The organism is Entomohabitans teleogrylli (assembly GCF_001484765.1).
Lineage (GTDB): Bacteria > Pseudomonadota > Gammaproteobacteria > Enterobacterales > Enterobacteriaceae > Entomohabitans > Entomohabitans teleogrylli.
Genome location: NZ_LLXO01000017.1, coordinates 1 through 55,261 on the forward strand (window position 1 = coordinate 1; position 55,261 = coordinate 55,261).

Here is a 55,261-nt window from a genome sequence, read left to right on the forward strand (position 1 = left end):
AGAATGGATGTGGAAAAATCCCGGCGCAGATTTCATCCCGCTCTACCGCCACGCGCAGCCAGCGCCAGAACGCGACCGAGTACGCTGCGAGCATGCCGAGTGGTCACATGCCACATTCGGTAATGTTGGTCCAATTGGCCCGCTCAAGCACCTCAGCAAAGAAGCGCTGGAAGCTGCCGCCGAACCCGATGACCTCAGCGAGTGGGCTGATATGCAATTCCTGCTGTGGGATGCGCAGCGCCGTGTCGGTATCACTGACGAACAAATTACTAAGGCGATGATCGAGAAACTGGTGGTGAACAAACAGCGCTCATGGCCTGAGCCGAAAGACGGAGAGCCGCGGTTGCATATCAAAGCGCAGCCAGTGCCGGATGAGCGAAAATCCTTTGAGTCTTTTATGGCCAAACGATACGGCGATTTGGTAGACCAGCGTCGCGCCAAAAATGGAGACCAGGGCTATATGGCGTGGGATATGGTCGTGGCGTGGATAGTATGGCAAGCCCGCGCCAAGTTGGCTGGCAACTCTCCGGTAATTCCGGATGGTTTAATCGCCGCAGTTAATCGTCTGCTTGATAGTGACGGAAGTCGTGGTTGTTATAGCGCAATCCGTTGCCACGAGGCGCGCGAGGAAGTAGAGCGGTTGCTTGCAGCAGCACCGGACGCATCAGCGTAAACAAAAAGCCCCGCATCACGCGGGGTTCTAATCACAACAAACTGAAAATTATACATTTAGTCATTTTGATCGATTAAAGCGATCAATTTCATGTGAATCGATCTATAAATCCTATTTGATGGGAAATAATTTACATACAACACTCAATTCTACCTACTTAGAGCACTGAAAACCCGTCAAAAAAAACTCTACCCATTGATATAAAAGGAAAATATCTTTATCTCTGTTTTTTTTTATTGCAATCCTGAAAAATCCTAACAATAATTACTGTGTATTTATACAGTGAATCAAGCGAGGTGATACTATGAAAATCGAAGTGACAATCGACAAAAACAAAAAATTACCCACCGGCGCTGTTCAGGCGCTGGAAGTTGAATTGCTGCGTCGCTTAAATCAGAACTATGAAGACTGCCAGCTGACGATTCGCCGTGCTGGCTCTGACGGACTCAGCGTCCACGGCGGCATCGCTGATGACAAGGAGGTTATCCAGGAGATACTCCGCGAGACCTGGGAAAGCGCGGACGACTGGTTTTATTGAGTAAATTTCTTTTGGTGGCGGCCTTTCTCTCAGAGCATCGCGTTCGCGTAACCCTTGATGCTGCTACCCGTTTTAGTGAGTGCGTCAGTTTGTCGCTCAGGGGGTAATGTGACTGATGGTATTGAACCAATGCGGAAGGGGGATTTTTGGGCCACCATAACAGATGAATCTGGCAAGGTAGTGTGCTCATTTCTGTTAGGTCAAGATGACAGGCGTCTGCTGTCCAATATTGATGGAGAAATCACCGCAAGAAAAATAGATAAAGATGAGCACCTCTGGTCAAGAGCATCTCTGGTTGAAGTTATCCAAGAAATGGGCTCTAAAAATTGACTCTTCACAGTTAACTACATCATACTTGCTGTACTGGCCTGAACAACCAGTCACCTGACAGTAATGCGCCTTCGGAGAAGACGATGGCGCAACTTCATCCAGTAAAACAGTCTCAAGCAATCCCGATCCCTGCCACGCAGGAGACCGGCGATTTTCTGCATTCTGCGTTTAACCTCTGCGGAGGTGAAGCGTGAAGCAACAATTCTGCCTAATCAACGACAACGTTAAGCGTAACGTCGTCAACTTCATTGAATCCCTTCCTGTCGATCGCCGCTTCCCGGTCATTGTTGAGGCGCGCGAAGAAAGCCGTACTGATAAGCAAAATCGCCTGATGTGGCCGCTATTGAAGGACCTGAGCGATCAGGTTATTTGGTACGGAGAAAAGCTGGAGCCGGAGGAATGGAAAGACCTCATCACGGTGCTGGTCAGCCAGATGCAAAACCCGGAACGTGAGCAGAAATCCGCCCCGGGCATCAACGGCGGCCGCGTCTACTTCGGCGTTCGCACCTCTCAATCCAGCAAGCGCTACATGGTCGAGGTGATCGAGGCGATTTACTGGTTCGGCACAGAGCGCAATGTGAAGTTCAGCGAAAAGTCCAACAGCCGCATTGCGTGGGCCCAGGACTGGAGGGCATCACATGCACAGTCCTCTCGCTAATGTCATGGAGCGCGCAATATTCCGCATCCCATCCCGTCGCAAGCGCAAGGCGGATGTTAAACCTTCCGACATTCCAACGCTGAAAGGCTACACCGCCAGTCTGGTGGATCAGAAATGGCTGCGTCTCGCGGCGAGGAGGCTACATGCTTAATCGCTCTCAGCGTAGGTGCAAAATCTGCCGGGCGAAGTTCACCGCAGCATTTCAGAATCAGCGCTGGTGCTGTCCTGAGCATGGCGCTGAATTTGCCATGCAGGAACTGGAGAAGAAGCGCGAAAAGCAGGCCCAGGCAAAAGCGAAGAAAGAGCGCGCAGCCTGGCGCAAGCGCAAAGCCGCGGTGAAACCTCTCCGCCATTGGGAAGATATGACCCAGCGTGTCGTTAACGACTATATACGCGAACGAGACCACGATCAGCCATGCATCAGCTGCGGCACTTTCGACACGGTTCAGTGGGAAGCTGGCCATTACCGCTCCCGCGGTAAAGCATCACACCTTCGCTACAACGAGGACAACATTCACAAGCAGTGTCATCACTGCAACGTGCAGATGTCAGGTAACCAGCAGCAGTACCGCATCGCTCTGGTAGAGAAAGTCGGCGTTGAGCGCGTTGAGGCGCTCGAAAACAACAACACCCCTCACCGATACACAATCGAAGAACTAGAAGGCATCAGGCGCCACTACAGCGCGCTTCGCCGTGCGCTCATAAAACAACGGGAGGCCGCATGAGCACAGAAACCGAAATTGAACTGGGAAAGGTTGTAGCTTTCCCAGCGAAGAATAACGACCTGCAGGATGGGCTCGTTATTCAGCGCGAAGGTAAGAAGGTGATGTGTCTGCACTCCACCGTTTGGGTTAATGAAAAGGACCGGACCTTACGCTGCAGGAAGTGCGAAACATTGATCGAACCTTTTGACTTCTTGATGACGCTCTGTGACCAGGAGTCTCGCTACATGGAGAGCGTGAAATATCTCCGACGGGAAGAAAAGCAGCGCCGCCAGAACATTGAGAAACTCATTCAGATTGAGAAGAACGCAAAGTCCCGAATTCGCCGTGCCGGGGATAAGTCTCCACTTCCTCTCTGGCAGAACGAGAGGGTTGACGAATGAGCAGTGACGTTATCGAGCGAATCCGAGACCGCTGGCAAAAAATCCGACTGTTCCGGCGCCGCGGCACCGTACTGGTTGACTACCGGATACTGAGAAATTTTGTGCGCATATATCAGACCTTGGGATAAAAGCATGAAACTTGAAGCGTCATTAAAACATTTCAGTACTCAGGGGCTGCAGATTATCAGCAACGTGGGAGATAGTACTTATGCGTGATATTCAAATGGTACTTGAGCGTTGGGGGGGATGGGCTGCGAGCGACAGATCTGGGGTCGATTACTCTCCTATTGCCGCTGGATTCAAAGGACTTCTTCCACAAACAAGCAAAAACCGACTTTCCTGCACCGATAATGACGCGTTGGTTATTGAGGGTTGCTTAGCTCAGCTTAAGAAAAGAAAACCGTATGAGCATTCTCTGTTAGTTGTGCATTATTTGTTTGGTATATCTAAGCGTAAGATAGCTAAAGTACGCAAAAAAGACGAGAAACTAATTCGAATTGAAATTCAGATGGCAGAAGGGTTTATCGATGGCTGTCTTAGTATGCTCAATATAGGCTTGGAAATGGATGCAGAAGTGAAATCGTGAAGCAAAAGCCCGATTAATCGGGCTTATTATCAACATCTTTGACATATAAAATCACAGCTGACTTGATGTCACCGTCGACGTGTTTTGCGTTAATGCTTAAATGAACAGGCTTTCTTTCCCATTCAGCACGCTGAAGGGCTTCTTTGTTTCCAGACTCGTCAAGGAAAATGTCTTGGACTACGCAAGTCAGACGTTGATCAGAATCGATTCTGCGAACTTTAACTTTGAAACATTCCGGATCTGTATTATTCACTTCTTCAATGCGGTAGACACCGTCAATTCGCATTTCGACAGAGCGGCGGCGTGCATTTGTAACCAATTCTTTTGCAGTCTCGGAATCGATAGTTACACCATCAATTTCTGCAGTGTCAGAACGTACGAAAGACTTGACCATGGTTGTTTTTGCGTCATAAGACATACGATCCATGTTGTCGAGAAGAGGTTTTTTGGCAACCATTTCAGAGATGATCTGAAGGCGCTTCGTTTCTTCTTGGGTCATCACCTGCATCGCACGCAGATGCTCCTTATCGCCTTCTTTAGTGATCTCAGCGAGGCGAGTATCTTTACGGTTATCTAAAAAGCGTTTAAAGACGGTTACCCCGCCCCATATGACGGCAGCACCGAGAACTGTAAATACGATCTCTGTGGCGTTCATTTTTCCTACCAATTCGTGCGTAAGCTTGCTCAGGAATCCATCAATGTTGATCTCAACAAGAGATGAACCTTGCTCTACTGTAACTTCAATTTCTAGAGCATCAAGTTCTTCTTTTGTCAGCCTGCGAACATCTGGAGTGCCGTACTTCGCAAGCGCGTAAGATTTGTTGATTTGCGATTGCATCTCAACAAAACCCTTCATTACAGAGGGGGTAAGGGATTTGTTAAATTTATCACCCGTTAGCCTGATGGTTAGGCTTGGCCATCCATTGAAACTAATTTTTTCAGGTAAGCCTTCTCCACTCAGGTAGCGCTCGAGTAACTCAAAAGCTTGTTGCTCAGACTCTACATCATACTGGATGTCATCCAAAGATAGTCCCTCATTCTAAGCCCCGCGATAACTAAGTAGTTAGGCAAGAACTGCTTTCTTATTTTGCTGTGTGTAGGAAAAATAAATCAAAACTCGTTAAAAATCACTAATGCGGTCCGCATTTTCTAGTTTACTGTGTTAAGAGTAGTCACTTCGACACGCAGCTTAATCATCGAAACCCTGCCTCGGCGGGGTTTTTGCTTTTCAACTGAGTCAAACCCCACAAACCTGGCCCTGGCTATAAGCCGGGGTTTTTTACGCCCAAAATCAGGGGGCGCGATGAACAACCTCTTATCAGGACTGGAAGCGCAAGCCGTGAAATGGATGTACGAATACACCCCTGCGATGGCCGCCTCTGTCCTCGCTTTCATGATCGCCCTCTGCTTTGGCATCCGCGATGGTGAGACTTTACAAAAAACGCTGACTGGCGCGTTCATCTGTGGACTCTTTGCCGTTGCCGTGAGTTCGTCTCTTGAATACCTCGGAATGCCGGGAAACAGTGTGACTTTTGTAGGGTCAGCAATCGGGTTCATTGGTGCAGACAGAATCCGTGGCTGGATGAATAATATCTTCGACAGAAAGACAAAGGACCAATAATGGACCTGAAACAATTTGAACGGGCAGCTGGGATCAGTGCCGGGCTGGCTGCGCGCTGGTTTCCGCATATTAACGCGGCAATGGCCGAATTCGGCATTACGTCACCAACAGACCAGTCGATGTTTATTGCCCAGGTGGGTCACGAATCTGCAGGTTTCTCCCGACTGATTGAGTCTCTGAATTACACTCCGGAGGCGCTGGTGGCTACGTTCGGCAGGGTGCGAATTACTCAGTACCAGGCGGATATGCTGGGTCGCGTCCCCGGACGACCTGCTAATCAGGAGGCTATCGCTAATCTGGTGTATGGCGGTGAATGGGGGAAAAAAAATCTGGGTAATTACAATGCCGGTGACGGCTGGCGATATCGTGGGCGCGGGCTCATTCAGATTACTGGCCTGACAAACTATCGCAGTTGTAGCGCTGCGCTGGGTAAGGATTTTTTGCTAGTCCCTGATCTTCTTGCTCAGGATGAAGACGCGGCTCGCTCTGCCTGCTGGTTTTACGTTTCCCGTGGGTGCCTGCTCTACGGTAATGATCTGAACAAAGTTACGCGGATAATAAACGGTGCGGCGAACGGACTGGAGGACCGCAGGCAGCGTCTGGCGGTGGCCAGAAAAGCGCTGTTATGAAGTGGCGCTATTCGGCTGCTCTCTCTGTACTGCTGGTATGTTTTATCGGGTCGATCGCATGGTCTGCCAGCTATTATTACGACAAATATCAGACCGAACGCCAGCGAGCTGATGCTGCTGTGCAGGCACAACAACAATCAGAGGCGATGACTGCAATCACTATAGCTACGGCGCTATTTATCAACGAGATATCACGGATGGCCCATGAACAAAAAACCGAAATTGCCCGGGATGGCAAGGAAGCAGTGGTTTATATCCGCGAGGCCTTACAGAGCAATGATTGCGCTGGCCAGTCTGTTCCTGTGGCCGCTGCTGACAGGCTGCGGGACTATGCGGACCGTCTACGTTCAGGCACCACATATCCCGATCCCTGAGTCACTCACCGAAGAAACACCGCAACCCGAAATCCCGAAACCGCTGACATGGGGCGGTAGCCTGGTGCTGAACGTCGAGACGCTGGCCGCGCTGGCGCAGTGTAACGCGGATAAACGGGCAATCAGGGGCATAGAAGAGAAAAAGGCTCAATAGTGCTATATTGATGTTCTCACTAATGAAATGAGGGGTGTCAGTATGAGTGACCAAGCCTTAACTATCAGTGAACTTAACGATATTGCAAAAGAGTATTTTCACAATGATTTTTGCCGTATTGAAGTATGTGAAATTGGAGTTCGTTTCGTGTGCCATGATAGAGATAAGAATGAAGAGTACTCTTCTTTTTTTCAGACACCATTGCGCGTTTTATCCTCAAACATAGTTAGGGCGTTTCTTGAGGCGGAAACTCGTCCAGAGAATGGGAGTGGGATAGAAAGGAAGACCATCTAAGCATCGCGGGAAGCGAGATTGTCTCGAAGACCCGTAAAGCGATTCAGGAAGCGACCGAAGCGCTGGCGCTGTTTGATACCGCGACTGAGCAGTCCAGTTAAGTCAATACAACAGGCATTCACTGAGTGCCTGTGATAATGCTAAATTATGCCCTGAATGAAAACGGGGTGATAAATGAAAATAGATCAGGAGTATCTAAAGGGGCTGCTTATAGCGTTTGAAGATTCGAACGAGCCTCATACGAGTATTGCCAGGCTTTTGACGCTGGGATTCGATCATCGAACTAACGAATTTCGTTTTCATATTCGCTTATTGCAAGATCGTGGTTTGATTGGTCGCGTCGATGGTGAATTCGGGATTGGGTATTTCAGCCCTAGAAGTGATGATCAAGATGACGAGGGTTTTTTTGACGAAGTACCGCTGCGCCTAACTGCCTCTGGACACGATTTCCTGGAAGCCATCAGAAACAAAGAAGTGTGGGCAACACTTAAAAGCGGATTTAAGGATGCCAGCATAGGAACGCTTGTGACAGTATCGAAAGAATTATTTAGCCGTGCACTAACTAAGCAACTCGATAAGTATTTTGATTAGCAATTCAATCATTTCCCAAAGCCACCTGCGAGTGGCTTTTTTAATGCCCTTAACTACAGGTATAGAACTATGGCATCGAAAAAACTAACAGCTGAGCAGCAGCTGCTTTTCGATGCGCTGACACCGCTACAAAAAAGATTCGCTCTGGCCATCATTAAAGGCAAGAACCAGACCGACGCATACAAAGCAGCGAAGGGGAAAGCGAAGGGCGATAACCTCCGCAAAGCCGCTCACACCATTGCGACAAATTGCGACGTTCTGGCGTTTATCAAATCAGTACAGGGCGAGATCGTTGACGAGGCCATCATGACCCGCGAGGAAGCCCTGAAGCGGTTATCTAAGATGGGGCGTACTTCCATCACCGACATAGCCGAATTCAGCAACAGCATTGTTGGCGAAGATGAAGACGGGCAACCGGTCTTTCAGGCTGTGTGGAGCTTCAGGAATTCTTCATTGCAGGATCCTGACGCGATGAGCGCTATCGCCGAACTGACTACCGGCAAAGACGGCATCAAACTGAAGATGCACGATCCGAAAGCGGCGATTAAGCAGCTGGCGGAGATGCAGGGCTGGGAAGCGCCGAAAAAATCAGAAGTCAGCGGCCCTGGTGGTGGTCCACTGAAAACCGAAGTGGTAGCCATGACACCAGAAGAAGCCGCCGAAGCGTACAAGAAGATGATGGGCTAAAACTGCGAAAACAGGCGTTTCGTATCGAAAAAACGTTATGCATTTTTCACCCCATTTTATGCACGCTTTATTCACTCGATTTTTGCTGATTTTGACGACTTAACCCGGATAAACAGGCGGTTAGCTCTGTATCGGCTGCGAGTGCTGTCTGGCTGGTGCGGGTAACGACCATTATGTTAAATAGGGTCGATTTTCAGGAAATTATCACTGGTAACCTTCCTCCAAAAAAAAGTAAACAAAAGTGTTGACGTGGTAAGCATAAATGTTTACTATAATCACATGTTCAACAGAATGGAGGAGGGATGAAGCAAAGCGAGTTCAGGCGGTGGCTTGAATCTCAGGGAGTCGAAGTTTCAAACGGTACTAACCACCTGAAACTGAGATACAAAGGCAAACGTACCATAATGCCAAGACATCCCGGAAGTGAGATAAAAGAACCACTAAGAAAGGCAATCATTAAGCAGTTAGGCCTTTAAAAATCCAGCCCCTCCGGGGGCTGGTACTCGCGGAGGTTCATCAATATTTATGCGATATCCCGTAAAACTTGAGCCGGACAGCGGCGGATACGTGGTTTCGTTTCCGGATATCCCGGAGGCGTTGACACAGGGCGATACCAGAGAGGAAGCGCTGGAAATGGCGCGTGATGCTCTGGTTACTGCGTTTGAGTTCTATTTCGAAGACGGCGAGCGGGTACCGGCGCCCGGCGATATTACCGGGGATTTCGTGGAAGTCCCGGCCAGCATCGCCGCGAAGGTGCTTATGCTCAACGCCTTCATTGATTCCGGGCTGACCCAGGTCGAACTGGCCGCCCGCATGGGGGTGAAGAAACAGGAGGTTACCCGCCTCTTTGATCTGCACCATTCAACGAAGATTGACACCATACAGCGAGCGCTGGCGGCGCTGGGCAAAACATTGTTGCTTGCAGCTGCCTGACTTGCTAAACACTCTCTAAGGCTCCTCCGGGAGCCTTTTTTATTGCCTTAAATTATGCCAATACCTTTTCCTTTTGACTTCAAGAGACCGGATTACAACCTGGTATTTGAATGGAGGATGGAGCGCCTGCAGCGCATCAGGCAAAATCCTGACGTTCTCCCTGCACTCAGGCAGTTTTACCGCAATGACCCGGCACAATTCATTATCGACTGGGGAATGACCGTTGATCCGCGAAACATCGATTACGGTCTGCCGGTCACCATTCCGTTTTTGTTGTTCCCGAAACAGGAAGAGTGGATCAACTGGATAATGGAGCGGCGGCGCAATCTCGAAAACGGGATAACGGATAAGGCCCGAGAAATGGGGCTGAGCTGGTGCTCTATGGGGCTGGCCGCCACGCTATGCCTGTTCAACCGAGAAATGGTGATTGGCGTCGGTTCGCGTAAAGAAGAGTACGTGGACAGCACCGGCGATCCGAAAGCACTGCTCTGGAAGGTGCGAAAATTTCTCTCGCTGGTGCCGGTTGAGTTTCGCGGGGTATGGGAGGAGAAAAAACACTCCCAGTATATGCGCGTTGAGTTCCCGGACAGCGGCTCAATCATCAAAGGGGAGGCGGGCGACAATATCGGACGCGGCGACCGTACCACGCTGTATCTTGTGGACGAGAGCGCGTTTCTGATGCGCCCGCTGCTCATCGATGCCGCATTATCCCAGACTACCCGCTGCCGTATCGACCTGTCGTCGGTCAACGGCATGAATAACCCATTTGCGCAGAAGCGGCACAGCGGCAAACTCCCGGTATTTACCTTCCCCTGGACCAGCGACCCGCGCAAAGACGAAGCCTGGTATAAGCGGGAGTGCGAGAAAATCGACAACCCGATCATTGTGGCGCAGGAATTAGACCTGGACTACAACGCATCGGTTGAGGGCAAGCTGATTCCGGCGGAGTGGATACACTCGGCGACAGATGCCCATATCAAGCTAGGTATCACGCCGACTGGCTCCCGTGTCTCCGCACTCGATGTGGCCGACGAAGGCATCGACCTGAACGCCTGGGCGAGTCGTACCGGGATCCTGTTGGATAATCTGGCGGCGTGGTCCGGCAAAGGCTCGGACATTTTCGCCACTTCCGTGAAAGCCATAAACCTGTCTGACGCTCAGAGCAGCGATTACCTGCTGTTTGATGAGGACGGACTGGGCGCGGGCGTGCGCGGGGATTCACGCATCATCAACGAAGAGCGGGTGAAAAACGGTTTATCGGCTATAACCGCGATACCGTTTCGCGGCTCTGGCGCGGTTGTGGACCCTGACAGGCTGGTGGATCCCTCGGGCGAGCGCAAGACAGACCGCAAAAATAAAGACTATTTCGCGAACCTGAAGGCGCAGAGTTGGTGGGCGTTGCGTAAGCGGTTCCGGGATACTCACCGGGCGGTAACCGGCGAAATAACAAAATATGACCCGGACACGCTGATCAGCATTTCCTCAGATATACCGGAGAAAGAAAAGCTCATCGTGGAACTGGGACAACCGACCTACTCGATCAACCCAGCCGGAAAAATCATCATCGATAAGATGCCGGATGGTCAGCGCTCCCCGAACCATGCGGACGCCGTAATGATTTGTTATGCGCCGGTGAAAGGTCTCCGCCGTAGTTTCTTTGGCTGATCGCCAGTCTCTCTCAATCACTGCACAACGCCGGGATATTTCCCGGTTTTGTCGTTCTCAACGGAAAATGTCATGGGATGGTTTTTTAAGCGCAAAAAAGCGGAGGATAAAGCGAATACCGCCCAGCCGCGGGAAAGCTTTTTCAGTACCCACCGGGAAAGCGGCGATCCGTCAGCAGTCTCGACCGCACTTTCCAGGGTTATGCAGGATATCAGGGCATCCCTGCCGCGTGCGGTCGCCAGTGACGGGACCAATGACAGCTATGATGATGACGGCAACCTGGTATCACCTCACGTCTCCGCTGGTGGCACTGTCAGCGATAGCCTGTTTCTCTGGTACGCCAACAATAATTTCATCGGCCACACGATGTGCGCCATCATCGCCCAGCACTGGCTGGTATTTAAAGCCTGTGATATGCCCGGCCGCGATGCCATCCGTAACGGGTACACCGTACAGTCTGAGGACAGCGAAGAACTGCCGCCCGAAGCGGTCAAGATGCTGACCCGTTACGACAAGAAATTTAACATCAATGAAAAGTTGCGAAACTTCATCACATTTGGTCGCGTATTCGGGATTCGCGTGGCGCTGTTTAAGGTCCAAAGCACAGACCCGAAATACTACGAAAACCCGTTTAACCCGGACGGTGTGACACCCGGCAGCTATAAGGGAATAACGCAAATCGATCCGATGTGGTGCGTGCCGGAGCTGGACGCCGACAGCGTGAGCAACCCTGCGAGCCTCCACTTTTATGAGCCAATTTACTGGCTGATTAACGGCAAGCGCTATCACCGCTCACATCTGATTATCTATATTCCGCACCCTGTCGCCTCGATTCTGAAACCGTCTTATCAGTACGGCGGTGTGTCGGTACCCCAGAAAATAATGGAGCGGGTATACGCGGCAGAACGGACCGCAAACGAGGCCCCGGCGCTGGCGCTGAGCAAGCGGACCACGGTGTATAAAACCGATATGGCCAAATTTATGGCCAACGAGGATAAAGCCACCCAGAACCTGGCGAAGTGGATCCAGTACCGCGATAACTACGGCGTGAAGCTGGCCGATAAAGAAGAAGACGACATTAGCCAGTTTGACACGGCGCTGGCGGACTTTGACGCTCTGATTATGACGCAATACCAGATTGTGGCTGGCGTTGCTGAGGTGCCGGTGACGCGCCTAATGGGGACGCAGCCGAAGGGGTTTAACTCCAATGGCGACTATGAGGAAAACACGTATCACGAAACGCTGGAATCTATCCAGACCCACGACATGACGCCGCTGCTTGAACGCCATCACCTGCTGGTTATGCGGTCTTACGTCGCGCCGAAGCTGGGTATTGAACCGGTTGAGACGTCAGTGAACTGGAACACGCTGGAAAGCCTGACATTGAAAGAAAACGCGGAGGTGAACGAAATCAACAGCCGCACCGATCTGAACCTCGCCAACGTGGGCAGCATTGACCAGTACGATTCACGCGATCGCCTTATCAGGGACAAGGACAGCGGCTACAGCAATCTTGCACCAGCTGAGCCGCCGGACGACAGCGGCTTAAACGGGGAGGGTAACGCCAATGGCGAAACGGGTTCGAAAAATGCCCCGCCGACAGCGCCCGATATCACGCGCTAACCTGCTACGCGGCGCGGCGGTATTTGTTCCGATCAGCGCCGGGCAGGAGTACCAGCACCGCATCACCCGAGAGTTTGACCTGATGCGCGCTGACGTCCTGCAGCAAATTACCACCCTCTTTAAAAACACCGATTCCCCTGTCATGGATGCCACCCTGGACGCCAGCATAGTGAACGCTGCCGCCGGGCTGTTGCGTCGTCTGCGCCGGACGTGGCAGGGGCTTTTTGATGAAATGACCGACGGCGCCACGAAGTGGATGATTGAGCGGGTGACCGGCAGCGCCGGGACCGCGGTTAAACGGTCGCTGGAGGAGATTGGCGAAGGCGTCTCTCTGAATCTCAACATGCAGTCGGCGGCGGTTCGGGAGGTTATCCGGGCGGGCAGCTATGAGGCCGCACACCTGATTAAGCGGGTTCCGGCTAAATATCTGGACGATATCGGCGGCGAGGTGATGCGCTCCATTTCCGCCGGGCGTGGTCTGGCGGACCTGCAACCAGCGCTGGATTCGTATGGCGTGAAGGTGCGGAACTGGGCGCGGAATGTCGCGCTGGACCAGACCCGCAAGGTCTACGGCAATATTGCCCGGGAAGGCTTCAAAAGCGCAGGGATCCGGCGGTGGGAATGGGTTCACAGCGGAGGCAGTAACGACCCTCGCGAGTATCACCTGATGGACGCGCCGGCAGGTCTGAACGGCGGCATTTTCAGCTTTGACGATCCCCCGATTATTGACAAACGAACCGGCGAGCGGGGTTTCCCCGGCCAGTTGCCTTACTGCCGCTGCACGCTGCGGCCGGTTGTGGATTTTTTTGAGGATTAGCAATGCCAGACACAAAACGCGTTTACGACGTCAACGGGTGGGCTGAGATACGCGATAACCCGATATTGCGCGCCGGTATTTTTGAGTACCTGGGGCGCAATCTTCCTGGCGCACCGGACCCCAACAAAGTTTACAGAGTCTGGCGGCCGGAAGAGGAGCTGGAAGATCCGGAGTGTGCGGCATCGTTCAGGCTGTTGCCCTGGATTGATGAGCATCCCCCCGGCCTTCTGGGCGAAGAGGAAGACGGGTACACGCCCCCCGAGGATGCAGGGGTTCACGGCACGATCGGCGAGCGGGTTTATTACCGCGACGGTGTGCTGCTGGGAAATATCAAACTATTTTCTGCTGCGCTGGCAGGGCTGGTGGCGGCAGGCAAAAAAGAACTATCGCCGGGGTATCGCGCCCGATACGAATACAAACCCGGTATAGCGCCCAGTGGGGTGGCTAAAGGCAAGCCCTACGATGTGATCCAACGCCGTCCGCGAGGTAATCACCTGGCGTCGGTTTTAGAAGGTCGGCAGGGTCCGTCAGTGGCGGTACTCGACGGCATAACGTTAGATGCAAAGGATTTATATATGGCAGATGAAAACACCGAAAACACACCAGTTGTGGCGACTGATGGCGAGACTGCCAGCACCGTATCGCTGGAAGAGGGCATGAAGATTTTTTTAACCATGCTCCCTGTGTTGCAAAAACTGATTGCGGCTACCAGTGAAACACCGGCAGAACCGGCACCGGCGGAAACGCCAGCGACCGCCGATAACGACCAGACGCTGGACAATGACGATGAAGAGGACGACGGCACGCAGGACAGCGAAGACGGGGACGGAGACGATAAAACCGCCGTTGCGGTCACGCTGGACGCCATGGACAAGCGGATCCGCAGCGTGGAAACCAACAGCGTTAAATGGATGATGCGCGAACTGAACAACCGTAACGTTCTGGTTAATCGCCTGTCGCCGCACGTTGGCACGTTCGACGCCAAAGACATGACTACCGCCGAGGTGGCGAGCTACGGGCTGAAAAAACTGGGCATCAGCGCGCCCAAAGGGCAGGAAATGACGTATCTCAGCGGGTACCTGTCCGGTGTGGAAAAAGCACCGGCGCGGGCGGTCGTGCAGTCTGGCGCAACGCTGGACAGCGCTGATGCGGGCGGGGCTATTGGTCGTTACCTCTCAGGGGAGAAGAAATAATGAAGTTTCAGCAGAAAGTAAATTTTGATTACGGCTTTGGTATTCCGGGTGAGGTGGCCTTTGACGGCCCGACCCGGGCAAAGCCGGGCGTACTGAAAAGCGACGACGAGAAAAACAACGTTTTCGGGCACGTTTTTACGCTGAATGCCGACGGCAAAACCATTGGTGCGGGGGGGGAGGGGAAGTTCTGGGGCATCCTCGGGGACCCGAAAACTCATACCTATACCGGGCGCGTTGGCGACGATGCCTCCAGCCTGTACGTTGCAAACGGCGTTGTCGGTACGTTTTATGATATGGCCCTTATCAACGTGTTGACCAGTAAGGCGGCGGAGATCGGCGATAACCTCTGGTACGACACCGACACCGGCGAAATCATCACGCAGGACGAGACCGTAACTACTCTGGCGGGTCACCTGCAGGTACCCAACGCCAAAGTTACGCGCCTGCCGCAGGACAGCGCCACCGGCGGCCTGATTGTTGCGCAGCTTACCAACTAAGGAAATCAGAGAATGAGTGAAGAATCAAAAGTGCTTAGCTCGCTGGCACCGCGTAACGTCCGACCGCTGCAACTGACGCGGGACGATATTGCGGCCAGCGCACATCGCGAACTGAGTTTGCTGGGGATTAACATTCCTCAGAATATCATCGGTGACATGGTGGAGGGCATGGGTCTTGACAGTAATGACGTCGGCCTGATGCCGTCGCCGCTGCCTGGTATGCTTCCTGCAGGGTCGGCAACGCCGATCCAGTTCCTCCAGGCATGGCTCCCCGGGTTTGTGCGCGTCATGACGGCGGCGCGCAAGATTGACGAACTGATCGGCATTGATACCGTCGGAGCGTGGGAAGATGAAGAAGTTATTCAGGGCGTTGTTGAGTTTGTTGGTCAGGCGGTACCCTATGGAGACCATACAAATGTTCCGCTCGCGTCCTGGAATGTGGGCTATGCGCGCCGCACTGTCGTGCGCTTTGAGTCGGGGATCAACGTTGGCCGCCTTGAAGAAGCGCGGTCCGCTCGCGGCAACATTGCATCGGCAGCGGAAAAACGCGCTGGCTCGGGCCTGTTCCTCGAAATCCAGCGTAACCGGATCGGCTTTTACGGCTTCAACAACGGGGAAAACAACACCTACGGATTCCTGAATGAGCCGAGCCTGTTACCGGCGGTGACCGCAGCGACCGGGGCTGGTGGTTCTACAAAGTGGAACGCTAAAACATTCCTGGAAATCACCGCAGACATTCGACAAGTGGCGAACCTGCTGCAGGTCCAGAGTATGGACAACTTCGACCCGGGGACCGCTTCCTGGACGCTATCCCTCCCGACCGGTACCAACCAGTATCTGACTGTCGTTTCCAACTTTGGCGAGTCTGTTCGCCAGTGGGCGCGTGAGAACTACCCGGGCCTGCGTTTTGTGACGGCACCGGAGCAACAGGCTGCCATCGGGGGTGCCGATGTGATGTATGGCTACCCGGAAATATTCGACGATGGCTCCAGCGATGGCGGCAAAATCTGGCAACAGCTGGTGCCGAGTAAATTCTATGCGCTGGGCGTTGAAAAGCGTTCTAAATCCTACGTCGAAGACTATTCCAACGGTACCGCTGGCACGCTGCTTAAGCGCCCTGTGATGGTTGTGCGCATGGTTGGTATTTAAGTCGGACAAAGCAGGACGCAGGAGGCGAAAGCCTCTTTTTTTTATGCCCACAGGGAGCCGTCAGGCTCCTTTTTTACTGCAGGTGATAATTATGTTTTACGTATTTTCCACAATGTCCACAGACGTTGCCTACGCTGTGTACGGCGAACTGGTCAACGATATGCCGACGATTGAGCGACAGATTGTGATTAATGGCGGCGCGAATGTGGCCACAAAAAACCTGATCACGCCCCGCGGCGTCATGACTTCCGTCAGTGATGAAGATATGGAGCTGCTGAGTGCTGATCCGGTATTCCAGATGCACCAGAAAAACGGGTTCATTGCCGTGGAGAAGAAAGCGGCAGACCCGGAGAAAGTGGCGGCGGGAATGGAAGCGCGCGATCAGTCTGCGCAGCTGGAGGCCGGTGATTTTGAGGAAGGCAAGGAGCCAAAAACGAAGGTTAAGAAAAAGTAAGAGGGTCAGCCCATGAACTACATCATTGATGTAAGCCGGTTCCGTAAGCTGTTCCCGGCGATGGCCAGTGAAACCACGTATCCGGCTGAAGTCATCGAGGCGCAGTGGTTCCAGGCACAATGCTTTATCTCGGAAGGGAAAACGCTTCGCGGCGCCTGCTTCGAAAATGTGCTGTACCTCATGACAGCGCACCTGGTGTGGTCGAACTGGTTAATCAGCCAGGGGCAGACAACGGCCAACGTAGTAACGGGGGCGACCATCAGCAAAGTCAGCGTATCGATGCAGCCACCCCCGGCGAAATCGGCCTGGCAGTTCTGGCTATCGACAACGCCCTATGGTCTCCAGCTCTGGGCGCTACTGAACATCAAAGCCGCTGGTGGTGCGTATATTGGCGGACTGCCTGAGCGTACAGGATTCAAAAAAGTGGGCGGGGTGTTTTACTGATGGCGGCGGGGCGCTGGAAATCGACCGGCGGCGAGCGGGTGAAGCTGTTGCGCCAGCAAATCGCGCTGGCCCGCAGACTGGAAACACGCGTCGGTTGGATGGAGAGCGCCCGCTATGTTGATGGTAAACCGGTCGCCGGGATCGCCGTGGTGCAGGAGTACGGCAGCGAGAAAAGGAAAATCCCCTCACGTTCGTTTATGCGCTCCACGCAGGCGGAGCAAAAGGCGAAATGGGACCGTTACATGTACCAGGGGTTTTCTGCTGTGATGGCCGGTAAGCGAGGAACGCGGGAACTTTTCGAGGCGATCGGGCAGATAGCCGCCGGGGATGTGCGTAAAAAAATCACCCTGATTTACTCTCCGCCGCTGGCGACCAGCACGCTCAAAGCCCGCGCACGTCGCGCCGGGCCGGGGGCGAAAATCATTTCCATCAAACCGCTAAATGACAGCGGCTACATGCTCGCCACGCTGACCAGCCTGGTGGTGGAGGAAAGCTAATGATACCGGGTATCAATCTGTTAAATGTTGCGCTGGGCGTGATCGGCTCCCAGCCGGTGGAGTATTACCGCGACACTGGGGTAAGCGTCACGCTGGAAAATGGCGTGGTTCGCCGGAAATATGCCGCAGGCGTAACTATACCGAAATGCAGTGTTCAGGCCGTATCCCGCGACAGCGCAGATCGGCGCGGTCTCGATGTGAATGCAGACTATGTGGAATGGTTCGTCCCGCGCGATATTGTCGGCCTGGGCCGGGATAAGTCCGGCGATGAAATCGAGTGGGACGGTCGCCGCTGGAAAATCATTGGACATTACGAGAACTGGGCCGGGCAGGATGGGTGGTGCTGCGGGCTGTTCCAGGAGATTAAACCAAATGCCAGTCGATCGTAATCGTTACGTTAGATTTATCCTCGCCCCAGATTTGTCGAATACCCGCCAGAGTGTCATCCCCCAGCCTGATAAGAAAGGTTTTTATCTGCTCACGGAGAAGGGCCAGGCACTGCTGACAGAAAACAGCGTCGGGCTGGAGCCGGAGGGCGACGATGACGGATAACCAGTTATTTTCGCTGCTACGTACCAGCCTGCTGGCTGAGTTCACGCTGATGCGCGGCCTGGTGCCGGAGGTGCGTAAGGCCTATCAGCCCGAACCGGAGGGCATCCCGCTGGCCCCGGCGCTGTACCTGCACAAAATCGCCGATGTGCGCGCCGGTTTCCCCGGCTTCCGTGAGGAAATGGACACCGTTAATCAGGTTATGCGGCAAATCACCACGCAGGTGATGATCGCCACATTCCAGGTATCCGCGACGGTGCTCACTGATGACGATGATCCGCAGGCGCTGACCGCGCCGGACCTGCTCAAACGGGCAGCAATGATTATGCAGTCGCGGGAGTTCCAGGCAACGGTGATGGCAGAGGGCGCTAACTTTCTGCGTGTCGGTCAGATCCAGAGCGTGGATGTTTCCGGCGACTACGCCGGGCGAGAAATTCAGCCCTTTTTTGAATTCTCCGTTAACCACAAAGATGAATCAGTAAGAGAAATTCCCTTCGTTACCCGCACCGGTTACAGAATCGTGCGCATTTAAGGAAAAACTATGTCAATCGCAATTGATCACTACGTGAAAATCACGTCCGGTGTGGGCGGTGTCGCGCAGGTGCGCCAGCGTGACCTCATCCTGCGCCTGTTTACGCCTAACGTCCTGGTGTCGCCTGACGGCGTGCTGGAGTTCACCAGCGCCGACGGCGTGGGAGCGTATTTCGGTTATGACTCTGAAGAGTACCGGCGCTCGGTTTATTATTTTGGCTATATCTCGCCGTCTATTTCAACGCCATCAAAACTGTCATTCTGTCGGGATCAAAACCAGGCATCGCCGCCGGTGGTGCTGGGGCAGTCTGCAACCTGGAATATTACCGCCCTGAAAGCTGTCAGCGGCACGCTTGAGGGACTTGTTGACGGACAGGCCTTCACTACCGCAACGGTGAATCTGTCCTCTGCAACGTCGCTGGCCAGCGTTGCGTCACAGGTTACTACAGCATTACGCGCACTGAGCTACGACGTCATGAAAGCCGCGACGGTGGAATATGACCCGCTCCTGGCGCGTTTTGTATTTACCGGCGGCGCTAATGCCGGGGTGGTGGTGAAATTCACCGGCGGTGCTGTCGCGGAGGCGTTACAGCTGGTGGACGGTGAGCCTGTCGCGGGCGTGGCTAAACCGCTGTCAGAAGCGGAAACCGTGGCCGTAGCTGACGACATTTCGAATAACTATGGCTCCTTCCTGTTTATGCGCACGCTGGACCTGGCGAAGCTAATCAGTATGGCTACAGCGAATGCCGCCAAAAATATTCAGTTTATGTTCCTGGCTGGCTGCACGCGGGCGCAGGCAGAATCTTACAGCGCTGCGCTGCTGTCGATCGGGAGTATTGGCCTCACGCTGATTGATGCTGACAATACCGAATTTGACGAACAAATCCCCGGCATCCTGATGGCGGCCACGAATTACAACAAAAAGAATGGCGTCATTAACTACATGTATAAGCAGGTAGCGAACGTCACCCCGAAAGTCACCACCACGCCGGACGCGCAGAAATTCGACGCGCTGCGCATCAACTATTACGGACGCACCCAGAACGCCGGACGCACTATCGATTTTTATCAGCGCGGTTCGCTCATGGGCGGCGGGACGTACCCTACGGCCATGAACGTTCATGCCAATGAGCAATGGCTGAAGGATGCGTGTGCGGCGGTGCTGTTAAGCGACCAGCTGGCGCTGGAGCGCATCCCCGCGAATGAGACCGGGATCAACCTGGTGCTGACTGCGCTGCAGGGTGAGCCCATCGCCCAGGCGCTGGATAACGGCGTTATCAGCCAGGGCAAATTCCTGACAACGTTACAGAAAAAATACATCACGCAGATCACCGGTGATGATACCGCCTGGACGACAGTTCAGACCGCTGGTTACTGGCTGGACGCTGTGGTGGAGACTTACATCAACGACAGCGGCGAAACAGAATATCAAATCGTCTACACGCTGATTTACGGCAAAGACGACGTGATCCGCAAAATCACCGGTACCCACGTTTTAATCTAAGGAAAATGCGATGAGTAATGATATTTCAGGTTTTGGCCTGCGGGTAACAATCCGGGCCTCAGTGATGTTCCCGGCGGGTATCACGATCACGCAGTTTGCTGATGATTCTGATCCGCTGGACAGCCCGTCGCAGCAGCTCGCTGACGTCGGGATGGGGCTCAATGGTGACATGGTTCACTGGCGCACCGCGCAGCCGATCCCGGTCACTCTCAATGTCCTGCCGAACACCGGCGACGACAGGAACCTGCGTATCCTGGCTGACGCGAACCGCGTAGCTAAAGGCAAAAACCCCACCAATGACGATATCACCATGACGATTTATTACCCGTCTGGTGAGACGCGCATGTTAACCGGCGGCGTTATTACCGACGGCATGGTGGGGAACAGCGTGGCGAGTGCCGGCCGACTGAAAACCAAACCCTACGTTTTTAAATTCGAAAATCAGGTGACTGCATAATGTTAGAACCACTCAATCAGGAATTTACCTGCGGCGACGGGACCAAAAAAACATTCATTCTCTCGAAGTTCCCGGCCATCGCCGGGCGGGAGATTGTCACGCAGTACCCGATCACCGGCGCGCCGAAAATCGGGGAATACAAAACCAACGAAGCGCTCATGCTCAAGCTGATGGCGTATGTCGCCATCGAGACCCCAAACGGTCCCGTGATGCTGGTTACGCCGGAGCTGGTGAATAACCACGTCAAAGACTTCGAAACGCTGTTAAAAATCGAATGGGCCATGATGGAGTACAACTGCTCTTTTTTCAGGAACGGGAGCGCCTTACGCTCCCTCGATTCGCTGAAAACGCGGTTCCTCAGCTCGATTTCAAAAACGTTGACGGAGTTATTGGCGCAATTGTCGGGGAAGGCCTCGCCACCCTCCGGGAGCTGAAAGAGCGCTACACCCTGGAGGATGCGCTGGACCTGTACGAGATAATCGCTGTCCGGCGCACTAACGAGGCGCTGGCTATTCAGCACGCAGAGAGGAACAGCCGCCGATGAGCTTATTAGAGGCGTTTTATTACACATTTGGCGCTGATGCTGAGCCACTCGACAAAGCGCTGAAAGAGTCAGAAAAGAACACTGACCGCCTGAAGGAGAAAGTCAGCGCGGCAGACGAGCAGGCCGCGAAGTTGGGCACGTCGTTTGTCAGCCTGGCGCGTAGCGCTGCTGGGCTGCTGGGCGTCACTGTCACGCTGGCCGGGCTTAAGACGCTGACAGTAACCACGGCAGAGACTACTGCGGCGCTGGGGATGCAGGCACGGGTAATGGGTGTTAACGTCTCCACGCTGGATGCGTGGCGCAAAGCGGTGACAGAGAGCGGTGGGGATGCTAATGCATTCAGCGCTACCCTGGGCAACCTGTCGCGCCGGTTCCGTGACCCGGAGGCGGCCCTGCTGCGTCTGAGCGGGTCGCTCGGGAAAATGTCGGCATACCGGGCGCACCGCATCGGTAAAATGCTCGGTCTGGATGAGTCAACGATAGAGCTGTTGCGGCAGGGGCGGGTAAAAGTTGAGGAACTGATCAAAAAACAGAAAGAGCAGGGGGTGATCACCAAAGCACAGGTCGAGCAGGCCGAAAAATTTAATCTGAAACTGCGCCAGCTTAAAGGCGAATTTGAAAACCTGAAAATGCAAATCGGTACAGCCCTGATCCCCGTTTTCGAAAAGCTGTTAGATGCCTGGAATAAAACCTCTAACTGGTTAAAGGATAATAAAGAGGCAGTGGGTGATTTCTTCATTGCCCTTGCGGGGATTATCACTGCCTATTATCTCCCGGCAATGATCCGGGCTGGTATCGCGACGCTGGCGGCTACCTGGCCGATACTCCTTATCATTGCAGCATTCGCGGCTCTGGCGCTGGTAGTGGCTGATGTGATCGGTTACTTCAATGGCATGAATTCAGTTACCGGGCGTTTGGTAGAGGCTTTTCCATTGCTGGGGGAGATTCTTGAAACTTTAAAGAGTGTTGTTCTGGATTGCTGGAATGCACTGGTCTTACTGGTCACAGATCCGGTTCAGTTCCTGAAATTACTGAAAGATGAGTTCAGGGAATTCCTCGACATGCTGTTTGGCGAGGGGGCGGGAGATACCATTTTCACCTGGATTGAAAAGGGTGCTGATGGTGTTGCGGAGGTCTGGAGGGAACTGGAAAAAATTATCGGCAGGGTTGTAGACCTGGCGCTGAAGGGGTTCCAGTCCATTGGCAGAGCCTGGGCGAAAGTAAAAGGCTGGTTCGGTGCCGGTAAGGATGAAGTCGAACAGGCAAAAAGAGAGGCGGCAGAACCTGATGTTCAGATAGAGGGCTGGGAAGATGAAGATTATCTGAACAGAAAGAGGCGGGAAAGGGAAGCTAAGAACGGGGAGTGGCAGCAGTCTGATTTAACTTATGGGGGCCAGTCATACTGGAGGCAACTGGCAAATAATCCGGTAAATTCCCTGACGAGTAACTCAATTTCTAATTCCAGCCGGAATGATAAGCGGGAGTTTAAATTCAATATTGAAAATATGGAAGTAAATACCCAGGCAACTGATGCGCAGGGTATAGCCGGCGATCTGGTCGGAGGCGTACTGGAGGATACTGTAAATCATTATGCTAACGGTCTTATGGGGTAAACATGGCAGAGAAAACAGAAGTCTACGGTATATACAGCGATAAATTCGCACTACGGTTTGACAAAATGATTCTGTTGAAAGCCTCAGTAATGCGGGAGGCTAAATTAATGGAACACCCTCTGGAGGACGGAAGCACTATTGCCGATCACCGGATTCTACAGCCTGTTGAAATTGAAATTCCGGTATTGCTTCCGGCTGGTGATTACACGTCATTGTACCGTGAGATTAATCAGGCATGGATTGATACAGAGCTTTTCAATATTCATACCCGGGTGGGTATTTTCAAATCAATGGCGTTCGCTGCGATGCCACATGATGAAAATCCTGATCAGGTTGACGTAATACCGATGGTTTTGAGGTTCAAAGAAGTGCGGTTGGTTACTACGCAGTATCAGGCGTTACCCGCCCGTAAAGTGGCTCGTCCGCGTGACCAGAGCACTGTAAGCAGAGGGGAGCAAACAGGCATTGAGAAAAAAGACGATACGCTTCTGGAAAAAATACTTTTTTAGGTGGGATGATGAATATTGTTAATATTCCCCTTGAGGTTTTACCAAACCAATCATTGACTATCAGGTTGGGCGATAATAGGTATTGGATACAAATAATAACTATAAGCAACTCATTGATGAGCATCAGCATTGCAAGGAATGATGCTCTATTAATACAAAATCAAAGGGCGGTGTCAAACCAGGTAATATTATCGCAGCATAATTCTAAAGGGTATGGCAATTTTGTTTTTGTCACTCCCGATGAAACATACCCTTATTACACTGAATTTAATAACGGGCATGAGCTTTATTTCATACCAGAGGAATGATGATGGTCTCTCTCGATCCCAGAATTATTCGCTGTGAAATTGAAATTGACGGTAAAATGCATGTTTACGAGGAGGTCTATATTCAGGCATCCGGGCAGAAAACAGCGAATACCCTGCAAAACGAATGCACGATAAAAATCGGAAACCTGTCTAAACCAGTTCGTGATTATCTGATAACCGAAACCTCACCATACAACTGGCCGCGTAAGCGAAAGCGTGTAATTTTGTACGCCGGGCGCCAGAGTTACGGCACGTTTAAACTGTTCGAGGGGGATATAATCGGATGCACGCCCACGCAACCACCTGACGTCATGCTGACCCTGAAAGCGAAAACCGGCGTCTTTTTCATGAGCGATTTTATTACGGGGAGTTACGCCGAACCGGTACACCTCAGTGCAATAGCCGGAGATACAGCAAGAGGTATGGGCTTAACTCTGGATTTTCAGGCCCAGGATAAACTGATCAGCAATTACAACTACTCAGGCGCGAAGCTCCAGCAGGTAAATAATCTGGCTGACGCTGGTAGTTATAACGCCTATGTAGATGACGATAGGCTGATTGTTAAGAATGCTGACGCACCCCTGAATAGCCTGGCTGTTATCCTGAATAAAAACACTGGCATGATTGGTGTGCCGGAGGTAACTGAGCAAGGTATTAAAGTGAAATACCTGCTGGACCCGCAGAGTCGCCCCGGCGCGAGCCTCACAATAGAGAGCGAATTAAACCCGGCGGCAAACGGCACGTTTGTTATTTACAAAACAACTTTCGATATTTCTAACCGCGATACAGCGTGGTACACAACAGCAGAGTGCCGGAGACCAGGGCTATGGCGGACACTAATTTAACCGATGCCGATCCCGGTCAAAGCGCGACCCTGGCCGGGGTCATTGAGTATGTGTTCAAAAAAATGCTTCAGGGGATTGATGGACAACTACCCGCCGAGATTATCAGTTATGACCGCAAGACCAACCGCGCCACCGTTCGCCCTTTGATTACCCGGATAACCACCACCGGAGAACGTGTCGAGCGCGCCACGGTTGCCAGTGTGCCGGTGCTGGCGCTGGGCGGCGGTGATTTCGGGATAACATTTCCTCTCAAGGCCGGGGACAGAGGCTGGATAGAAGCCAGCGACCGCGATATCTCGTTATTTCTGCAGGGCAATGAAATATCCCGGCCTAATACGCTGCGGCTGCATAATTTCGCTGACGGTAGGTTCATCCCCGATCTGATGGCTGACTATGACCTGCCGGATGGTCACGATGGCGCGCTGGTTATCCAGCATAAATCGGGTGAGTCTGCGCTGCTGCTGTGTGAGAAATCGCTGGAACTCCGGATCGGTGACGTATCTGTTACAGCCACTGCGGACGGGATAACACTGATGGTCGGCGGCGCCTCGCTTGTGCTCACCGCCAGCGGCCTGACTCATAACGGCAAAAATATCGGAAGTACGCATACACACCCCGGCGTAGAGCGCGGCGGCAGTTCCACAGATCAACCGGAGTAAAAACACGATGACAGAAACACTCAGCCTGGCATTAGACGGGCGCAATCTCTATCTGGATGCCGCTGGAAATCTGGCGACTAAAACTGGCCTGGCGGCCTGCCTTCAGAACTGTGAAACCGCGATGCTGGCACAGCTTAACGAAATGATTTACGCGATGGATGAGGGCATTCCCAGCCGGGAAACTCTCTGGGACAACTACCAGCCAGCACAATTTCAGGCCGCCGCCGTTGCGACAATTGAAGAGGTTCCCGGAGTGCTCCGCGTGGAGTCATTTTCTGTAAGCCGCGGTGATAACGAGTTTAACTATACCGCCGTGATCGTAACGGAATGGGGAAAGGGAACGATTAACAATGGCTTATGAATATATCAACAGCACCGGCGTAATTGTCCCGGATACAGCAGACATAAAAAGCGAAGTAGAGCAGGAGTTCAAGGCAGCGCTGGGCGATAACATGTCCACAGCAGACAACACTCCCCAGGGGCGTCTGATTGCCGCTGAAACGTCAGCACGCCGATCCGTTGCTGAAAATAATGCTCTGTTAGCAAACCAGATCAACCCAAAAGATTCCGTCGGGGTGTTTCTCGAATCCATTTGCGCGTGGCTGGATATTGAGCGGAAAGAGGAAAGCGCATCGACGATCGCCAGCGTTACGCTTGGTGGTATTCCGCTGGTGGAAATCCCGGCCGGATCACGCGCGCGGAGCGGTGACGGTGATTTGTACGCAACCACCCGCGCTGTTGTTCTGGATACTGCCGGACAGGGTAGCGTGGATTTTGTGGCGGTGGAAACCGGTGCGCTTACGTGTCCTGTCGGGGGACTGACAACGATTATCGATCCAGTATTGGGCTGGGAGACGGTTTATAACAGCAACGCCGCCGTACCAGGAGCCGCGGCTCAGAGTGATGAAGCGTTACGCCTGCAGCGTGAGCTGCGACTGGCCAGCCAGGGCATTTCTACCGTTGAGGCGCAGATCAGTGGTCTGTATGGTGTTGAAGGTGTGCGTTCACTGTCATATCTGGAAAACACTAGCCATGATTACCAGACTATTGAAGGCATCACCATGAAACCGCATAGCGTGTGGGCGTGCGTGTACGGAGGCGCTGACGATGACATTGCTATGAGCTTACTCAAGAACAAAACAGATGGTTCTGGGTGGAATGGCGCTGTCTCTGTGACGGTGACAGAGTCGAACGCTGAAATACCCTACACGGTGCAGTTTGACAGGCCGAAAGAAATTCCTATTACTGTTCAGATCACAGTCCGGCGTGGACAGAGTACCGTTAACCCGACTGAAGCTATCCCGGAAGCGCTCATGCAGTACGCCAGCGGAGAAATCGACGGGGAGCGTGGTTTTGTGGTGGGTGCGAATGTTAGCCCGTTCGAGCTTTCAGGTGCTATCAATATTATCCACCCCGAGATTTTCGTGAGAAACGTGCTGATCTCAAGAAAAGGAAACGCCTTAGCTGCTGGTGAGATCGAAATTATGAGAAATGAGATACCTGTTTTAGATGCCAGCAATGTAACTGTTGTTATAGACTAGTTCCCGATAAGGATTTTCCTGGAGGGAACTAAAGATGAATAAGTTCAAGTTAATATCTATATTGCTGGTTTTTTCAATTGTTGGCAATGCTCAGGCTTATACACCCAAAAGCATGGACGTTTTTAATAATGTTGTAGATGCTATTATCAGCGACGATATAACAGGTTTCGTTTCAAATGATAATGCGATGCTTACGCGAGGGGTCTCAAGCATAAATGCATCAAAAATCATATCGGTTTACCACAATAATGAGATGGCGGGTGATAAGCAATTCAAAGGTAAACCTGTTCGAATAAAAACCATAGCATCAGCAATAAAGACGGATTTTTCAGGTGATGCATATATAGTAGCGAACGGGCGTAATAGCTATGAAAGTGTTATGCTAAAAATTGATAAGGATGATGATAGAAACCTTAAAATCAATAAGGGAAATAAGGTGGACTTTGTTTGCTTTGGTGGTGGTATGATTATGAATACCCCGGTTCTTAATTCATGCATGTACCCTAAAGATTTTGCTGATATGGTTTATGGTAATGTTAGAAATAAAATAATGAACATTTCTCATAAAAATTATAAACCCTCATCGGTTTTAGAGGCGCGAATTGCTTATATCTATATTTCCCTCGAAAATAGAATTCAGGATCATTGCTTGGGAAGCGCAAAAGAATGTATTTCTTACATAAAGAAATTGGCTGAAAAACCTGATGAGATTAAAAAAGATGATTTTTCAGATGAGCAAATTAAAAAAATGAAGGAAATTAAGGGGGTTATTGAAAGTGATAAAAATTTACCATTTGCCCCAACAAAACCGGTAGAGAGCACCAGGCTTAAAAAATTACTTGGTTAAATGAATAAAAACCGAATAACCCGCTCCGGCGGGTTTTTTTATGGGTAAATTATGGCTGAAACTATCCCCGAGATTGAGAACAGCGTTGACCTGCTGAGAAATATCATCTGGCAGACTGACGAAACCAATATAGAAACACTGATTGAAGCGAAACAGGCTTGGTACATTAAAGAGCAATCACAGTTCTGGTCTGACTGGTATCGAGACGTTTTCGACATCAGGACAGCTAACGATTTCGGCCTGGGTATTTGGGCGCGGGTGCTTCGAGTGTCGTTCACGCTGCAGGAGTGCCCAGGCTTTACACTGACTACAGAGCAAAAGCGGCTGGTGTGCCGCCTGCGCTATTACCAGCTGATCACGCGCTGCACGATACCCGAAGTTAACGGCATCTTGAAAGACCTGTTAGGGGACAAGATTAAGGCCTACGCGCTCGATCCTAACGACATGTCCTGCATCATGTATGTTTTCGATGAACAGCCCAGCGATGATCTGGCTGTCATCCTCGCGAAATATGACCTACTGCCGCGCCCGGCGACGGTGGGTATTAAATTTCGTGTTCTTGATTATGAGCCTTTCGGGTTCGGCCCGTACAACATGAATTTTAATAATGCGCCGTTCTGGTGGGGGGACGGGCTTCACTATGACTTTAAATGTCCGGAGTAAAAACTATGAGTGATGGAATTAAAATATCTGAATTAGACCCGGCGGCGGTTTTAACTGGTGGCGAAAAATTTGCGGTAGTGCAGGGAGGGGAAACAGTAGCGGCCACGGTAAACCAGATTAAGTCGCTAATCCCTGCCGGGGAAAAGGGCGAAAAAGGAGATACAGGTGCAAAAGGTGAAAAAGGGGATACCGGAGCCACTGGCGCTACTGGCCCACAGGGACCAGCAGGACCAGCCGGGCCGCAGGGTGAAAAGGGAGATAAAGGAGACAAAGGAGACAAAGGGGATCCGGGTGAATCTGGTGCTGCCGATATTATTATCGGCACTGAAACAAATAACGCCCTTGTGAATAACACCAATGAAAGCGCTGGCCCGCTCGGGCTGAAAGTTCTGGTGTCCCCGGCGGATGGGAACGGTATAACGCTGACAGATGAGGGATTGTGGGGCAAAAACACAGTGGAGTCGTTAACGCGTGTGGGAGTTCCGTCAAGTTTCCCGACAAACGGGCCAGATACGAAAGGGGCGCTATTCGCGTGCGGACCTATCGGTAACGGCGGTTGTTATTTCAAACAAACAATAAATACGTCATCGGGTACGCATAACGTACTGGGGACTGTTTATCTTGAGAGACACCCCTGCCAGGCTGACGGGACGCTGATACCATACAATGTCTGGTGCGGAGCTACGAACGCCAGCTATCAAATCCCCGTCTGGCTGATTTGTCAGGCTATACCCACCCACACCCTGACAGTTTCGACTGGCGTCATTACGCCAATAACCAGAGCAGAGGGGTACGAATCGGGCCTGCCTGATTACCCTGAGGTTGCCGGGACTGATGTACATGTAATTACGTTTCAGGCGCTGTATTTTTACGGTAAAACGTCCAGCAACTCCTGATTCTCTCCGATCATTTTTAGGTAAAAATAATGGACCAGAAATTTTTTCGCGTCCCATGGGCTTCCAGCGGGGACCGCGCCAGCATTTCCGAAACTGCGCCCGCTGATGGCTCAGTGAGTTATCCCAGCGGCTGGGGGCCGGATTACCAGCGCAACCCGAAAACCGACGCCAACGCCAAAAACCCCGAGCGCGATGTTATGAACGGCGTTCTGAACGCAATCACCGGCGCTATCCGGCAGTATCAGACGAACGGATACCCGGAGTGGATTACCAGCGCTGACAATAACGGCACAGCATTCGGCTACGATGCTGGCGTAGTTGTGAGCTATAACGGCGCGCTCTATCTGTCGCTGGTGGCGAGCAACACGGCCACACCCGGCGCTGACGCCTCAAAATGGCAATCGTATATTCAGCGCGAGGCTACAGAGGCTGAAGCGCTCGACGGTACCGGCTCAACGCAGGTGATGACTCCACGGCGCACGAAAGCGCTTGCTGATAGCCTGGATGAAAAGCTGTTTACGTCTATTGAGCCGTATACAGTGCCAGTCGGCGGGATCATGCTGTGGGGAACGGCGACACCGCCAGAGGGCTGGCTGGAAGCAAACGGCCAGAGTTTTGATAAAGCGAAAAACCCTAAACTCTCAGTCGTTTTCCCGAGTGGCTTTGTACCAGATTTACGCGGTCGCTTTGTTCGCGGCTGGGCTCATGGTTCACCCGTTGATCCTGATTCGAACCGAGGCATTTTGAGTCTTCAGGAAATGCAGGTACAACGCCATAATCACACAAGCCCTGTTGAGCGCGCATCTGATGGTATTGATGGGCCGGAAGAAATCCGCGGCTTAATGTGGCCCGGTAGTCCGCGAAAAAATACAACAAGGGCGGGGACGTCGTATGTCGGCGGAGATGAGACCCGGCCAGCGAATATCGCGGTTATGTACATTGTTAAAACCGACCAGGCAGAGTCGAGCGGCGGCGAGGCTGGCCCGTCCGGTATTATCATTACACCAGCAACAGACAGCATCGAGGCCGGGAAGGTGCGCCAGTTTTCAGCAATAATCGTTCCTTCAAACTTATCCGTTGATTATCCGGTATCGTGGGCTGTATCTGATACGTCGCTGGGTTCCATATCCAGTGCAGGATTGTACACTGCAAACCCGGGAGCCAGCGGGACGCAGACCATTATCGCCTCGATTTCAACGGGGCTTACTTCAACCGCTGTTATTACGCAAAGCGTGTGGCTCACCAGCATCACGATCGGCAGCATTCCATCGGAGCTGCTGGCCGGTAACACATATAACGTCCCGATCACATACTCACCCACCGGGTACACAGAAACTGTCCTGGCGTCATCGTCGGATAGTAGCGTTGCGGCGTTGAGTAGTTCGGGCGTGCTGGACATATACAGCGCAGGGACGGCGACGCTCACACTCACGGGTGCAAGTTCAGGCGTCACTCGCTCTGTGACTGTCACGGCAACGGAAGCTGTGGTGCCAGAAATTTATCTGACTATCAGCAATAACCTTTCCGAAATTAAAGCGGCGGGAACAGCAGCACAAATGGCAGCACGCGGAAATCTGGGTCTTGGTTCACTGGCTACAAAAAACGGTCTGGGAGCCGGTGATGTCGGCGCCGTTCCACTGGCCTGGGCCACAATTCCCGCCGGTATAGATCTGGATTCTATAACGGCAGCAGGCGAGTATTTCCAGAGCGTGACGAGCAACGCAACAACAGCGCTTCACTATCCCGAGGCTGTAGCCGGTGCGCTAAAAGTGGTTTCAACTGGAGTAAGTACGGGAGCCTGCCGCCAGTTCTACTGGCCATATAATTCAGATAAGGAGTACCGCCGGGCGGGGTTTGGAACGCCTATCGCGTTCACGGCCTGGACTGAGCATTGATGATTTGTGATGTGTCGTAAATGTGGCGTAACTGAATGGCACCATAAGGACAAGGAAGTCATACAACGACACGTAAAGACACAAAACCGGATGCGAACGCGGAAAACATATGTGATTACAGTGTGTTATTTAACGCTCTACTTTCTTCTAAGCCGTAGGTCACAGGTTCGAATCCTGTAGGGCGTGCCATTAAGTATCAATAAGTTGTGCCTCTTCCTTTTCATCTGATTTTTCTTTCGTGGGACGAGTTCGGAACACAATTGTCAAAAAATAGAGTCTATTTGCTGTGTCTGTCTGGTCAGCCCAGGGCAACCAGTTTACAGCCCCCACGGCAGCCACAGTTGACGTTATGCCCTTCCAGTGCCACTTCAACCCCTTCAATATTTACCAGAGAGCTGCCTTCCGTTATCTTTCCTGTCGACTTACAGGCAGGACATAATACCGGATCGCCCTTACGGGCCAGCGCCTGAGACTGATTTACCAGAAGGGAGCCGGACAGCACTTTGCCGCCGGTGGTGGTGGTGTCGCCGGCCAGAATCACTTTCTTCCCCTGTACGGTGGTTCTCATCGCCGTTATCCCTGCGTATTCCTGAAATCTTCCGCCTCATGGTCCAGCTCCCACCAGAGTTCTTTGCCGTCAGACGCGCGGGGAGCCATTTCGCCCTGGGCTATAAACCGCAGTGTTCCTGAGCCGGCTCCGGTCTTCCAGTATCCGCTGACCAGCGCCGGGGTATCGGATTTGAGAGGGGATACCTGCAGCGGGCCCTGGTCATAGCGGGCATACCAGGCGATGGTGGACTGCTCATCAAACTGGTTAACGCCATAGAAGTGCAGGGAGTGACCTTCCTGCGGTACAACGCGTATCGGGCGGATTAACTGGTTAACGGCCAGGTAGTGAGGGGAGAGGCCTTCCACAGCCGGCGTTAAATCCGGGAACTGCCCGGCCCGGATAAGCAGCCCGGCGGGATAATTTTCAGTTGTTATCGCCGGGTCGCGGGACAGTATCTGCCGCACCCATGCCTCTCCGCCCAGCCGTTTGATATGGCGGTGATGGAGGATGGTTATCCAGTTAACGCCACGGGTACTGTTATTGTACTGTCTCTTGGCAGTAAATGCGTTTGCGTTCACCTGTAGTGAGGGATAGCGCTTTGCCAGTTCATATTCTGCAGGGCAGTAATCATCGTAATCCTGAGGCAGAAGTAAACAGTAACCACAGTCTCCGCTGTCCGGCTCCAGTTGCTGGCAGAGAAACGTCAACCAGTCGTTAAACCGGGCCATGCCAGCCTGATTTTTCAGATAATCCCGGGGCAGAACCAGACTCAGGTATGAATTTTCGTTTTTATTCTGCGCCTCACGAGTATCCAGATAGCTTATCAGGCAGTCTGGGGCCTCATACATATTTCTGGCATCGCTGATTTCCCAGCCGCTCTGGTCATAAATACCTTTTTCAAGGATGGCGGTTTCCACTTTTGCGATATTTTCCGGGCTGTACTTCTTCATGCCCTTAAATTCATGGGTATGAAAGCGCAGATGACTGCCAAATTCGTCGCGAAAACGCCGGAAGCAGGCCAGTATTCTGTGCCGTTTTTCCGGGGTATAGCCCTGCTTAAAAAACAGCGTAATGGACAGCCCCAGCCGGGTCACCACCACATCATTATCCCCTGTCAGGGTAAACTCCGGCGCCCGCTGCGCCAGCAGCGTCTGATATTCACTGTATGTCATGTTCACTCCCTGAAAAATTAATTATTGTGCTGCCGCCAGTGTACCACCGCCCATCAGGGCCAGCGCACCACACACTGCGCCAACCGCAGCACTGCCCACCGAAGCCGCAGCAACAAGCGCAGCCACCAGAATTATCAGCGCAGCGGCAACGGCCAGCCCCACGATATTGGTGACCAGTTCATCTCTGACTTTAATCAGCAACTGAACCGTACCGTCCCCGATGTCGAGTAATATCTGCACCCAGTCGATACTCTGCAGATATTCCAGCGTCATATCCATCCCGGACAGAACGCTCAGCCACAGTTCCTGAAGCCGTGACAGTGTCCAGGTCAGCACTTCACCGGTTTTTTCACTGACCCAGCGGATGGCATAGCTGGCCTGCCTGGTGATCGGGTCGATTATCTCCTCGCACAGCCAGTTCCCCTTTTCGGTCACCCAGGCGCCAAACTGGCGAAACTTTTCGCGCGTGCCGTCACGGACATATTCCCAGCCATCCTCAATCAGGCTGCTGACTTCCTTACCCAGAACGATCCAGTCTTCCACGGTGGGCAGATAATCCCAGGGGGCGGGGCTCAGCAGCGGCAGGTTTTCATACACCGGTTGCGGAATGGTGCCGGGCTCGCCTTCCGGAGGCGGCACGGGAAGAGGCGCCGGGACGGGTTGCGGTCGATCATCCGGACTGTCGATTAACGGCGGCAGGACATATCGCCGGGCAGAGGGGCGTTTCCGCCGGTTGTACGCCCGGTCATACTCCTTCTGCCGCTCGCTACGGTTATCGGTAATGCGCATCACACCAAAACGGGAGTCGGTGGCTATCAGGGCATAATCATCACGCTGACCTTTTGATAAAGTATCGCCGGGAAACTTCATTTCAATCAGCATCTTAAGGTTGTCGCTGTAGGCGGTATTGTCGAAATAGGTGGCCCCGCGCCCGGGCCAGCGCCGGCTTTTGTCCTTAACCAGAATAATATCCGGGCGGCGCATACCGTACACGCCATGTTTCACCGCATTGTCTATCGAAGGTCTGGCAAACGGGCTGAGAGAGTGACGCAGATTGGTGCCGTATTTTTCTATTTCCTCATCTTTGGTCGTCAGGATGGGCACCGGTACCGGATCCATCATGGCAAACACCACCTCAGCTTTGTAATCCCACAGGTACTCGACTTTTCTCTCTTCCGCACGAATTAAGGCGCTGACCACCATCTGGTTTAAAAAACGCAGCAGACCCGTCTTCGTCACAATTCCCTCGGGCAGCCGGATGGCAATCTCTGCTTTCTGTGCCAGGTAGCACGGGTCAGCATCGGCGGGAAATCGCCCCCGCTCCATAGTACAGTTAATCGTGGTGACCGCAGGACAGATGTTTCCCGGATGACTCATCGTTTCACTCCCTGAATTCCATTACTCGTTCAACAACCTCATTGCTGCCGGCCAGGAAGAGTTTTTCCTTTACCGGCTCTTCGGCTTGCGGAATACTCAGTTCGAGATTATCTTCCTGTTCGCTGCGCACCGTCAGGGTTCTGCCCAGCGCATCGGTGATACCGGAAATCACCTGTCCGGTCGCCGCGCTTTTGATGGTGTATGCCGTACTGATCAGCGGGGCGCCGGTCTCTTCATTCAGCAGGGTATAGCGGGCGGAATAGTTAAACAGCGGGGCCGGGGGCATGACGCCGGAGGCGTGTTCAGCCAGCGTGATGCTGACCCCTTCAATCCGGATATTCCCGACGGCATCAATGATAATCCGCCCGCCGGCATTGCCGATTTCAATCTGCCCGCTGTCTGAATGGAGGGTGATATGCTTGCCGGCTCGCAGTGAGTCATTGCCATCCACTTCGCTAAAGCGGCTTTTGCGCACCACGGCAGTGTGCTGCCCTTCAATGGTGATGGTCTGGTCTTTCGCCACAGCCAGCGTCCGGTAGCCACCGATGGATTCATCGTCGTCAGCTTTAATAACCGATGTTCGGTTATTGTCGACCTCCAGCTTCATATCGTGGTTGATTCGGGTGGTATGGTCGTGCAGCACATCGGTGGTCATGTCCCGCTGCGCGTGAATATAGATTTCTTCCTGGTCACTGCGGTCTTCAAAACGCAGTTCGTTAAATCCCTCGCCCTTGTGGGTTTTTGAGCGCAGGGTCATCTGTGTTTTGGTGCCCGGCAGTCTGCCCGGGGGCAGGTTGCCGGCATGATAAGTGCGCCCGATAATTACCGGCTGGTCCGGGTCGCCGTTGAGAAACTCAACAATGACCTCATGACCGACGCGCGGAATGGCCGACATCCCCCAGCCCTGTCCGGCCCACGGGTGAGAGACCCGCACCCAGCAGGAACTACTGTCATCGGTTCTGCCGGACAAATCCCACGGGAAACGCACCCTGACGCGGCCATACTCGTCGCAGTAAATTTCCTCGCCTGGTGGGCCGGTGACAATGGCAATCTGGGCGCCATCAATCCGCGGTTTCGGCAGTGACAGCGGGCGCCAGTGCTGCTGAGGGGGAATATACGTAAACCGGCATTCCAGGGTGGCGCCGGCTTCGCCGCTGTCCCCTTCCAGAGCCTGGGGCTGTCTCCCGGAATGTGTGGCGCCGGTAATCTGCCAGCGACCGTTACAGGCTTCCAGCGGGTGGTTGGCCAGGGTGAAACATACCCCCGGCTCCAGCGCCGGGCAGTTCGTGGTGCCTTCACCCTGGCGGGCATCGTTGCGCAGCGCCTGAATTCTCCATTGCGCAAACTGCTGGCCGGCAGGGTCGCCCTTGTAACGTCCGGGATAATCGTAGTGAGAATACGTGGCGCCCTGGCTTTCTGTCTCCCGGATATCTGTACGATATTCAGCAGGCCAGCGCGGATTTTTAAAGGTGTAGTCTTTTGGCAGAACCTGACCAGGGCGCAGACTTTCCCGGCGCTGAAAGGAGGAAACGCACAGGACGTCAGGAGACGATGTGTCGGGCTGATATGGCAGCACCGGGCCGTTATGCAGCATGGCGCTGTCATCGGCAAACACCAGCGTGTGCCTGCCGGCGGTGTGTTCGAAAAAATAAAATATCCCTTCTTCCGCCGCCATACGCTGAATGAAACTGGCATCGCTTTCCTGGTACTGGACGCAGAACTCGCGGACGGCGCGGGGATAGCGCAGGGAAAATTCAACGTCGCTGATGCGATGTTCGCGCAGCAGGGTTTCCAGTATGCCCTGAACATTCTGTTGCTGAAAAATACGCGACTGCCTGCCCAGTGACGCACGCCAGAGCGCCGGGCGGACAGTCAGGCGATAGCGGGAGCGGTATCTGCCGGCATCGTTCTGCTGCACATCGCTGATAATGCCATTGACGACACGCTGTACCTGCATGTTTCGCCAGACAGTCAGCGTGGCGTTGTTATCCAGCAGGGAGGCAAACGTCACGCCGGAGGTAAAGCCGGTCGCTTCAATATCCAGCTGGAACGGGGTGGAATAGTGCTCATGCAGGGTGAACGCCGTAACGGCGAACGTATCTGCGGGAAGCCCGTTAATATTCAGGGTAAACCGCAGCCCTGACGCATCCTTGCCTGTGTTCAGCATATTCACCTGTCCTTGAGTCGCACTGTTTAGTACAGGCATTTTTAAAAGTAACTACAGGAACATTTAATAAACACCATAGTAAACAGATGCTGAAAGTTGCAGGTTAATAGCGCGGTAAGAGAATATCAATATAAGCGATTTATCTTTCTCAGACCTGTACAGGAATAAATATTATAATTTTTGCCTGCTAAATTTTTTAATCTGAAAAAGTTATTTTATCTGATGGGATATTTTATTTCTCAATTCGTGAATTTGTTAAGGCTATGATATTGGTAAGTATTATTTTTCCGATTATGCCTATCAAACATTCTGTGACTTTTAAGGGAAATAAGCGTTCCCCAGGGGGAAAGTAACTACACCAGGTCACTGTCTGTCCCACCATTAGACCAGGCATTATAGCGATGAGTGTGATTGTCTGTAATGATTCAGGTGGGGAGCCGACAGATTCGTCGATGGCAGAATATCGACCAGGGGCCTGTATATGCACCCGCTGGACAATACCCTTTGCCAGGGGGAACTACATGCCCATTCTGACAGTGAACAATATCGAACCCGTGGGTTTCGGCACCGATTCTTGCACTAATGATGCCTATTATTGTCCACATCAAACGATGGTTGCCCGTTTCTACCCGACGACCCGCAGTATTCGCCGTTAAAACAAATACCGCGAGTCGGTCGGCGAGGTGATAGCCGGCGGGAATTTCAGCCGGCGTAAGCCAGGTCGCCATCGGCCATGGCTTCTTCAAACCCGGCCGCGTCGCTATTCAAAAGCCCCTTCGCAAACAGGTAGAAGCGGTAAACGTCACGGAAGTTTGACCCGAGACCGAGCGAAACACGGATGGCTCCGCAACTGCCCTTGTTGAGAATCTTGTCATCAAAAGTCCTGCAGTCGAGGATTTTTTCCGTCTTATCAAGCTCGCAGTGCTCCGCACCGGCGGTGGTGTACGTCGCTTGCTGAACCGCCCCCAGATTGCAGAAGCACCCATTGCGCACGATGATGCCATAGCGCTCCAGGGCTTGCCTGATGAGCGCATGGGGAAAGATGGCATTATAACAATCGAAAAAGTTCAGCATCACAGTGGCTCCCCGGTTCCCGACCGACAATCCATAAATGTTGCATAGTGGGGTCCTGAGCTTAGTGCTGTGGCGAAGTTCCGATAGCCGCGCTTCAAGCCATCTGGCAAGCGCCGTTGAACGAGCCCCAATATCCTCTGGCTCCAGCCGGGAAAGGAAATCAAAGCCCTGGGCGATGGCATGGAATGAGGCATAGTTTGGCGTACCCACCTCGAATCGCCGGCCATCGTCACGGTACAGTAGCCGTTCAGTGGGTGACCACGGGCCTGAGTAGTAGCACACCGAACCGCCGGCGAAGGAGTGCGGTGTCAGCTTGTGCAGCGAGGATTTTTTAGCGATCAGACAGCCGGAACCGGTCGGATAGCCGAACATCTTGTAAAACGAGATCGACATAAAGTCGGGCTGATGCACCGAATAATCCAGCCGGGACTGTGGGACAAAGGCAGCGGCATCCAACAGAACCATAGCGCCCCGTTGTTGCGCGGCCTGAATCCATTGCAGATCGTGTCTGATGCCGGTAGCGTTGGACTGCGCCGGGTAGGCCAGCAGATGTACAGGCCCGGCGGCCAGGTTATCTAACGCGCGGCGCATCGAATTTTCCAGGATCTGTAGGTCCTGGTCCAGGGGGATGTATTTTACCGAGGCGCCTTTCGATTTGGCGTATTCCCGCAGCCCGTGGACTGACGTATGGTTGTCCTTAGTGAGCAGGACATCAGACCCGCTCCCGAAGGGGAAGGATTCGGCCACCAGTCGAATGGCGCTGCTGGCGTTGGCGGTGAAAATGATTTCATATTCCTCTGCCGGACAGCGGAAGAAATGATATATGGCCTGGCGTGCCTGCTCATAGCTTTGTGCGGAAGAGCTGGAACCGCTATGAGGATTACCAAGGATGGTGCTACTGAGCGCCTGATAGTCCGCTTCGATAAGGCTCTGCGGAGCAAGCGTTCCGCCGACATGATCCAGGTAGGCCACCCGATGGGCATCCAGACGCGAAAAGTCGCTTGCGCGCAGCGCTTCGACCGCATCCTCAGGGTAGATGGGATGTTCCGCCAGGAACCGTTGTCGCATGGTTTGATAATTCTGCAACAGCCGGGCGTCCTGCTGCGAGCGTTGCGGGTCCTCATGGCTGTCGAAAACGTCCGGCGTTAATTGATAAAACGCCTCCAGTTCAGCGAATTCGGGGACCAGGTTCTGCTCAACGGACTCTTTGCCCGCCGGGTCAACCTGGCCCCGTATCAGCCAGGCGTTTACCTGATAGCGGCGATCGGGAACCCGGGCGTGAAACTCGTGGAGCATCAAATCTAAGTATTCTTCCCGGGTGGGGCCATCACACTGGTTGAACTCTTCCAGAAGGATGCAGACGTTGAACAGGAATTCGCGGGTGTCCCTTTCATCAAGGTGAAAGGTCAGCGGATACAAAGTCACTATCTCGTCGACGTTCTGGCACAGCCCTTCGAGGGACAATGTGCGAGTGATGGGCGTGTGATCGCTCAGACTCAGGGCCGCATCCATGATCGCCGAAGGTATTCCAAAGAATTTCTGCGATTCGCGCCGCGCCATGTCGAATAACTGGTTATAGTGGAAAACTGTACCGTAGATCTTCCCTCCGGGGCGCAGTACCCGCTTGAACTCCCGGGCCACCCGGGCTTTGTCGGAGGGGAACATCAGCCCAAAGCCGCAAACGATGATGTCGAAGCTGTCATCCGCGAAGGGCATCTCCGCCATGTCAACGTCCGCCAGGAAGGTGACGTCACGCTTAAGATCTTCACTGACCACGCTTTGCGCCATGTCGATGGCAATCTTCGACAGATCGGTGGCGGTGAGCTGGATGTTGAGTGGTCTGGCCAAATCTTCGTAGAGATAAGTGGTGATGCGTCCCGTTCCGCAGGCAACTTCAAGGATGCGTGTGGGCGGCGCTTCAATATCGATCTCCCTGCGAATCTCTCTGGCCAGCAGTTCTCCGTAGGGGCTGAAGAGCCGGGGCCCCAGGACACGTTCATAGAATTCCGTGAACGTACTGAGTGACCATTTTTGATCTGATATCATCTGATAGTGATGTTGTGCTGAATTATTCATAGTTAGCTATCCGAAAGATGTTAGCTGGAACACTGTTTTTAAACGTGTTTTTTATGGGATTATCCTGATGTGATTATTGCCGGATAATCTGTAAGCGATTCGGAATATATTAAATATCCTGAATGCCTGTGTCTGACTCAATAATCAGACTGCCGTGGATTAATGTTTTCGGTTATCTGAATTGACAGCGTGTTAGTTATGAATATACCTCAATGGTTTGGCGTGAAATATGAGTATAGATAGGTTTTTAGAATTGATTCATATTTCTGTAGTGAGTTGATTTATATCGGGTTTATTATTTAAGTTAAATTCTGGGTATTTATTTGATTTTCTTGCATTTGAATTTTTATCTATTTTATTGATAATCACTTTTAACTATAAAATAACTTAATATAATTGAATATAAACTCCTGATTAATATTTTTAGCGTTTTATTCCGTATTCTGGCGACTTTACCACCGGAAATTAGCCAGTTGAAATATCTCCGATCGTGACAACAGTCTGTGGCAGACCGGGAGAAAAACGCCTGGATCACCCCTGGGACGTTTTCTGCAATATTTGCGGCTGGCGTGGCTATCACAGGGCTGTCGTTCAGGCGTATAAAGAAATCATCCTGAGAATAAAAGAGGGTGTAATGCATATGGACAGTGGGCTGCCGATAAACAGAGAGGTGCTATTTTTAGTGATTCCCGAATATGCCGACTGGGAGTTCGCACTGCTGGCGCCTGGGTTGCGTCGGGGGTTCGGGCTGTGGGCGCCGCAGTACGAAGTGAAAGTCGTCGCCCCGGACGAGGGGCTGGTCACCTCTATCGGTGGGTTTCGCTGCCTGCCTGATTACACTTTTAACCACCTGCCTGAAGACTATGCCGCACTGGTGCTGGTGGGCGGTATGAACTGGTGGGGAGAAGAGGCTGAGCGCGTGGTTGCCATTGTACGCCAGGCGCTGGCCCGGCAAGTGGTCGTCGGCGCCATCTGTGATGCATCGGCATTTTTAGGGGCTAAGGGTTTTCTTAATGATGTCGACCATACTTCCAACGGACTGACGTATCTGAAAGATAAGGCCGGTTCCGCCTACACCGGCGAGGCTCGATACCGGAATGAGCCTTCCGTTCGTGCCGGCAATCTGGTGACCGCCAGCGGCGTCGGGTTTATCGATTTTACCTGCGATATGCTGGCAGCGCTTAACGTCGCGGATGCACAGAATATAGCTGTTATGCGCAGCGCTTTCAGGTCCGGAATGATACCCACAGGGCTGTAACTATCGCGACAGATACAGGCTTTCATGCACAAACAATGGCTCCGGAAGGGCGAGAGTGGCGCAGATGCTATCACCTCGTTTACCGGAGCGGATTCGTTCCACTCTTCATTCCTTTCTCTTCCGATCATGAAATACCAGTAATTGACCTGGTTACATTTCTCTCGTTTCAACAGGCGTGGATTAAAATTGATCGGGATCACGAGCCGCAAGATACAAGAAAACCTACTGTATATCCGTACTTATCAAGTCCATTAGTCTGGCCACCAATAAATAGCCTGGTGAATTACGTCGCGTGAACTGCGGTTTTTTCTGGGATTTGTCATTAATTGAGAATTATCCTGTTCAAACCACACGCTGCTATTCCCTGGCCCTCAGGACAGTTTTAAAAAAAGTGATATACAAATTTACAACATGTTTTTTGGGCACAACGACGGAGTCTGCTGATATAGCTAAGTCACTTATTGACCAGGTATGACATTCCTTTCGTTTGAAATACAAATGGTTTTTACCTGACCATGTGGAGTTGTATTTACAGACATAATCCGTAGCGGCTGCGCTGATCATTCAGTACCGTCCGGGAAGGTATTGTTTCATTCTGGCAATGGGATATGTCATGTGTAAATGCAGCCAGTTTTTCACTGCTAATCTGAATTAAGGAAATGAACAATATGATGAACAGAACTTCTCTGCTGGCAATGGTTATCGGCGCTGGTTTTACCGTCCCGGTACTGGCCTATGATGGCATGATTCAATTTAACGGTAATATTACCGATAACACTTGTGAAATATCTATCAATGGCGGCGGATCGACAGAAACTGTCAATTTACCGAGAATTCCGGCGTCGGCATTAAATAGCGCTGGCGTAACCGATGGAGAGACACCGTTTACGATAGCTCTGAATAATTGCAGCGGATCAACGCTGGTCTCCGCATACACCTATTTCGAAGGTGGAACCTATGTTGATTTAGCCACCGGGCGGTTAAATACGGCGTCTGTCGGGGGGGCTGCAGAGAATGTTCAGATTGAGCTGTTGGATAATACTTCTCAGGCAATCGTTGTCGGCGACCAAAATAGCCAGAGTTCCCGGCTTATTGATATCTCTTCCGGGAGCGGCTCGATGGATTATATCGCGCGCTACTATGCCAGCGATGCCGTGACTGCCGGTACGGTCTACACGTCAGTTAATTACAGCATTATTTATCTGTAATTGTCGTTATATGGCGGGTTTAATGCCGGACCCGCCCGACACAACTCAGGCTTATTCTTTTGCCACGGGTAAGAAGGGAATGATGATGAAAAAAAATAAGATGGTTATTCTGGTCGCGGCTGGTCTTGGCATAAGTTTTATACATTCGGCTGTGGCCGCGGATGGGGCAGTTAATTTCAGCGGCGCTATTACTGAAACGACCTGCAAAATCAGCGTTAACGGCGAGGGCGCTTCTGGTGCGGTTGTCTCTTTGCCACAGGTCGATTCCGATCGGCTGTATACCGTGGGGGCGACTGTCGGCGATACCCAGTTTTTGATTTCACTCACCGACTGCAGCGGCGCTGCGTCCGAAGCCTATGCCTTTTTTGAAGGTAATTCCGCGTATGTTGATGAGACCACTGGCCGGCTGTGGGGCGGCGATGGGCTGAATAATACGGCGGGAAATGTTCAGATTGAGCTGCTCAGCAATCGTCCTGCGCCAATTTTTGTCGGCGATCAGGCCAGTCAGGCGGCGGATGGATATAGCCGGATGGTCATTGATTCGGGTAGCGATTTTGCCGCATATACCGCGCGTTATTACGCCAATGGGCCGGTAACGCCGGGCTGGGTAAGAGGGTTTGTGACATACAGCATTGTTTATCTGTAAGCCGGTATTACCGCGGGGTGAAAATATCCCGGCGCTTTGTCCGCATGATATTCAGTGAGCCATGAATGATTATTCTGGCCGTTCATTACAGGAAGGAGAACACAACATGCATAAAAATACCCTGCTTGCGGCTGTTATCAGTATCAGTTTTGCCGTACCGGCTCTGGCGTCGGATGGCAATATTACCTTCAGCGGTCTCGTCAGAGACAGTACCTGCGAGCTTAATATCAATAATGAAGGTGTGGTGTCTACGTTGATAATGCCAGATGTACCGGTAAGCGAATTGAGCACGGTTGGCGCTACTGCAGGCGAGACGCCGTTTACAGTATCACTGGAAAACTGCGCCAGTACGATTTTGAGTTCAGCGTATGTCTATTTCCACAACCCGGCAAATAGTGACGAAACGACCGGGCGTTTGTGGGGAACGTTGAATGTTCAGGATAACAAACTGCAGATTGAGTTATTGACGTCAGACCGGGTGCCTATTTTTGTCGGCGATGAAGCCCGCCAGCAAGCAAATGCCAATAATCACTTTGATTTCACATCCGGTAGCGCTCAGCGTACCTATATTGCCCGTTATTATGCGTCTGGTCCGGTACTGCCCGAACCGGCATTCTCCATCGTGGGTTTAGACATTATTTATATGTAATTCAGGGCGAAGGGAAATCACGGCGCTCATTTTACGTTAAGGACAGACTTATGCCTGGTGTTATGTTCAAACGCTATCTGACTATTTCTGCTGTTGCGCTGTCCATTGGCTGGGCATCCTGTGCCCAGGCCAGCGTGGTGATTAATACTACGCGGGTGATTTATAACGAAAAGGCTGGCGAAACCATCGTGCAGTTAAGCAATAAAGGGAAAGGTCCGGTACTGATACAGTCATGGATCGACGATGGCGATACAAAATCGAGGCCGGACAGTGTGAATGTCCCTTTCAATTTAACTCCCCCGGTGGCGCGCCTCGATCCCGATAAGGGGCAGACATTGCGCATTGTCCGTACCGGGGGAGGGCTGTCCCCGCAACAGGAGTCTCTGTTCTGGCTGAATGTCCTGGAAGTGCCTCCCAAACCCACCGGGCAGATCGCCGCCGGCGACAATCTGATGCAGTTTTCCTTTCGCTCGCGCATTAAGTTGTTCCACCGTCCCGCAGGTTTGACGGTAACGCCACAGCAGGCCTACGACAAGCTGGCGTTAACCCTGCGCAGAAGCGGCGCGGGTTATGCGGTGATCGTTAACAATCCCTCTCCGTATCACATTACCTTCCGGCAACTGGATGTCCGCCAGGCAAAAGAGTCATCGGTACTTGGTTATCTCGGTAAAACGCCGGACAGGATGGTTGCGCCCTTTAGCGAACTGACTCTGGCGCTGCAGGGGGTTAAAGCGCCCCTCCCGGCGGGGGCGAAAGCGTTTTATAGCCTGGTGAATGATATGGGTGGAGATAGTAAGTATGAACGGACGCTGGCGACTGAGGGCGGCTCCTGAACGAGGCGCTAACGCCGTTGCCCGGCAGGCAGCCGGCTCAAAACTTACCCTGATGATGCCCGTCGCCCTGGTGGTCAGTGCTCTGGCGCACGCGGAGGAGGGCGTGGAGGTGGTCGAATTTGACGGCGCGCTGTTACGCACTGCGGTGGATGTCAGCGCATTTTCACGCGGCAATCCTGTGGCGCCGGGCACCCATCGTATCGATCTCTATATGAACGACCAGCGTAAAGGGCGGCATGATGTCAGGTTTGAGCTTCCATCGCCGGGGGCAACCACCGCGTTGCCCTGCTATAACCTTCGATTACTGACGCTGCTGGGCATTGCGGTCGATAAGCAGGACAAAGCCGTGCTGGAACGTCTGCGCTCTGAAGAGCTGTGCGAGGATCTCAGTGATATTGTTCCCGGAGCGACGGCCAGGTTTGATACAGGCAGCCAGCGTCTGGAGGTGAGCGCGCCGCAGGTTTTGCTACAGCGTGAGGCCCGGGGATATGTCAATCCGCTGTTATGGGATCACGGGGTTACCGCGGCCACGCTGCAATACGACTATAACGCTTATCGTTCCGAATATTCCGGCTCGGCAAATCAGAGCAGTCAATATATGTCGCTGCGCGGAGGGCTGAACTGGCGGGTCTGGCGCTTGCGCTATCGCGCTAACGCGAACTGGAGCCATCAGCAGGGCTTCAGCTACCACAGCAATCAGACCTATCTGGAGCGCGGTCTGACGGACTGGCGTAGCAAACTGGTGATCGGCCAATCTACCACCGAAGGCCAGGTATTTAACAGCCTGGGATTTGTTGGGGTACAGCTCAGCACTGACGATCGTATGTACGCCGATTCCCGGCGCGGCTTCGCGCCGGTGATTCAGGGCGTGGCGAATACCAACGCGCTGGTTAAAGTTACCCAGGGCGGCTTTCAGATTTATGAAACCACCGTACCGCCCGGCCCGTTTGCCATTGATGATCTGTATCCGACCGGGAGCGGCGGCGATTTGCTGGTGACCGTCAGGGAGGCGGATGGCCGCGAGCAGGTGTTTACCGTCGCCTGGGCCAGTATTCCCGAACTGTTAAGGCCCGGCATGAGCCGCTATTCCCTGACTGCAGGCCAATACCGCAACAGTGCCGTGAAGGATGAACCACCGCTCGGCGTGGCAACCTGGCAGTACGGCTTCTCCAGCCTGGTGACCGGTTATACCGGGCTGATCGCCGCCAGAGACTATACGGCGGCGTCCGGCGGGCTGGCGTTTAATACCCGGATGGGGGCGTTCTCTCTGGGGGCTATCCAGGCCCGGACCCGGCTGGTGAACCAAAGCTCCCGGCAGGGGAAAAGCATCCGTTTTACTTACGCCAAACGTCTGCCGGTGACCGATACCAGCCTGACACTGGCGGGCTACCACTACACCACCAAAGGGTATTATGACGCGGATGAGGCGATGCTGTTGCGCGACAGGGATAAATACCCGCGCAGCAACGCCAGCGTGGATAGCAATACGCTGGCGCGTCGCCACCGTCTGCAGCTTAATGCCACCCAAAAGTTACCCAAAGACTATGGTTCGTTTTCCCTGAATGCCAACTGGCAGGATTACTGGAACCGCTAGGGAACAGACACGGAATATCAGATTAGTTACAACAACCATTACCGACAGGTCAGCTACGGGATCAGCCTCAACCGGGTGCGCGATCTGACCACCTCGCGCTGGGAAAACACAGTGATGCTGACGCTGTCGATCCCGTTGGGTTCCGGCCCGCGTACGCCCAGCCTGACCAGCAACTATACCCGGCAACGGGATCAACAGTCGTTGCAAAGCTCTCTTTCCGGCTCGCTGGGGGAGGATAACCAGTACCGCTATGGCGCGTTCTTTAATGGCGCTCGCCACAACCATAGCGGCACTAAAACCAGTGTGGGGGGCAACGTCTCCTGGTCTGCGCCCTGGGCATCGCTGGGTGGGAGTTACTCCACCGCAAGCGGCTACAACCAGTATGGCGCGAATCTGTCTGGCGGGGTGGTGGCGTACCAGGGCGGCGTGGTACTGGCGCCGATGCTCGGGGAAACCAGCGCTATCGTTGAGGCCGATCATGCCGGCGGCGCCCGGGTGAGTAGCTATAGCGGGGTGCGTCTGAATGGCAGCGGTAAGGCGGTGGTGCCCTGGCTGAGCCCCTACCGGCAGAATTCGGTTGAAATTGATCCGCGCGGTCTTTCCCGCGATGTGGAACTGAAATTTACCAGCCAGAATGTGGCGCCGACCGCCGGCGCCGTTGCCCTGCTGCGCTATGAAACGGAAACGGGCCATACCTTCCTGATCCAGAGTGTTGATAACCATGGCAAACCGTTACCTTTTGGCGCCACGGTGCTGGAACAGCAGCAGCGCGTGGTGGGATACATCGCCCAGGCGGGCCAGGGGTTGCTGCGGACCACCACGGAGCAGGGGATACTGACCGTGAAATGGGGCGAAACACCGGCTGAACGCTGCCAGTTCAGCTACCGTATACCGGCTGCATCCGGCGCCGGGGAGTTTGATTACCCACGCCTGAATGTCGCCTGCCAGTGAGTAAGGAAATCAGGATGCCGCAAAATTTACCCGACTATGTCGCTGTGAACATGGACTCATCGCGCAGCTCCGCCAGACGCCGCGCGGGAATGCCGGGCGTGATTATCCTGGCGCTGGGATGCGCAGGTTATTCCGGCCTGGCCTGCGCAGATGGCGCCTGGGTGGATTGTGTCTACGGCGGTAACAGCACGCAAAATATCACCGCGACCACCCATCTTGATGTTCCGCGCGATATTAGCGTTGGCGATGCGTTAGGGCCATGGATCACGGTTTCTATGCCGGGTGCCTGGCGCTGCACACACCGCAGCGAATATCAGGATATCCAGCCGCAGATGGGAGTGCAGGTCACCGCGCCCGGTCAGGTTACCGCTCAGGCGTTTGATGTCGATGGGGCGACATACAGCGTTTATAGTGCGGGTAACATGTCATCAATGGGGATTGGCTATGTGCTGCGCTGGCGCTTTACGCTGAATGGGCAGACCAAAGACTGGACGCCTTTGACCAGCGGGCGCGAGACCTTTCAGTCGCCAGGCCAGTTGCTGACGGCAACGTATAATCATGGCGAGCCCTGGCTACTGGGGGTGGAAACGCAGATTCGCTTTGTCCGGACGTCTACCCAGGCTTTGGTCAATGGTCACAGTATCGGCATGTTTTATGCCGCGTTGATGCGCCCTGTGCAGATCCACAATGGCAGTACCAGCCTGGGGTCGGACAAGATCAGTAGCGCATTTTATAGCAATGCCACTTACATCGCTTCCGGGGGAACCTGTACCACTCCTGATGTGACGGTGACCCTGAAAGATGTCAGTGTTAACCAGTTTACCGGCATTGGATCGAGCGCCGCGAAAACCCATTTTGATCTGCGCTTTAATTCCTGCCCGCCCAACATGAACAGTATTGATTACAGTTTTGCCGCCACGACCCCGATTCTTGACGCCAGTAATGGCGTGGTGGCGCTGAACGCCGCGTCGACGGCGGACGGCGTGGGGATACAACTGTTGCGTGAGGACAGTACGCCAGTGACATTCAATTCGCTATACCGGCTGGACAGCTATTCTCCCACTTACGGCGGGAATTACACCGTACCGCTGATCGCCGGCATTTATCAGACCGACAACGCTGTCAGCGCCGGAAGCGTACACAGTGCGGTAACTTTCACGTTGAATTATAAGTAGCCGCTATGGAAAGAGGTTGGTGGAGCCGGCGGTCAGGAAATCAGGGGGCGCTTCGCGCTATGCTGCTGGCGATGATGGTCTGGCTGTCTTGCCCGGCTGAGGCGGCGATTTATTTGGGCGCCACCCGGGTTATCGTCGACAGCCGCGAGAAGCAGGCCACACTGCGCGCGACCAATGACGGCGCCACGCCGGTTTTATTGCAGGTTTGGGTGGATACCGGCGACAGAGAAGCGATGCCGGGGAATATTGCGGTGCCTTTTACCGTCACGCAACCGATCCTGCGTCTTGACAGTAAACGGTCCCAGCTTCTGCGTATCATCTTCACTGGCGATCCGTCACAACTGCCCGGCGACCGGGAATCGATATTCTGGCTGAATGTGCTGGAGATCCCGCCGAAACCGCGTTCTGAGGCGGGACATAACCGGATGCAGGTGGTTTTCCGCAGCCGTATCAAACTTTTTTACCGGCCGGCAACGCTCAGGGAGAACGGTGATATCCCGCGCCATCAACAGCTGCGTTTTAAGCTGATCGACCAGAATACAGCCCCGGTTTTACAGATAAGTAATCCAACGCCATTTCACCAGACGCTGCTTGAGCTGGCGGTTGGCCGGGACAGACATCGCCCGCTACTGAGCGCTGCGCCGGATGAGGGGATGGCGGCGCCTTACCAACAGTTGTTGATCCCGATGGGCCAGGCCGGTGGGGGCGTCACCCGTGGGATGCGGGTCTTTTATACGGTGATTGATGATTTCGGCAATCTGCTGACCGGTGAGCAAACGCTGCCTTAGCGCCTGAATCTCCGGCGCGGTAAGATCTTAATGCTCCGTTTCGCCCAGGTATTTGTCATGCGGCATCAGTAAGCACTTATCAATCGCTTTCCAGTAGCTCTCATACAGACTCTTCTGGGCGGCGCCATATTGCTCAATGGTATCAAACTCCCAATACAGCATATAACGCACGCTTTTCACGATGCGGGTGATCTTATGCGGCGGAAGTCCTTCTTTTATCAGCGAGAAATCGTTGATGTTATGTGTTCGTCTGGCAAAGCGTAATATGAGCACGCCATCCAGCTTTTCCATGAAGGCCACAGCCTCTTTCATCGTCGCCTCAAATTCGGCAACTTTGTCTGGCTTAACCTGATAAAGGCAGATCTCCGAAAATGGCATGTTCCTTCTCCTTTTACCGGGAATGCGCGCTGGCCTGGCCGCTGGCACGGCCCATCAACAGGGGGTCAGGGACGCGCTTTGGCGTGGACAGACTGGTAAACCGGAACCAGCCTGGTGGTGGCGGTCAGATTGTCGAAAATCTGGATTTCTGATGTGGCGATGGTCATACCTGCTTTCCTTAGCCTCTGCACGTCGGCAGCGATACGCTGGATACCAAACCAGAAAAGCCCGTCCAGCGCCGTGACCGGTAGCCCCGCCTCCAGCGCCAGCTTTAAACGCTCCCGCGGCGCTTTCGCCTCTCTGGCGATCTGCTGATACGGCGCTGCCGTCGCGCCACTTTCATCGGTGCGCCGGATACGGGTGGAAAGACGGTAATGGAATTCATCCGGTATTGCGCTCAAATCGGTTTTCAGACTGTAGACGCAGCCAAAACGCTTACCATTGAAGAGCACGTTTTTTTGACTGAGCTGGAGCCGATCGCGTATCCCGGCGATCAACTGTGGGGTGCGGATCAGCAGCAGCCGGAAGGGGAGCTCAAAGCTGGTCACGTAATCGACATTCAGCAGCGCTGTATGCAGACGCGTTTCGGCGCCCGCCTGCGACTGGCGGCACTCCTCAAGAACTTCGGCCCACTGCCGGGTAAGGCGTGGCGGCTCAGCGGCTTCCGTGAAACTGTATTTCTCGATCTGGTAATCAATGCGTCCTGCCACGAAACCCCTCCGGGTGGCTATTTCTGCTGTCAGGTTACTTTACCAACGGATGTCGGATACGGGAAGTATGGCGCCAGCGGTTTGGGTTAACTCAACCCGGGGATAGTTTTATTCATAGATAGCTCAGGAATCGCTGATGACTCAGCCGGTGGCCTGGAATATTCATTCCGGCTAATTTCAGGATACCCTGCGGCGCGGAAATCCGCTTCCGGGATCGGTTTAATGTCACAAGAATGGCTTGAACAGCCTCGGGCATCGTCCGCCAGGCTGGGGGCCGACTGCCGTTCATGGTAAACTTAACCGTGAATAATAGGGTGGCAGACTACTCTTGTAACCTGAGAACTAATTAATAAGCCGGGTTTGTGGTGATGAAAGAGAGCAAGCAGGATTCAGGAAATGATTTTGTTGATACGCTGATTCAGGAGTGGCTGGACGCCGTTCCCGCGCTGGACTTAAGCGGCCTGCCGGTGATTGCGCGCATTGTGCGTATGAGTCATTACATCGCTCAGTTTGTGGATGCCAACTTCGCGCGCTATAACCTGAATGTCGGCGAATTTGAGGTGCTGGCGGCGCTGGCCAGAAACCCCGATCGCCAGCTTTCCCCTAAAGAGCTGCAAAAGAAAATCCTGATCTCATCGGGCGGGTTATCCAACCGCATCAATCGACTGGAAGAAAAGAAGTATATCGTGCGCATCCCGGACCCATCCGACCGGCGCGGGGTGATTGTCAGGATCACCCCGGAAGGGCGCAAGCTGACCCTTGAGGCGGTGGTTACCCACGTGGCCATTGAAAAAGCGCTTATTCAGGGGCTGGAAGCTGAAGACCGGGAACAGCTGGCCGGGCTGTTAAAGAAACTTATCAAGTCGCAAAAGAGCGAACTCAACGAAAAGAGCGCGTAGTCGCGCATATGACAAAGGCCCGCCGCGGCGAGCCTTTGCGGGTAACCCGCGTTACGCTATCACGCCTTTTGGCGCCCCTCCGAGTGCAGCACCAGCCACAGACCCGCCAGAATCAGGCACAGCCCGATAATCGCCAGCAAATTCACCGCTTCGTGAGCCACGACGATCGCCAGCACAAACGCTACTATCGGTTCAATCAGCCCAAGGGCCACCCCGGTGGGGGCGCTGATATGCTTCAGGGCCTGGGTGTAGAGCAGGTAAGCGACGCCGGTGGTCAACAGCCCGAGATAGAGGATCACGCCAATGCTGGCCGGCGTGAGCGTCGGCGTTCCCGCCAGCGCCCAGGCAAGTGGCGTGGCGATGAAAATCGCCGTGCTGAAGGTATGTCGGGTAATGGTTAGCGGCGAGGCGACGCTCACCAGGCGTTTACTGACCAGGGTGTACAGGGCGTAGCAGAAGCCGGCGCTCAGGCAGATCAGCAGACCGGCGGTGTTGATTTGCCAGCTATCGCTCTGGGACAGCACCATCCAGGTCCCCCCCGCCGTCGCGCAAAGCGTACCCAGCCACCACAGCCCGCAGGGCGGTTTTTTCATACCGATGGCCTGCATCAAACCAGCCCAAATCGGCGCGCTGCCAATAGTCGTTGCGGTGCCTATCGCGATGCCCGTCGCCTGAATACCGGCAAAAAACGCCAGGTTATACAGCCCCATACACACGCCGGCGATAGCGATAAAGCACCAGTAGCCGTTTCTGCCGAGCGGTTGCCCGGCGTCCCGGGCCGGCGCAGTTTTTGCGCTGGCGTACGTGCGCCAGAAAAACAGTAAATGAAAGAACAGGCAGGCGACCATCAGCCTGAAGGCGCCAATCCAGTATGGCGAGGTGGCGCCGCGCGCAAAGCTTTGCGCCGTACCGGCGGTTCCCCACAGGAAGGCGGCACACAGGGCCAGTACGATACCGACAACAGAGATTTTCTTCATAATCAGCGGCTTTTAGTCAGTGAGTCATATCAATGTGAATTTATCTTCACGTTAAGATACTTCATTTGAAGATTCAAGCTGGATTTGGATTTTAGGATGATGTCAAGGTTTAATTGATACTTTGGTCAAGATTCTTGATTTATTATGTTGCGCGGCTAAGGCATATCGATAATATGTCTATTTATCTTCACGTGAAGATATTTAATGGAAAGGATTAATGCGGGGCGGCTATGACGGTAATAATTATCAGTGTAATCGTGCTGGTGCTGGCAGGTTACGCAATAGCGAAGAACTATGAAGCCAAACTGGTGCTGTTTGTCGCCGGTATCGCGCTGATGCTGAGCGCGGCAATGCTGGGAATGCCCGTTTTAGATATTAAGCAAAGTACCGGGAACATTTGGCTTGATCCACTGAAACAGGTTCAACTGGGGTTTATTAAGCAGTTCGGTGGAGCGGGCATCATCATTATGGTGCTGTTCGGCTTCTCTGCCTATATGTCACACATCGGCGCCAATGATGCGGCGGTGCATCTGGTCTCAAAGCCGATTTCCCGAATCCGCTCGCCGTATGTACTGGTGCCTATCGTCTTCTGGCTGGGGACGCTACTGTCACTGGTTATTCCCAGCGCCGCGTCGCTGGCGGTGATTCTGATGGCGACCCTGTACCCAATCCTGCGGGCGGCGAAAATGTCATCCATGACCGCGGCCGGGATTATCGCCACCACCGCGACCATCATGCCGACGCCGCTGGGGGGCGACAACGTGGTGGCCGCAAAACTGCTGGGTTTTGAACACGTAGTTGATTACGTCACCCTGCACCATGCGGTGATATCGCTACCGGTGCTGTTTTTGATGGGGATCGCCCACTATTTCTGGCAAAAGTATATGGATAAGCGCCAGGGGGCGGCGGCGTTTACCGACGTGGACGAGAGCCAGTTTCAGGATGGTAAAGCGCTCCCGCCGGCTTATTACGCGCTGTTTCCGCTGATCCCGCTGATTCTGATCGTGGTGCTGGGGCTGTTTTTCCGCCAGATCAAAGTCGGGCTGGTGGAGATAACCCTGTTTTCGTTCGCGCTGGCGTTCGTCACCGAGCTTATCCGCAAGCGCGATGTTAAAGCGCAGATGACCCAGGCTGGGCTGTTTTTCAAAGGCATGGGGGACGGTTTTTCGCAGGTGGTGGTACTGATTGTCGCCGCCGGTACTCTGGTGGCGGGGCTGAATGCGATTGGCATTATCGACATGATTTCCGGCGTGGTGAAAAACATTAACAACGCGGGCGTGGGGCTGATGTTTATCTTCTCCGGCCTGACGGCGTTAATTACCTTTATCAGCGGCAGCGGTAACGCGGTGTTCTATTCATTCATTGAGCTTATTCCGCCGATCGCCAACCAGGCCCACGTCGATCCGATCATGGTGGCGTTGCCGATGCAGTTCACCTCTAATCTGATACGCGCTATCTCCCCGGTTTCCGCCGTCGTCATTATTGTCGCCTCGGTGGTGAAGGCCAGCCCTGTCGACGTGGTGAAAAGGACCGCTGTACCGTTAGCCGTAGGCACCGTCGCAACGTTAATCGCCTCTTACGTCCGCTATGCGCTTTAGCGGGCGGCGATGATGGCGGGATGCAAAACAGGAAAGCAAAGATGACAACCATAGATAATCAAACATTAGTGAAATGGCGGCGTGAGTTTCACCGTTACCCGGAAACGGGCTGGGGCGAGTTTGTGACCACCGCGAAGCTTATCGAAACCCTTGAGGCGATGGGGCACCGGGTGTTGACCGGGACTCAGGTGATCAATCCCGGATTTGTGCGCGGACGTAATCCGGGTGTGGTGGAGAAAGCGAGGTTGGCCGCAAAAGCACAGGGAGTCTCCGATGCGCTGTTAGCCCGCATCGGCGAATATACCGGGTGCGCGGTAGTTTTTGATACCGGTCGCCCTGGCCCAACCGTCGCGTTGCGCTTTGATATCGACTGCGTGAGCGTTCAGGAAACCGCGCTGGCCGAACATGTGCCGAATCAGCAAGGTTTTGGATCCACTAACCCCGGCTATATGCACGCCTGCGGGCACGACGGCCATGCGGCGATCGGGCTGGGGGTGGCGCGCTGGTTGATGGAAAATCAGGACCCGCCGCTGCGGGGGATCGTCAAACTTATTTTTCAGCCTGCGGAAGAGGGGGTTCGCGGCGCGCGACCTATCGCCGAAAGCGGCATTCTCGACGATGTTGACTATTTCGCCTGTGGTCATCTTGGCTGCGACATCCCCAGTGGCGTGGTGGTTGCCGCGCCGGAGCGCTATCTTTCGACCCTGAAGATGGACCTGCGCTTTAAGGGTAAGGCCGCGCATGCCGGCATGGAACCGCACGCCGGGAAAAACGCGCTGCTGGCCGCCTGCAATGCCACGGTGCAGATAATGAGTTTGCCCACCCACGGCGAAGGGATGACCCGGGTTAACGTCGGGGTGCTGAAAGCCGGAGAGGGGCGCAATGTGATCCCGTCGTTTGCCGAAATGCAGATCGAGGTACGCGGCGAAAACGAAAAGATTAACAACTATATGACCGAGGAGGCCCTGAGACGCGCCCACGGCGTGGCGCAGAGCTTTGACGTCGAGCTGGAAACAGAAGTGATGGGGGAAGCGGTTGATTTCGTGCCGGATGAGGAAATGACCGCGTATGTCACGGAAGTCGCCCGGGCGCTGCCGGCCGTAAAAGAGGTGCGTCGCACCATGAATTTCAATGGTAGCGACGACGCGACGCTGTTGATTAAACGCGTGCAGGCCCACGGTGGCAAGGCCGCTTATTTCGTTATCGGCAGTGATATTAAAGCCGGCCACCATCAGGCTGAGTTTGATATTGATGAAAGCCAGCTGTTTACCGGGTTTGCGATTTTCACCGGTCTGCTTAAACGTCTGTCGGCCTGAGGCGCTGATGTGAACAATGGCGGTGATGCATCTGGAGCCGCCGCCGGGTTTATGACTTTTAAAAGGGGTGTGATGATGAAAAGAACGCTTTTAAGCGCGCTGCTGACCGGCGTGCTGGTATATGCCGCAACGCCAGTGTCTGCGGCGACGGATACCGTGAAGCCGGCGATTACCATTCTGGCGACCGGCGGCACCATTGCCGGCAGCTCGGCATCGAATACCGATACCACTGACTATAAAGCCGGTTCGCTGGGTATTGATGTGCTGATGAAAGCGGTACCGGAAATGAATGATGTGGCGACAGTAAAAGGCGAGCAGATTTCCAATACTATCAGCGGCAATATCAGCAGCTCAATTTTGCTGACGCTCAGCAAGCGGATCAATGGGCTGCTGGGCAGTGAAGGCCAGCAAGGGGTGGTGATCACCCACGGTACTGATACCATTGAAGAAACCGCCTTCTTTCTCGATCTCACGGTAAAAAGCGATAAGCCGGTGGTGCTGGTCGGCGCTATGCGTCCGGCGACGGCAATCAGTGCCGATGGTCCGATGAACCTGCTGGAGGCGGTGACGCTGGCGGCGGATAGCAAAGCGCAGAAGCGCGGCGTAATGGTGGTACTGAATGACCGTATCGGTTCGGCGTTTTATACCAGCAAAACCAACTCCACCACCCTCGACACTTTTAAAGCCTATGATCCGGGCTACCTGGGGGTATTTGTCAGCGGTAAACCGAAGTTCTACTTCACCCCGGCGCAGCCGGTTGACCGAAACTTTTTTGACGTCAGCAAACTGAACGACCTGCCGCCAGTGGAAATTCTCTATTCTTATCAGGATCAACTGCCGGCCATGCTGGACGCCGCGGTGCAGAGCGGGGCGAAAGGTATCGTGATTGCCGGCAGCGGTAACGGCAATGTTTCGAGCAAAATGGAACAGGCGATTAAACAACTGAGCGAGAAAGGGGTACCGGTGGTGATGTCCGCCAGAACCGGATCGGG

Annotated in this window: 65 protein-coding genes and 2 pseudogenes (1 of these 67 cut by a window edge); 58 read left to right on the top strand and 9 right to left on the bottom strand. The window is 53.4% G+C overall.

Annotated features, from left to right (window positions below):
• The 9 genes from AQ981_RS28175 to AQ981_RS18930 form a co-directional block, all read left to right on the top strand.
• On the top strand, positions 1-673 hold a 673-nt coding region (locus tag AQ981_RS28175; RefSeq protein ID WP_249226342.1), incomplete at its 5' end, for a DUF550 domain-containing protein.
• 304 nt (positions 674-977) lie between these two features.
• Positions 978-1,211, top strand: coding sequence for a DinI-like family protein (locus tag AQ981_RS18905; protein WP_058913315.1), 234 nt, complete (start codon positions 978-980; stop codon positions 1,209-1,211).
• A 108-nt stretch (positions 1,212-1,319) separates the two neighbouring features.
• Entirely contained in the window at positions 1,320-1,541 is a 222-nt protein-coding gene (locus AQ981_RS18910; protein ID WP_154675954.1) for a hypothetical protein, read from the top strand.
• Positions 1,542-1,731: 190 nt separating this feature from the next.
• Positions 1,732-2,199, top strand: coding sequence for a recombination protein NinB (locus tag AQ981_RS18915; RefSeq protein WP_058913317.1), 468 nt, complete (start codon positions 1,732-1,734; stop codon positions 2,197-2,199).
• A complete protein-coding gene (locus AQ981_RS26295; RefSeq protein WP_071608946.1) occupies positions 2,180-2,350 on the top strand; it encodes a NinE family protein in 171 nt (56 codons plus the stop codon). The genes AQ981_RS18915 and AQ981_RS26295 overlap by 20 nt, the downstream gene beginning before the upstream one ends.
• Positions 2,343-2,924 (top strand): recombination protein NinG, encoded by a 582-nt coding sequence (locus AQ981_RS18920; protein WP_058913318.1) that lies wholly within the window; start codon positions 2,343-2,345, stop codon positions 2,922-2,924. The genes AQ981_RS26295 and AQ981_RS18920 overlap by 8 nt, the downstream gene beginning before the upstream one ends.
• Positions 2,921-3,304: a hypothetical protein gene (locus AQ981_RS18925; protein ID WP_004196866.1), complete on the top strand. Its 384-nt coding sequence runs from the start codon at positions 2,921-2,923 to the stop codon at positions 3,302-3,304. The genes AQ981_RS18920 and AQ981_RS18925 overlap by 4 nt, the downstream gene beginning before the upstream one ends.
• The gene (locus AQ981_RS27360; protein WP_121500696.1) at positions 3,301-3,432 is read left to right on the top strand and encodes a YlcG family protein; all 132 of its coding nucleotides are present in this window, start codon (positions 3,301-3,303) and stop codon (positions 3,430-3,432) included. Before AQ981_RS18925 ends, AQ981_RS27360 begins: the two co-directional genes overlap by 4 nt.
• 80 nt (positions 3,433-3,512) lie before the next feature.
• Positions 3,513-3,890, top strand: coding sequence for an antiterminator Q family protein (locus AQ981_RS18930; RefSeq protein WP_058913319.1), 378 nt, complete (start codon positions 3,513-3,515; stop codon positions 3,888-3,890).
• A 13-nt stretch (positions 3,891-3,903) separates the two neighbouring features.
• On the opposite strand, the gene AQ981_RS18935 is transcribed toward AQ981_RS18930, so the two are convergent.
• On the bottom strand, positions 3,904-4,914 hold the full coding sequence (locus tag AQ981_RS18935; RefSeq protein ID WP_058913320.1) for a hypothetical protein: 1,011 nt from the start codon (positions 4,912-4,914) through the stop codon (positions 3,904-3,906).
• A gap of 279 nt (positions 4,915-5,193) precedes the next feature.
• Between AQ981_RS18935 and AQ981_RS18940 the strand changes: the two genes are divergently transcribed.
• The 36 genes and pseudogenes from AQ981_RS18940 to AQ981_RS19110 all read left to right on the top strand — a co-directional run bounded on the left by AQ981_RS18940 (position 5,194) and on the right by AQ981_RS19110 (position 30,873).
• Positions 5,194-5,511 carry a phage holin, lambda family gene (locus AQ981_RS18940; protein WP_058913321.1) on the top strand — a complete coding sequence of 106 codons (318 nt, stop codon included), beginning with the start codon at positions 5,194-5,196 and terminating at the stop codon, positions 5,509-5,511.
• On the top strand, positions 5,511-6,140 hold the full coding sequence (locus tag AQ981_RS18945) for a glycoside hydrolase family 19 protein (RefSeq protein WP_058913322.1): 630 nt from the start codon (positions 5,511-5,513) through the stop codon (positions 6,138-6,140). Before AQ981_RS18940 ends, AQ981_RS18945 begins: the two co-directional genes overlap by 1 nt.
• The gene (locus tag AQ981_RS27720; RefSeq protein WP_071608947.1) at positions 6,137-6,514 is read left to right on the top strand and encodes a hypothetical protein; all 378 of its coding nucleotides are present in this window, start codon (positions 6,137-6,139) and stop codon (positions 6,512-6,514) included. Before AQ981_RS18945 ends, AQ981_RS27720 begins: the two co-directional genes overlap by 4 nt.
• A complete protein-coding gene (gene lysC / locus AQ981_RS28565) occupies positions 6,471-6,668 on the top strand; it encodes an Rz1-like lysis system protein LysC (protein ID WP_420809774.1) in 198 nt (65 codons plus the stop codon). The genes AQ981_RS27720 and lysC overlap by 44 nt, the downstream gene beginning before the upstream one ends.
• Positions 6,669-6,710: 42 nt before the next feature.
• Positions 6,711-6,962, top strand: a complete 252-nt coding sequence (locus AQ981_RS18955; RefSeq protein WP_058913324.1) for a hypothetical protein — start codon at positions 6,711-6,713, stop codon at positions 6,960-6,962.
• Between the two features lie 11 nt (positions 6,963-6,973).
• A pseudogene (locus AQ981_RS28680) lies at positions 6,974-7,063 on the top strand (DUF2560 family protein); the annotation flags it as partial.
• A 73-nt stretch (positions 7,064-7,136) separates the two neighbouring features.
• Positions 7,137-7,553, top strand: coding sequence for a DUF2513 domain-containing protein (locus AQ981_RS18960; protein WP_058913325.1), 417 nt, complete (start codon positions 7,137-7,139; stop codon positions 7,551-7,553).
• A gap of 69 nt (positions 7,554-7,622) precedes the next feature.
• A complete protein-coding gene (locus tag AQ981_RS26305; protein ID WP_071608948.1) occupies positions 7,623-8,240 on the top strand; it encodes a terminase small subunit in 618 nt (205 codons plus the stop codon).
• Positions 8,241-8,542: 302 nt separating this feature from the next.
• Positions 8,543-8,716, top strand: a complete 174-nt coding sequence (locus AQ981_RS18975) for a type II toxin-antitoxin system HicA family toxin (RefSeq protein ID WP_058913326.1) — start codon at positions 8,543-8,545, stop codon at positions 8,714-8,716.
• 49 nt (positions 8,717-8,765) lie between these two features.
• A complete protein-coding gene (locus tag AQ981_RS18980; RefSeq protein WP_058913327.1) occupies positions 8,766-9,173 on the top strand; it encodes a type II toxin-antitoxin system HicB family antitoxin in 408 nt (135 codons plus the stop codon).
• 54 nt (positions 9,174-9,227) lie between these two features.
• The gene (locus tag AQ981_RS18985) at positions 9,228-10,838 is read left to right on the top strand and encodes a TerL protein (protein WP_058913328.1); all 1,611 of its coding nucleotides are present in this window, start codon (positions 9,228-9,230) and stop codon (positions 10,836-10,838) included.
• Positions 10,839-10,910: 72 nt separating this feature from the next.
• Positions 10,911-12,461: a phage portal protein gene (locus AQ981_RS18990; protein WP_058913329.1), complete on the top strand. Its 1,551-nt coding sequence runs from the start codon at positions 10,911-10,913 to the stop codon at positions 12,459-12,461.
• The gene (locus AQ981_RS18995) at positions 12,427-13,278 is read left to right on the top strand and encodes a head morphogenesis protein (protein ID WP_249226343.1); all 852 of its coding nucleotides are present in this window, start codon (positions 12,427-12,429) and stop codon (positions 13,276-13,278) included. The genes AQ981_RS18990 and AQ981_RS18995 overlap by 35 nt, the downstream gene beginning before the upstream one ends.
• Before the next feature lie 2 nt (positions 13,279-13,280).
• Positions 13,281-14,471 carry a DUF2213 domain-containing protein gene (locus AQ981_RS19000; protein WP_058913331.1) on the top strand — a complete coding sequence of 397 codons (1,191 nt, stop codon included), beginning with the start codon at positions 13,281-13,283 and terminating at the stop codon, positions 14,469-14,471.
• The gene (locus AQ981_RS19005) at positions 14,471-14,968 is read left to right on the top strand and encodes a structural cement protein Gp24 (protein WP_058913332.1); all 498 of its coding nucleotides are present in this window, start codon (positions 14,471-14,473) and stop codon (positions 14,966-14,968) included. The genes AQ981_RS19000 and AQ981_RS19005 overlap by 1 nt, the downstream gene beginning before the upstream one ends.
• 12 nt (positions 14,969-14,980) lie before the next feature.
• Entirely contained in the window at positions 14,981-16,117 is a 1,137-nt protein-coding gene (locus tag AQ981_RS19010; RefSeq protein WP_058913333.1) for a major capsid family protein, read from the top strand.
• A gap of 91 nt (positions 16,118-16,208) precedes the next feature.
• Positions 16,209-16,571 (top strand): hypothetical protein, encoded by a 363-nt coding sequence (locus AQ981_RS19015; RefSeq protein ID WP_058913428.1) that lies wholly within the window; start codon positions 16,209-16,211, stop codon positions 16,569-16,571.
• A 12-nt stretch (positions 16,572-16,583) separates the two neighbouring features.
• Entirely contained in the window at positions 16,584-17,015 is a 432-nt protein-coding gene (locus AQ981_RS19020; protein ID WP_058913334.1) for a DUF4054 domain-containing protein, read from the top strand.
• On the top strand, positions 17,015-17,512 hold the full coding sequence (locus tag AQ981_RS19025; protein WP_058913335.1) for a hypothetical protein: 498 nt from the start codon (positions 17,015-17,017) through the stop codon (positions 17,510-17,512). The genes AQ981_RS19020 and AQ981_RS19025 overlap by 1 nt, the downstream gene beginning before the upstream one ends.
• On the top strand, positions 17,512-17,901 hold the full coding sequence (locus AQ981_RS19030; protein ID WP_058913336.1) for a phage collar protein: 390 nt from the start codon (positions 17,512-17,514) through the stop codon (positions 17,899-17,901). The genes AQ981_RS19025 and AQ981_RS19030 overlap by 1 nt, the downstream gene beginning before the upstream one ends.
• On the top strand, positions 17,885-18,064 hold the full coding sequence (locus tag AQ981_RS19035) for a hypothetical protein (RefSeq protein ID WP_058913337.1): 180 nt from the start codon (positions 17,885-17,887) through the stop codon (positions 18,062-18,064). The genes AQ981_RS19030 and AQ981_RS19035 overlap by 17 nt, the downstream gene beginning before the upstream one ends.
• The gene (locus tag AQ981_RS19040) at positions 18,054-18,593 is read left to right on the top strand and encodes a phage gateway protein (protein ID WP_058913338.1); all 540 of its coding nucleotides are present in this window, start codon (positions 18,054-18,056) and stop codon (positions 18,591-18,593) included. The genes AQ981_RS19035 and AQ981_RS19040 overlap by 11 nt, the downstream gene beginning before the upstream one ends.
• A gap of 9 nt (positions 18,594-18,602) precedes the next feature.
• Complete coding sequence (locus AQ981_RS19045) at positions 18,603-20,096, top strand: DUF3383 domain-containing protein (protein WP_058913339.1); 1,494 nt, start codon at positions 18,603-18,605, stop codon at positions 20,094-20,096.
• A gap of 10 nt (positions 20,097-20,106) precedes the next feature.
• Entirely contained in the window at positions 20,107-20,553 is a 447-nt protein-coding gene (locus tag AQ981_RS19050; RefSeq protein ID WP_058913340.1) for a phage tail fiber protein, read from the top strand.
• Positions 20,553-20,987 carry a hypothetical protein gene (locus AQ981_RS19055; protein WP_058913341.1) on the top strand — a complete coding sequence of 145 codons (435 nt, stop codon included), beginning with the start codon at positions 20,553-20,555 and terminating at the stop codon, positions 20,985-20,987. The genes AQ981_RS19050 and AQ981_RS19055 overlap by 1 nt, the downstream gene beginning before the upstream one ends.
• 106 nt (positions 20,988-21,093) lie before the next feature.
• Positions 21,094-22,710 (top strand): hypothetical protein, encoded by a 1,617-nt coding sequence (locus AQ981_RS19060; RefSeq protein WP_058913342.1) that lies wholly within the window; start codon positions 21,094-21,096, stop codon positions 22,708-22,710.
• Between the two features lie 2 nt (positions 22,711-22,712).
• Entirely contained in the window at positions 22,713-23,219 is a 507-nt protein-coding gene (locus AQ981_RS19065) for a phage baseplate protein (RefSeq protein WP_058913343.1), read from the top strand.
• 8 nt (positions 23,220-23,227) lie between these two features.
• Positions 23,228-23,527, top strand: coding sequence for a phage baseplate plug family protein (locus AQ981_RS28570; RefSeq protein WP_420809778.1), 300 nt, complete (start codon positions 23,228-23,230; stop codon positions 23,525-23,527).
• Positions 23,524-24,372: a baseplate hub protein gene (locus AQ981_RS19075; RefSeq protein ID WP_249226344.1), complete on the top strand. Its 849-nt coding sequence runs from the start codon at positions 23,524-23,526 to the stop codon at positions 24,370-24,372. The genes AQ981_RS28570 and AQ981_RS19075 overlap by 4 nt, the downstream gene beginning before the upstream one ends.
• The gene (locus AQ981_RS19080; protein WP_058913345.1) at positions 24,354-25,031 is read left to right on the top strand and encodes a Gp138 family membrane-puncturing spike protein; all 678 of its coding nucleotides are present in this window, start codon (positions 24,354-24,356) and stop codon (positions 25,029-25,031) included. Before AQ981_RS19075 ends, AQ981_RS19080 begins: the two co-directional genes overlap by 19 nt.
• A gap of 7 nt (positions 25,032-25,038) precedes the next feature.
• The gene (locus AQ981_RS19085) at positions 25,039-25,392 is read left to right on the top strand and encodes a hypothetical protein (protein ID WP_058913346.1); all 354 of its coding nucleotides are present in this window, start codon (positions 25,039-25,041) and stop codon (positions 25,390-25,392) included.
• The gene (locus tag AQ981_RS19090) at positions 25,382-26,572 is read left to right on the top strand and encodes a baseplate J/gp47 family protein (protein ID WP_058913347.1); all 1,191 of its coding nucleotides are present in this window, start codon (positions 25,382-25,384) and stop codon (positions 26,570-26,572) included. The genes AQ981_RS19085 and AQ981_RS19090 overlap by 11 nt, the downstream gene beginning before the upstream one ends.
• 34 nt (positions 26,573-26,606) lie before the next feature.
• Positions 26,607-27,419, top strand: a complete 813-nt coding sequence (locus AQ981_RS19095; protein ID WP_058913348.1) for an OB-fold protein — start codon at positions 26,607-26,609, stop codon at positions 27,417-27,419.
• 51 nt (positions 27,420-27,470) lie between these two features.
• Complete coding sequence (locus AQ981_RS19100; RefSeq protein WP_058913349.1) at positions 27,471-28,082, top strand: baseplate wedge 1 family protein; 612 nt, start codon at positions 27,471-27,473, stop codon at positions 28,080-28,082.
• A 5-nt stretch (positions 28,083-28,087) separates the two neighbouring features.
• On the top strand, positions 28,088-28,978 hold the full coding sequence (locus AQ981_RS27880) for a collagen-like protein (protein WP_058913350.1): 891 nt from the start codon (positions 28,088-28,090) through the stop codon (positions 28,976-28,978).
• Positions 28,979-29,007: 29 nt separating this feature from the next.
• A complete protein-coding gene (locus AQ981_RS19110; protein WP_058913351.1) occupies positions 29,008-30,873 on the top strand; it encodes a tail fiber protein in 1,866 nt (621 codons plus the stop codon).
• A 298-nt stretch (positions 30,874-31,171) separates the two neighbouring features.
• On the opposite strand, the gene AQ981_RS19115 is transcribed toward AQ981_RS19110, so the two are convergent.
• From AQ981_RS19115 to AQ981_RS19135, 5 genes are all read right to left on the bottom strand, one after another.
• Positions 31,172-31,441: a PAAR domain-containing protein gene (locus tag AQ981_RS19115; protein ID WP_058913352.1), complete on the bottom strand. Its 270-nt coding sequence runs from the start codon at positions 31,439-31,441 to the stop codon at positions 31,172-31,174.
• Positions 31,442-31,446: 5 nt separating this feature from the next.
• Positions 31,447-32,595 carry a type VI immunity family protein gene (locus tag AQ981_RS19120; protein WP_058913353.1) on the bottom strand — a complete coding sequence of 383 codons (1,149 nt, stop codon included), beginning with the start codon at positions 32,593-32,595 and terminating at the stop codon, positions 31,447-31,449.
• A 21-nt stretch (positions 32,596-32,616) separates the two neighbouring features.
• Positions 32,617-33,972, bottom strand: a complete 1,356-nt coding sequence (locus AQ981_RS19125) for a VRR-NUC domain-containing protein (protein WP_058913354.1) — start codon at positions 33,970-33,972, stop codon at positions 32,617-32,619.
• Positions 33,973-33,976: 4 nt separating this feature from the next.
• Complete coding sequence (locus AQ981_RS19130) at positions 33,977-36,139, bottom strand: type VI secretion system Vgr family protein (RefSeq protein ID WP_058913355.1); 2,163 nt, start codon at positions 36,137-36,139, stop codon at positions 33,977-33,979.
• A gap of 702 nt (positions 36,140-36,841) precedes the next feature.
• A complete protein-coding gene (locus AQ981_RS19135; RefSeq protein WP_082683219.1) occupies positions 36,842-39,289 on the bottom strand; it encodes an aminotransferase class V-fold PLP-dependent enzyme in 2,448 nt (815 codons plus the stop codon).
• Positions 39,290-39,923: 634 nt separating this feature from the next.
• Here AQ981_RS19135 and AQ981_RS19140 point away from each other — a divergent pair.
• The 9 genes and pseudogenes from AQ981_RS19140 to AQ981_RS19180 all read left to right on the top strand — a co-directional run bounded on the left by AQ981_RS19140 (position 39,924) and on the right by AQ981_RS19180 (position 48,391).
• Positions 39,924-40,547 carry a DJ-1/PfpI family protein gene (locus AQ981_RS19140; protein WP_058913356.1) on the top strand — a complete coding sequence of 208 codons (624 nt, stop codon included), beginning with the start codon at positions 39,924-39,926 and terminating at the stop codon, positions 40,545-40,547.
• Between the two features lie 668 nt (positions 40,548-41,215).
• The gene (locus AQ981_RS19145; protein ID WP_249226345.1) at positions 41,216-41,755 is read left to right on the top strand and encodes a fimbrial protein; all 540 of its coding nucleotides are present in this window, start codon (positions 41,216-41,218) and stop codon (positions 41,753-41,755) included.
• Between the two features lie 79 nt (positions 41,756-41,834).
• Positions 41,835-42,401 (top strand): fimbrial protein, encoded by a 567-nt coding sequence (locus tag AQ981_RS19150; RefSeq protein WP_161969179.1) that lies wholly within the window; start codon positions 41,835-41,837, stop codon positions 42,399-42,401.
• A 106-nt stretch (positions 42,402-42,507) separates the two neighbouring features.
• Positions 42,508-43,050, top strand: coding sequence for a fimbrial protein (locus tag AQ981_RS19155; RefSeq protein ID WP_058913359.1), 543 nt, complete (start codon positions 42,508-42,510; stop codon positions 43,048-43,050).
• Between the two features lie 50 nt (positions 43,051-43,100).
• Positions 43,101-43,883, top strand: coding sequence for a fimbrial biogenesis chaperone (locus AQ981_RS19160; protein WP_058913360.1), 783 nt, complete (start codon positions 43,101-43,103; stop codon positions 43,881-43,883).
• 55 nt (positions 43,884-43,938) lie between these two features.
• Positions 43,939-46,134: pseudogene (locus AQ981_RS27370) on the top strand (fimbria/pilus outer membrane usher protein); the annotation flags it as partial.
• Positions 46,114-46,428, top strand: a complete 315-nt coding sequence (locus AQ981_RS28430) for a FimD/PapC C-terminal domain-containing protein (RefSeq protein ID WP_275935312.1) — start codon at positions 46,114-46,116, stop codon at positions 46,426-46,428. The pseudogene AQ981_RS27370 and the gene AQ981_RS28430, both read left to right, overlap by 21 nt.
• A 14-nt stretch (positions 46,429-46,442) precedes the next feature.
• Positions 46,443-47,603, top strand: a complete 1,161-nt coding sequence (locus tag AQ981_RS19175) for a fimbrial protein (protein WP_058913363.1) — start codon at positions 46,443-46,445, stop codon at positions 47,601-47,603.
• A 5-nt stretch (positions 47,604-47,608) separates the two neighbouring features.
• Positions 47,609-48,391, top strand: a complete 783-nt coding sequence (locus AQ981_RS19180; RefSeq protein ID WP_082683222.1) for a fimbrial biogenesis chaperone — start codon at positions 47,609-47,611, stop codon at positions 48,389-48,391.
• A 27-nt stretch (positions 48,392-48,418) separates the two neighbouring features.
• Here the strand turns inward: AQ981_RS19180 and AQ981_RS19185 are convergent, their stop codons facing one another.
• Together AQ981_RS19185 and AQ981_RS19190 are read right to left on the bottom strand one after the other, a co-directional pair.
• Positions 48,419-48,769: a hypothetical protein gene (locus AQ981_RS19185; RefSeq protein WP_058913365.1), complete on the bottom strand. Its 351-nt coding sequence runs from the start codon at positions 48,767-48,769 to the stop codon at positions 48,419-48,421.
• 65 nt (positions 48,770-48,834) lie between these two features.
• Positions 48,835-49,479: an ECs1377 family protein gene (locus AQ981_RS19190; protein WP_058913366.1), complete on the bottom strand. Its 645-nt coding sequence runs from the start codon at positions 49,477-49,479 to the stop codon at positions 48,835-48,837.
• Positions 49,480-49,847: 368 nt separating this feature from the next.
• Here AQ981_RS19190 and AQ981_RS19195 point away from each other — a divergent pair, with 368 nt between their 5' ends.
• Complete coding sequence (locus AQ981_RS19195) at positions 49,848-50,378, top strand: MarR family winged helix-turn-helix transcriptional regulator (protein ID WP_058913367.1); 531 nt, start codon at positions 49,848-49,850, stop codon at positions 50,376-50,378.
• A gap of 59 nt (positions 50,379-50,437) precedes the next feature.
• Here AQ981_RS19195 and AQ981_RS19200 read toward each other — a convergent pair whose 3' ends face one another.
• Complete coding sequence (locus AQ981_RS19200; protein ID WP_058913368.1) at positions 50,438-51,355, bottom strand: DMT family transporter; 918 nt, start codon at positions 51,353-51,355, stop codon at positions 50,438-50,440.
• Between the two features lie 230 nt (positions 51,356-51,585).
• Between AQ981_RS19200 and dcuC the strand changes: the two genes are divergently transcribed.
• The 3 genes from dcuC to AQ981_RS19215 all read left to right on the top strand — a co-directional run.
• Positions 51,586-52,953 carry a C4-dicarboxylate transporter DcuC gene (dcuC, locus tag AQ981_RS19205; protein ID WP_058913369.1) on the top strand — a complete coding sequence of 456 codons (1,368 nt, stop codon included), beginning with the start codon at positions 51,586-51,588 and terminating at the stop codon, positions 52,951-52,953.
• Between the two features lie 41 nt (positions 52,954-52,994).
• A complete protein-coding gene (locus tag AQ981_RS19210; protein WP_058913370.1) occupies positions 52,995-54,269 on the top strand; it encodes an amidohydrolase in 1,275 nt (424 codons plus the stop codon).
• Between the two features lie 75 nt (positions 54,270-54,344).
• Positions 54,345-55,261, top strand: the 5' portion of a protein-coding gene (locus AQ981_RS19215) for an asparaginase (RefSeq protein ID WP_420809777.1). Its footprint extends 136 nt past the window's final position; the window shows 917 of its 1,053 coding nt (coding positions 1-917); it begins with the start codon at positions 54,345-54,347; its stop codon lies off the right edge, out of view.

Excerpts from the sequence above, each read along its gene's own strand:
- AQ981_RS18905 (WP_058913315.1), top strand. The coding sequence starts at position 978 with ATGAAAATCGAAGTGACAATCGACAAAAACAAAAAATTACCCACCGGC.
- AQ981_RS26295 (WP_071608946.1), top strand. The coding sequence starts at position 2,180 with ATGCACAGTCCTCTCGCTAATGTCATGGAGCGCGCAATATTCCGCATC.
- AQ981_RS18920 (WP_058913318.1), top strand. The coding sequence starts at position 2,343 with ATGCTTAATCGCTCTCAGCGTAGGTGCAAAATCTGCCGGGCGAAGTTC.
- AQ981_RS18925 (WP_004196866.1), top strand. The coding sequence starts at position 2,921 with ATGAGCACAGAAACCGAAATTGAACTGGGAAAGGTTGTAGCTTTCCCA.
- AQ981_RS27360 (WP_121500696.1), top strand. The coding sequence starts at position 3,301 with ATGAGCAGTGACGTTATCGAGCGAATCCGAGACCGCTGGCAAAAAATC.
- AQ981_RS18930 (WP_058913319.1), top strand. The coding sequence starts at position 3,513 with ATGCGTGATATTCAAATGGTACTTGAGCGTTGGGGGGGATGGGCTGCG.
- AQ981_RS18940 (WP_058913321.1), top strand. The coding sequence starts at position 5,194 with ATGAACAACCTCTTATCAGGACTGGAAGCGCAAGCCGTGAAATGGATG.
- AQ981_RS18945 (WP_058913322.1), top strand. The coding sequence starts at position 5,511 with ATGGACCTGAAACAATTTGAACGGGCAGCTGGGATCAGTGCCGGGCTG.
- AQ981_RS27720 (WP_071608947.1), top strand. The coding sequence starts at position 6,137 with ATGAAGTGGCGCTATTCGGCTGCTCTCTCTGTACTGCTGGTATGTTTT.
- lysC (WP_420809774.1), top strand. The coding sequence starts at position 6,471 with ATGCGGACCGTCTACGTTCAGGCACCACATATCCCGATCCCTGAGTCA.
- AQ981_RS18955 (WP_058913324.1), top strand. The coding sequence starts at position 6,711 with ATGAGTGACCAAGCCTTAACTATCAGTGAACTTAACGATATTGCAAAA.
- AQ981_RS18960 (WP_058913325.1), top strand. The coding sequence starts at position 7,137 with ATGAAAATAGATCAGGAGTATCTAAAGGGGCTGCTTATAGCGTTTGAA.
- AQ981_RS26305 (WP_071608948.1), top strand. The coding sequence starts at position 7,623 with ATGGCATCGAAAAAACTAACAGCTGAGCAGCAGCTGCTTTTCGATGCG.
- AQ981_RS18975 (WP_058913326.1), top strand. The coding sequence starts at position 8,543 with ATGAAGCAAAGCGAGTTCAGGCGGTGGCTTGAATCTCAGGGAGTCGAA.
- AQ981_RS18980 (WP_058913327.1), top strand. The coding sequence starts at position 8,766 with ATGCGATATCCCGTAAAACTTGAGCCGGACAGCGGCGGATACGTGGTT.
- AQ981_RS18985 (WP_058913328.1), top strand. The coding sequence starts at position 9,228 with ATGCCAATACCTTTTCCTTTTGACTTCAAGAGACCGGATTACAACCTG.
- AQ981_RS18990 (WP_058913329.1), top strand. The coding sequence starts at position 10,911 with ATGGGATGGTTTTTTAAGCGCAAAAAAGCGGAGGATAAAGCGAATACC.
- AQ981_RS18995 (WP_249226343.1), top strand. The coding sequence starts at position 12,427 with ATGCCCCGCCGACAGCGCCCGATATCACGCGCTAACCTGCTACGCGGC.
- AQ981_RS19000 (WP_058913331.1), top strand. The coding sequence starts at position 13,281 with ATGCCAGACACAAAACGCGTTTACGACGTCAACGGGTGGGCTGAGATA.
- AQ981_RS19005 (WP_058913332.1), top strand. The coding sequence starts at position 14,471 with ATGAAGTTTCAGCAGAAAGTAAATTTTGATTACGGCTTTGGTATTCCG.
- AQ981_RS19010 (WP_058913333.1), top strand. The coding sequence starts at position 14,981 with ATGAGTGAAGAATCAAAAGTGCTTAGCTCGCTGGCACCGCGTAACGTC.
- AQ981_RS19015 (WP_058913428.1), top strand. The coding sequence starts at position 16,209 with ATGTTTTACGTATTTTCCACAATGTCCACAGACGTTGCCTACGCTGTG.
- AQ981_RS19020 (WP_058913334.1), top strand. The coding sequence starts at position 16,584 with ATGAACTACATCATTGATGTAAGCCGGTTCCGTAAGCTGTTCCCGGCG.
- AQ981_RS19025 (WP_058913335.1), top strand. The coding sequence starts at position 17,015 with ATGGCGGCGGGGCGCTGGAAATCGACCGGCGGCGAGCGGGTGAAGCTG.
- AQ981_RS19030 (WP_058913336.1), top strand. The coding sequence starts at position 17,512 with ATGATACCGGGTATCAATCTGTTAAATGTTGCGCTGGGCGTGATCGGC.
- AQ981_RS19035 (WP_058913337.1), top strand. The coding sequence starts at position 17,885 with ATGCCAGTCGATCGTAATCGTTACGTTAGATTTATCCTCGCCCCAGAT.
- AQ981_RS19040 (WP_058913338.1), top strand. The coding sequence starts at position 18,054 with ATGACGGATAACCAGTTATTTTCGCTGCTACGTACCAGCCTGCTGGCT.
- AQ981_RS19045 (WP_058913339.1), top strand. The coding sequence starts at position 18,603 with ATGTCAATCGCAATTGATCACTACGTGAAAATCACGTCCGGTGTGGGC.
- AQ981_RS19050 (WP_058913340.1), top strand. The coding sequence starts at position 20,107 with ATGAGTAATGATATTTCAGGTTTTGGCCTGCGGGTAACAATCCGGGCC.
- AQ981_RS19055 (WP_058913341.1), top strand. The coding sequence starts at position 20,553 with ATGTTAGAACCACTCAATCAGGAATTTACCTGCGGCGACGGGACCAAA.
- AQ981_RS19060 (WP_058913342.1), top strand. The coding sequence starts at position 21,094 with ATGAGCTTATTAGAGGCGTTTTATTACACATTTGGCGCTGATGCTGAG.
- AQ981_RS19065 (WP_058913343.1), top strand. The coding sequence starts at position 22,713 with ATGGCAGAGAAAACAGAAGTCTACGGTATATACAGCGATAAATTCGCA.
- AQ981_RS28570 (WP_420809778.1), top strand. The coding sequence starts at position 23,228 with ATGAATATTGTTAATATTCCCCTTGAGGTTTTACCAAACCAATCATTG.
- AQ981_RS19075 (WP_249226344.1), top strand. The coding sequence starts at position 23,524 with ATGATGATGGTCTCTCTCGATCCCAGAATTATTCGCTGTGAAATTGAA.
- AQ981_RS19080 (WP_058913345.1), top strand. The coding sequence starts at position 24,354 with ATGGCGGACACTAATTTAACCGATGCCGATCCCGGTCAAAGCGCGACC.
- AQ981_RS19085 (WP_058913346.1), top strand. The coding sequence starts at position 25,039 with ATGACAGAAACACTCAGCCTGGCATTAGACGGGCGCAATCTCTATCTG.
- AQ981_RS19090 (WP_058913347.1), top strand. The coding sequence starts at position 25,382 with ATGGCTTATGAATATATCAACAGCACCGGCGTAATTGTCCCGGATACA.
- AQ981_RS19095 (WP_058913348.1), top strand. The coding sequence starts at position 26,607 with ATGAATAAGTTCAAGTTAATATCTATATTGCTGGTTTTTTCAATTGTT.
- AQ981_RS19100 (WP_058913349.1), top strand. The coding sequence starts at position 27,471 with ATGGCTGAAACTATCCCCGAGATTGAGAACAGCGTTGACCTGCTGAGA.
- AQ981_RS27880 (WP_058913350.1), top strand. The coding sequence starts at position 28,088 with ATGAGTGATGGAATTAAAATATCTGAATTAGACCCGGCGGCGGTTTTA.
- AQ981_RS19110 (WP_058913351.1), top strand. The coding sequence starts at position 29,008 with ATGGACCAGAAATTTTTTCGCGTCCCATGGGCTTCCAGCGGGGACCGC.
- AQ981_RS19115 (WP_058913352.1), bottom strand. The coding sequence starts at position 31,441 with ATGAGAACCACCGTACAGGGGAAGAAAGTGATTCTGGCCGGCGACACC.
- AQ981_RS19120 (WP_058913353.1), bottom strand. The coding sequence starts at position 32,595 with ATGACATACAGTGAATATCAGACGCTGCTGGCGCAGCGGGCGCCGGAG.
- AQ981_RS19125 (WP_058913354.1), bottom strand. The coding sequence starts at position 33,972 with ATGAGTCATCCGGGAAACATCTGTCCTGCGGTCACCACGATTAACTGT.
- AQ981_RS19130 (WP_058913355.1), bottom strand. The coding sequence starts at position 36,139 with ATGCTGAACACAGGCAAGGATGCGTCAGGGCTGCGGTTTACCCTGAAT.
- AQ981_RS19135 (WP_082683219.1), bottom strand. The coding sequence starts at position 39,289 with ATGAATAATTCAGCACAACATCACTATCAGATGATATCAGATCAAAAA.
- AQ981_RS19140 (WP_058913356.1), top strand. The coding sequence starts at position 39,924 with ATGCATATGGACAGTGGGCTGCCGATAAACAGAGAGGTGCTATTTTTA.
- AQ981_RS19145 (WP_249226345.1), top strand. The coding sequence starts at position 41,216 with ATGATGAACAGAACTTCTCTGCTGGCAATGGTTATCGGCGCTGGTTTT.
- AQ981_RS19150 (WP_161969179.1), top strand. The coding sequence starts at position 41,835 with ATGATGATGAAAAAAAATAAGATGGTTATTCTGGTCGCGGCTGGTCTT.
- AQ981_RS19155 (WP_058913359.1), top strand. The coding sequence starts at position 42,508 with ATGCATAAAAATACCCTGCTTGCGGCTGTTATCAGTATCAGTTTTGCC.
- AQ981_RS19160 (WP_058913360.1), top strand. The coding sequence starts at position 43,101 with ATGCCTGGTGTTATGTTCAAACGCTATCTGACTATTTCTGCTGTTGCG.
- AQ981_RS19175 (WP_058913363.1), top strand. The coding sequence starts at position 46,443 with ATGCCGCAAAATTTACCCGACTATGTCGCTGTGAACATGGACTCATCG.
- AQ981_RS19180 (WP_082683222.1), top strand. The coding sequence starts at position 47,609 with ATGGAAAGAGGTTGGTGGAGCCGGCGGTCAGGAAATCAGGGGGCGCTT.
- AQ981_RS19185 (WP_058913365.1), bottom strand. The coding sequence starts at position 48,769 with ATGCCATTTTCGGAGATCTGCCTTTATCAGGTTAAGCCAGACAAAGTT.
- AQ981_RS19195 (WP_058913367.1), top strand. The coding sequence starts at position 49,848 with ATGAAAGAGAGCAAGCAGGATTCAGGAAATGATTTTGTTGATACGCTG.
- AQ981_RS19200 (WP_058913368.1), bottom strand. The coding sequence starts at position 51,355 with ATGAAGAAAATCTCTGTTGTCGGTATCGTACTGGCCCTGTGTGCCGCC.
- dcuC (WP_058913369.1), top strand. The coding sequence starts at position 51,586 with ATGACGGTAATAATTATCAGTGTAATCGTGCTGGTGCTGGCAGGTTAC.
- AQ981_RS19210 (WP_058913370.1), top strand. The coding sequence starts at position 52,995 with ATGACAACCATAGATAATCAAACATTAGTGAAATGGCGGCGTGAGTTT.